This is a genomic window from Amorphus sp. 3PC139-8 (assembly GCF_040750475.1).
GTDB lineage: Bacteria > Pseudomonadota > Alphaproteobacteria > Rhizobiales > Amorphaceae > Amorphus.
Window position 1 is genome coordinate 1 of record NZ_JABJVY010000029.1, and the last position, 55,306, is coordinate 55,306.

The 55,306-nt window shown below is 64.8% G+C and carries 62 protein-coding genes and 1 pseudogene (1 of these 63 cut by a window edge); 54 read left to right on the plus strand and 9 right to left on the minus strand.

Annotated elements, in window-relative coordinates:
* The 36 genes and pseudogenes from HNS03_RS21315 to HNS03_RS21490 all read left to right on the plus strand — a co-directional run.
* Positions 1–77: pseudogene (locus HNS03_RS21315) on the plus strand (elongation factor Tu); the annotation flags it as partial.
* An 86-nt stretch (positions 78–163) separates the two neighbouring features.
* Positions 164–472, plus strand: coding sequence for a 30S ribosomal protein S10 (gene rpsJ / locus HNS03_RS21320; protein WP_367198076.1), 309 nt, complete (start codon positions 164–166; stop codon positions 470–472).
* A 31-nt stretch (positions 473–503) separates the two neighbouring features.
* Entirely contained in the window at positions 504–1,289 is a 786-nt protein-coding gene (gene rplC / locus HNS03_RS21325; RefSeq protein ID WP_367198077.1) for a 50S ribosomal protein L3, read from the plus strand.
* Positions 1,289–1,909, plus strand: a complete 621-nt coding sequence (gene rplD / locus HNS03_RS21330; protein WP_367198078.1) for a 50S ribosomal protein L4 — start codon at positions 1,289–1,291, stop codon at positions 1,907–1,909. The genes rplC and rplD overlap by 1 nt, the downstream gene beginning before the upstream one ends.
* Complete coding sequence (locus tag HNS03_RS21335; RefSeq protein WP_367198079.1) at positions 1,906–2,199, plus strand: 50S ribosomal protein L23; 294 nt, start codon at positions 1,906–1,908, stop codon at positions 2,197–2,199. The genes rplD and HNS03_RS21335 overlap by 4 nt, the downstream gene beginning before the upstream one ends.
* A 20-nt stretch (positions 2,200–2,219) precedes the next feature.
* Entirely contained in the window at positions 2,220–3,053 is an 834-nt protein-coding gene (rplB, locus tag HNS03_RS21340; protein WP_367198080.1) for a 50S ribosomal protein L2, read from the plus strand.
* Positions 3,054–3,065: 12 nt separating this feature from the next.
* Positions 3,066–3,344, plus strand: a complete 279-nt coding sequence (gene rpsS, locus HNS03_RS21345) for a 30S ribosomal protein S19 (protein WP_367198081.1) — start codon at positions 3,066–3,068, stop codon at positions 3,342–3,344.
* A 2-nt stretch (positions 3,345–3,346) separates the two neighbouring features.
* Positions 3,347–3,727 (plus strand): 50S ribosomal protein L22, encoded by a 381-nt coding sequence (rplV, locus tag HNS03_RS21350; RefSeq protein ID WP_367198082.1) that lies wholly within the window; start codon positions 3,347–3,349, stop codon positions 3,725–3,727.
* The gene (gene rpsC / locus HNS03_RS21355; RefSeq protein ID WP_367198083.1) at positions 3,727–4,440 is read left to right on the plus strand and encodes a 30S ribosomal protein S3; all 714 of its coding nucleotides are present in this window, start codon (positions 3,727–3,729) and stop codon (positions 4,438–4,440) included. Before rplV ends, rpsC begins: the two co-directional genes overlap by 1 nt.
* 35 nt (positions 4,441–4,475) lie before the next feature.
* Complete coding sequence (rplP, locus tag HNS03_RS21360) at positions 4,476–4,889, plus strand: 50S ribosomal protein L16 (protein WP_367198084.1); 414 nt, start codon at positions 4,476–4,478, stop codon at positions 4,887–4,889.
* Between the two features lie 29 nt (positions 4,890–4,918).
* On the plus strand, positions 4,919–5,119 hold the full coding sequence (rpmC, locus tag HNS03_RS21365) for a 50S ribosomal protein L29 (protein ID WP_367198085.1): 201 nt from the start codon (positions 4,919–4,921) through the stop codon (positions 5,117–5,119).
* A gap of 17 nt (positions 5,120–5,136) precedes the next feature.
* Positions 5,137–5,397: a 30S ribosomal protein S17 gene (gene rpsQ / locus HNS03_RS21370; RefSeq protein WP_367198086.1), complete on the plus strand. Its 261-nt coding sequence runs from the start codon at positions 5,137–5,139 to the stop codon at positions 5,395–5,397.
* A gap of 69 nt (positions 5,398–5,466) precedes the next feature.
* Positions 5,467–5,835, plus strand: coding sequence for a 50S ribosomal protein L14 (gene rplN, locus HNS03_RS21375; RefSeq protein WP_018699155.1), 369 nt, complete (start codon positions 5,467–5,469; stop codon positions 5,833–5,835).
* Positions 5,835–6,152: a 50S ribosomal protein L24 gene (gene rplX, locus HNS03_RS21380; protein ID WP_367198087.1), complete on the plus strand. Its 318-nt coding sequence runs from the start codon at positions 5,835–5,837 to the stop codon at positions 6,150–6,152. Before rplN ends, rplX begins: the two co-directional genes overlap by 1 nt.
* A complete protein-coding gene (gene rplE / locus HNS03_RS21385) occupies positions 6,145–6,711 on the plus strand; it encodes a 50S ribosomal protein L5 (protein ID WP_367198088.1) in 567 nt (188 codons plus the stop codon). The genes rplX and rplE overlap by 8 nt, the downstream gene beginning before the upstream one ends.
* 24 nt (positions 6,712–6,735) lie before the next feature.
* Positions 6,736–7,041, plus strand: a complete 306-nt coding sequence (gene rpsN, locus HNS03_RS21390) for a 30S ribosomal protein S14 (protein ID WP_367198089.1) — start codon at positions 6,736–6,738, stop codon at positions 7,039–7,041.
* Positions 7,042–7,053: 12 nt separating this feature from the next.
* Positions 7,054–7,452, plus strand: coding sequence for a 30S ribosomal protein S8 (gene rpsH / locus HNS03_RS21395; RefSeq protein WP_367198090.1), 399 nt, complete (start codon positions 7,054–7,056; stop codon positions 7,450–7,452).
* A 52-nt stretch (positions 7,453–7,504) separates the two neighbouring features.
* Positions 7,505–8,038, plus strand: a complete 534-nt coding sequence (gene rplF, locus HNS03_RS21400; protein ID WP_367198091.1) for a 50S ribosomal protein L6 — start codon at positions 7,505–7,507, stop codon at positions 8,036–8,038.
* A gap of 10 nt (positions 8,039–8,048) precedes the next feature.
* Complete coding sequence (gene rplR / locus HNS03_RS21405; protein ID WP_367198092.1) at positions 8,049–8,411, plus strand: 50S ribosomal protein L18; 363 nt, start codon at positions 8,049–8,051, stop codon at positions 8,409–8,411.
* A gap of 47 nt (positions 8,412–8,458) precedes the next feature.
* Positions 8,459–9,016 (plus strand): 30S ribosomal protein S5, encoded by a 558-nt coding sequence (gene rpsE, locus HNS03_RS21410; RefSeq protein WP_367198093.1) that lies wholly within the window; start codon positions 8,459–8,461, stop codon positions 9,014–9,016.
* Between the two features lie 65 nt (positions 9,017–9,081).
* Positions 9,082–9,288, plus strand: coding sequence for a 50S ribosomal protein L30 (gene rpmD / locus HNS03_RS21415; RefSeq protein WP_367198094.1), 207 nt, complete (start codon positions 9,082–9,084; stop codon positions 9,286–9,288).
* 165 nt (positions 9,289–9,453) lie between these two features.
* On the plus strand, positions 9,454–9,930 hold the full coding sequence (gene rplO, locus HNS03_RS21420; protein ID WP_367198095.1) for a 50S ribosomal protein L15: 477 nt from the start codon (positions 9,454–9,456) through the stop codon (positions 9,928–9,930).
* A gap of 52 nt (positions 9,931–9,982) precedes the next feature.
* A complete protein-coding gene (gene secY / locus HNS03_RS21425) occupies positions 9,983–11,314 on the plus strand; it encodes a preprotein translocase subunit SecY (protein WP_367198096.1) in 1,332 nt (443 codons plus the stop codon).
* On the plus strand, positions 11,311–11,892 hold the full coding sequence (locus HNS03_RS21430) for an adenylate kinase (RefSeq protein ID WP_367198097.1): 582 nt from the start codon (positions 11,311–11,313) through the stop codon (positions 11,890–11,892). Before secY ends, HNS03_RS21430 begins: the two co-directional genes overlap by 4 nt.
* A 232-nt stretch (positions 11,893–12,124) precedes the next feature.
* Positions 12,125–12,493, plus strand: coding sequence for a 30S ribosomal protein S13 (rpsM, locus tag HNS03_RS21435; RefSeq protein ID WP_367198098.1), 369 nt, complete (start codon positions 12,125–12,127; stop codon positions 12,491–12,493).
* Between the two features lie 116 nt (positions 12,494–12,609).
* The gene (gene rpsK, locus HNS03_RS21440; RefSeq protein WP_367198099.1) at positions 12,610–12,999 is read left to right on the plus strand and encodes a 30S ribosomal protein S11; all 390 of its coding nucleotides are present in this window, start codon (positions 12,610–12,612) and stop codon (positions 12,997–12,999) included.
* Between the two features lie 116 nt (positions 13,000–13,115).
* Positions 13,116–14,138 carry a DNA-directed RNA polymerase subunit alpha gene (locus tag HNS03_RS21445; RefSeq protein WP_367198100.1) on the plus strand — a complete coding sequence of 341 codons (1,023 nt, stop codon included), beginning with the start codon at positions 13,116–13,118 and terminating at the stop codon, positions 14,136–14,138.
* 62 nt (positions 14,139–14,200) lie between these two features.
* Positions 14,201–14,617, plus strand: coding sequence for a 50S ribosomal protein L17 (gene rplQ / locus HNS03_RS21450; RefSeq protein WP_367198101.1), 417 nt, complete (start codon positions 14,201–14,203; stop codon positions 14,615–14,617).
* Between the two features lie 313 nt (positions 14,618–14,930).
* Positions 14,931–16,256 (plus strand): DegQ family serine endoprotease, encoded by a 1,326-nt coding sequence (locus HNS03_RS21455; protein ID WP_367198102.1) that lies wholly within the window; start codon positions 14,931–14,933, stop codon positions 16,254–16,256.
* A gap of 12 nt (positions 16,257–16,268) precedes the next feature.
* Complete coding sequence (locus tag HNS03_RS21460) at positions 16,269–17,591, plus strand: replication-associated recombination protein A (RefSeq protein WP_367198103.1); 1,323 nt, start codon at positions 16,269–16,271, stop codon at positions 17,589–17,591.
* 225 nt (positions 17,592–17,816) lie between these two features.
* The gene (gene crcB / locus HNS03_RS21465; protein ID WP_367198104.1) at positions 17,817–18,203 is read left to right on the plus strand and encodes a fluoride efflux transporter CrcB; all 387 of its coding nucleotides are present in this window, start codon (positions 17,817–17,819) and stop codon (positions 18,201–18,203) included.
* Positions 18,204–18,225: 22 nt separating this feature from the next.
* The gene (locus tag HNS03_RS21470; protein WP_367198105.1) at positions 18,226–19,242 is read left to right on the plus strand and encodes an RluA family pseudouridine synthase; all 1,017 of its coding nucleotides are present in this window, start codon (positions 18,226–18,228) and stop codon (positions 19,240–19,242) included.
* Between the two features lie 6 nt (positions 19,243–19,248).
* Positions 19,249–20,142, plus strand: a complete 894-nt coding sequence (locus HNS03_RS21475; RefSeq protein ID WP_367198106.1) for a hypothetical protein — start codon at positions 19,249–19,251, stop codon at positions 20,140–20,142.
* 214 nt (positions 20,143–20,356) lie between these two features.
* A complete protein-coding gene (locus HNS03_RS21480; RefSeq protein ID WP_367198107.1) occupies positions 20,357–21,901 on the plus strand; it encodes an MFS transporter in 1,545 nt (514 codons plus the stop codon).
* 131 nt (positions 21,902–22,032) lie between these two features.
* Positions 22,033–23,676 (plus strand): glucose-6-phosphate isomerase, encoded by a 1,644-nt coding sequence (gene pgi, locus HNS03_RS21485; protein WP_367198108.1) that lies wholly within the window; start codon positions 22,033–22,035, stop codon positions 23,674–23,676.
* 112 nt (positions 23,677–23,788) lie between these two features.
* The gene (locus HNS03_RS21490; RefSeq protein WP_367198109.1) at positions 23,789–26,110 is read left to right on the plus strand and encodes a xanthine dehydrogenase family protein molybdopterin-binding subunit; all 2,322 of its coding nucleotides are present in this window, start codon (positions 23,789–23,791) and stop codon (positions 26,108–26,110) included.
* A 463-nt stretch (positions 26,111–26,573) separates the two neighbouring features.
* On the opposite strand, the gene HNS03_RS21495 is transcribed toward HNS03_RS21490, so the two are convergent.
* Entirely contained in the window at positions 26,574–27,116 is a 543-nt protein-coding gene (locus HNS03_RS21495; RefSeq protein ID WP_367198110.1) for an AAA family ATPase, read from the minus strand.
* A gap of 175 nt (positions 27,117–27,291) precedes the next feature.
* Between HNS03_RS21495 and HNS03_RS21500 the strand changes: the two genes are divergently transcribed.
* Positions 27,292–28,401 (plus strand): DMT family transporter, encoded by a 1,110-nt coding sequence (locus HNS03_RS21500; RefSeq protein ID WP_367198111.1) that lies wholly within the window; start codon positions 27,292–27,294, stop codon positions 28,399–28,401.
* Positions 28,402–28,783: 382 nt separating this feature from the next.
* Here HNS03_RS21500 and HNS03_RS21505 read toward each other — a convergent pair whose 3' ends face one another.
* From HNS03_RS21505 to HNS03_RS21515, 3 genes are all read right to left on the minus strand, one after another.
* On the minus strand, positions 28,784–29,893 hold the full coding sequence (locus HNS03_RS21505; RefSeq protein ID WP_367198112.1) for an NAD(P)/FAD-dependent oxidoreductase: 1,110 nt from the start codon (positions 29,891–29,893) through the stop codon (positions 28,784–28,786).
* A gap of 10 nt (positions 29,894–29,903) precedes the next feature.
* Positions 29,904–31,448, minus strand: coding sequence for a carboxyl transferase domain-containing protein (locus HNS03_RS21510; protein ID WP_367198144.1), 1,545 nt, complete (start codon positions 31,446–31,448; stop codon positions 29,904–29,906).
* Positions 31,449–31,640: 192 nt separating this feature from the next.
* Entirely contained in the window at positions 31,641–32,120 is a 480-nt protein-coding gene (locus HNS03_RS21515; protein ID WP_367198113.1) for a MarR family winged helix-turn-helix transcriptional regulator, read from the minus strand.
* A 136-nt stretch (positions 32,121–32,256) separates the two neighbouring features.
* Between HNS03_RS21515 and HNS03_RS21520 the strand changes: the two genes are divergently transcribed.
* On the plus strand, positions 32,257–33,294 hold the full coding sequence (locus HNS03_RS21520; protein WP_367198114.1) for a peptidase M29: 1,038 nt from the start codon (positions 32,257–32,259) through the stop codon (positions 33,292–33,294).
* 240 nt (positions 33,295–33,534) lie between these two features.
* On the opposite strand, the gene HNS03_RS21525 is transcribed toward HNS03_RS21520, so the two are convergent.
* From HNS03_RS21525 to HNS03_RS21540, 4 genes are all read right to left on the minus strand, one after another.
* Complete coding sequence (locus HNS03_RS21525) at positions 33,535–34,053, minus strand: CreA family protein (protein WP_367198115.1); 519 nt, start codon at positions 34,051–34,053, stop codon at positions 33,535–33,537.
* A gap of 70 nt (positions 34,054–34,123) precedes the next feature.
* Positions 34,124–35,029, minus strand: coding sequence for a cation diffusion facilitator family transporter (locus tag HNS03_RS21530; protein WP_367198116.1), 906 nt, complete (start codon positions 35,027–35,029; stop codon positions 34,124–34,126).
* A gap of 11 nt (positions 35,030–35,040) precedes the next feature.
* The gene (locus tag HNS03_RS21535) at positions 35,041–36,078 is read right to left on the minus strand and encodes a glycosyltransferase family 4 protein (protein ID WP_367198117.1); all 1,038 of its coding nucleotides are present in this window, start codon (positions 36,076–36,078) and stop codon (positions 35,041–35,043) included.
* Complete coding sequence (locus tag HNS03_RS21540) at positions 36,075–36,875, minus strand: UDP-2,3-diacylglucosamine diphosphatase (protein ID WP_367198118.1); 801 nt, start codon at positions 36,873–36,875, stop codon at positions 36,075–36,077. The genes HNS03_RS21535 and HNS03_RS21540 overlap by 4 nt, the downstream gene beginning before the upstream one ends.
* Before the next feature lie 404 nt (positions 36,876–37,279).
* Between HNS03_RS21540 and HNS03_RS21545 the strand changes: the two genes are divergently transcribed.
* The 5 genes from HNS03_RS21545 to HNS03_RS21565 all read left to right on the plus strand — a co-directional run bounded on the left by HNS03_RS21545 (position 37,280) and on the right by HNS03_RS21565 (position 42,289).
* Positions 37,280–38,068: a hypothetical protein gene (locus tag HNS03_RS21545; protein WP_367198119.1), complete on the plus strand. Its 789-nt coding sequence runs from the start codon at positions 37,280–37,282 to the stop codon at positions 38,066–38,068.
* 175 nt (positions 38,069–38,243) lie between these two features.
* The gene (locus HNS03_RS21550) at positions 38,244–40,187 is read left to right on the plus strand and encodes a biotin carboxylase N-terminal domain-containing protein (protein ID WP_367198120.1); all 1,944 of its coding nucleotides are present in this window, start codon (positions 38,244–38,246) and stop codon (positions 40,185–40,187) included.
* A gap of 93 nt (positions 40,188–40,280) precedes the next feature.
* A complete protein-coding gene (locus HNS03_RS21555) occupies positions 40,281–40,715 on the plus strand; it encodes a DUF1489 family protein (protein ID WP_367198121.1) in 435 nt (144 codons plus the stop codon).
* 146 nt (positions 40,716–40,861) lie between these two features.
* Positions 40,862–41,581: a VWA domain-containing protein gene (locus tag HNS03_RS21560; protein WP_367198145.1), complete on the plus strand. Its 720-nt coding sequence runs from the start codon at positions 40,862–40,864 to the stop codon at positions 41,579–41,581.
* Positions 41,582–42,289: a DnaJ domain-containing protein gene (locus HNS03_RS21565; protein ID WP_367198122.1), complete on the plus strand. Its 708-nt coding sequence runs from the start codon at positions 41,582–41,584 to the stop codon at positions 42,287–42,289.
* Between the two features lie 113 nt (positions 42,290–42,402).
* On the opposite strand, the gene HNS03_RS21570 is transcribed toward HNS03_RS21565, so the two are convergent.
* Positions 42,403–43,779: a serine hydrolase gene (locus HNS03_RS21570; protein WP_367198123.1), complete on the minus strand. Its 1,377-nt coding sequence runs from the start codon at positions 43,777–43,779 to the stop codon at positions 42,403–42,405.
* A gap of 286 nt (positions 43,780–44,065) precedes the next feature.
* Here HNS03_RS21570 and HNS03_RS21575 point away from each other — a divergent pair, with 286 nt between their 5' ends.
* The 11 genes from HNS03_RS21575 to ybeY form a co-directional block, all read left to right on the plus strand.
* Complete coding sequence (locus HNS03_RS21575; protein WP_367198124.1) at positions 44,066–44,401, plus strand: phasin family protein; 336 nt, start codon at positions 44,066–44,068, stop codon at positions 44,399–44,401.
* A 427-nt stretch (positions 44,402–44,828) separates the two neighbouring features.
* Positions 44,829–45,155, plus strand: coding sequence for an ATP-dependent Clp protease adapter ClpS (gene clpS, locus HNS03_RS21580; protein WP_367198125.1), 327 nt, complete (start codon positions 44,829–44,831; stop codon positions 45,153–45,155).
* A 9-nt stretch (positions 45,156–45,164) separates the two neighbouring features.
* Entirely contained in the window at positions 45,165–47,627 is a 2,463-nt protein-coding gene (gene clpA, locus HNS03_RS21585; protein WP_367198126.1) for an ATP-dependent Clp protease ATP-binding subunit ClpA, read from the plus strand.
* A gap of 226 nt (positions 47,628–47,853) precedes the next feature.
* Complete coding sequence (gene tsaB, locus HNS03_RS21590; protein WP_367198127.1) at positions 47,854–48,531, plus strand: tRNA (adenosine(37)-N6)-threonylcarbamoyltransferase complex dimerization subunit type 1 TsaB; 678 nt, start codon at positions 47,854–47,856, stop codon at positions 48,529–48,531.
* The gene (locus HNS03_RS21595; RefSeq protein ID WP_367198128.1) at positions 48,528–49,019 is read left to right on the plus strand and encodes a GNAT family N-acetyltransferase; all 492 of its coding nucleotides are present in this window, start codon (positions 48,528–48,530) and stop codon (positions 49,017–49,019) included. The genes tsaB and HNS03_RS21595 overlap by 4 nt, the downstream gene beginning before the upstream one ends.
* 244 nt (positions 49,020–49,263) lie before the next feature.
* Positions 49,264–49,647, plus strand: coding sequence for a transcriptional repressor (locus tag HNS03_RS21600; RefSeq protein ID WP_367198146.1), 384 nt, complete (start codon positions 49,264–49,266; stop codon positions 49,645–49,647).
* A 6-nt stretch (positions 49,648–49,653) separates the two neighbouring features.
* On the plus strand, positions 49,654–50,472 hold the full coding sequence (locus HNS03_RS21605) for a lysophospholipid acyltransferase family protein (RefSeq protein WP_367198129.1): 819 nt from the start codon (positions 49,654–49,656) through the stop codon (positions 50,470–50,472).
* 95 nt (positions 50,473–50,567) lie between these two features.
* A complete protein-coding gene (locus HNS03_RS21610) occupies positions 50,568–52,160 on the plus strand; it encodes a putative bifunctional diguanylate cyclase/phosphodiesterase (protein WP_367198130.1) in 1,593 nt (530 codons plus the stop codon).
* A 194-nt stretch (positions 52,161–52,354) separates the two neighbouring features.
* Positions 52,355–53,749, plus strand: a complete 1,395-nt coding sequence (gene miaB / locus HNS03_RS21615; RefSeq protein WP_367198131.1) for a tRNA (N6-isopentenyl adenosine(37)-C2)-methylthiotransferase MiaB — start codon at positions 52,355–52,357, stop codon at positions 53,747–53,749.
* A complete protein-coding gene (locus HNS03_RS21620) occupies positions 53,746–54,843 on the plus strand; it encodes a PhoH family protein (RefSeq protein ID WP_367198132.1) in 1,098 nt (365 codons plus the stop codon). Before miaB ends, HNS03_RS21620 begins: the two co-directional genes overlap by 4 nt.
* Positions 54,840–55,306, plus strand: the 5' portion of a protein-coding gene (gene ybeY / locus HNS03_RS21625; RefSeq protein WP_367198133.1) for an rRNA maturation RNase YbeY. The gene runs 49 nt beyond the window's last position; only the first 467 of its 516 coding nucleotides appear in the window; it begins with the start codon at positions 54,840–54,842; its stop codon lies off the right edge, out of view. Before HNS03_RS21620 ends, ybeY begins: the two co-directional genes overlap by 4 nt.

The following is a 55,306-nucleotide window of genomic DNA, read 5'->3' on the forward strand; positions in this document are numbered from 1 at the left end:
AAGAGCAGCTCCGCTTCGCCATCCGCGAAGGCGGCCGCACCGTCGGTGCAGGCGTCGTCGCGTCGATCATCAAATAACCCTACGACGTTTCTGCCGGGCGCGTCCGGTCGATCTGGACGCGCCCGCTTCATTTCCCGATGCGGGCAAATAGGCGCGAAAGACAATGAACGGCCAGAACATTCGCATCCGTTTGAAGGCGTTCGACCATCGGGTGCTCGACTCCTCGACGAAGGAGATCGTTCACACCGCGAAACGAACGGGCGCCCAGGTGCGCGGCCCGGTGCCGCTTCCGACCCGGATCGAGAAGTACACGGTGAACCGCTCGCCGCACATCGACAAGAAGAGCCGGGAGCAGTTCGAGATCCGCACCCATAAGCGGCTCTTGGACATCATTGATCCCACGCCGCAGACGGTCGATGCGCTCATGAAGCTCGACCTCGCCGCCGGCGTGGACGTCGAGATCAAGCTCTAAGCGACGGGTCAGAGGGACGAGAGGCGCGGCTATGCGCTCTGCAGTGATTGCACAGAAGGTCGGGATGACCCGGATTTACACGGAAGCTGGCGAGCATGTGCCGGTAACCGTGTTGCGGGTCGAGAAGTGCCAGGTTGTGGCGCATCGGACCGAAGAGAAAGACGGCTACACGGCGCTCCAGCTCGGCGCGGGCTTCGCCAAGGCGAAGAACACGCCGAAGGCGATGCGCGGCCACTTCGCGGTAGCGAAGGTGGAGCCGAAGCGGACCTTGGTGGAGTGCCGGGTGTCCCCGGACAACGTGATCGCCGTCGGCGCCGAGCTGACCGCGGACCACTTCGTCGCGGGCCAGTTCGTGGACGTCAGCGGAACGTCGATCGGTAAGGGGTTCGCCGGTGCCATGAAGCGGCACAATTTCGGCGGCCTGCGCGCCACTCATGGCGTGTCGATTTCGCACCGCTCGCACGGTTCGACCGGTCAGAACCAGGATCCGGGTCGCGTCTTCAAGAACAAGAAGATGGCCGGCCACATGGGTGACGTTCGCGTCACTACCCAGAATCTGAAGGTCGTGCGCACCGATCCGGAGCGTGGGCTGATCATGATTCAGGGCGCGGTTCCTGGCGCCAAGGGCGGTTGGATCCTGGTGCGCGATGCGGTGAAGAAGAAACTGCCGGACGAGGTTCCGATGCCGGGCGCCTTCCGCCTGCCGGACGAGCTCGATGCGGCGCCGACCGAGGCGGACGTTCCGCCGGCGGAAGTGATCGACGCGCAGCCCGCTGAGACCGGTGCGGAAGACACCGCGGGTAAGGAGAACGGGTGATGGATTTCGACGTCAAAACGCTCGACGGCGGGACGGACGGAACGATCACCGTGTCCGACGCCATCTTCGGTCTTGAGCCGCGCCAGGATCTGGTGCAGCGCGTGGTTCGCTGGCAGCTTTCCAAGCGTCAGGCCGGCACGCACAAGACCAAGACCCGGGGCGAGATCAATGCCACGGGCAAGAAGATGTACAAGCAGAAGGGCACCGGCCGGGCCCGCCACTCCGATCGGGCTGCGCCGCAGTTCCGTGGCGGCGGCAAGGCGTTCGGCCCGGTCGTGCGCAGCCATGCTCATGATCTTCCCAAGAAGGTCCGGGCGCTGGGCTTGAAGCATGCGCTGTCGACCAAGGCGCGCGATGGCAAGCTGATCGTGCTCGCCGCTGCTGCGACGGACGAAGCGAAGACCAAGGCGCTGTCGGTGAAGCTTGCCGGGCTGGGCCTGTCGAATGCGCTGATCGTCGACGGCACGGAGTTGAATGTCGGCTTCGCAAAGGCGTCGCGCAACATTCCGAATCTGGACCTTCTGTCGGTGGCGGGCATCAACGTTTACGACATCCTACGCCGGGACACGCTCGTCCTGACCAAGGCTGCCGTCGAAAGCCTCGAGGAGCGGTTCAAATGACGGACCTGAAGCATTTCGACGTGATCCTGTCGCCGGTGATCACCGAAAAGTCGACCATGCTTTCCGAGCATAACCAGGTCGTCTTCAAGGTCGCGCGCACGGCGACCAAGCCGGAGATCAAGGCGGCGGTCGAGGCCCTGTTCAAGGTCAAGGTCACCGGTGTGAACACCCAGGTCCGCAAGGGCAAGGAAAAGCGGTTCCGCGGCGTCGTCGGGCGGCAGTCCGACGTCAAACGGGCGATCGTCACGCTGGCCGAAGGCCAGTCGATCGACGTCACGACCGGACTCTAAGGCGGAAAGGCAACAAAGCCATGGCACTAAAGACCTACCGTCCGACTTCCCCCGGCCAGCGCCAGCTCGTGATTGTCGAGCGCTCTGGACTTTGGAAGGGTAAGCCGGTCAAGGGACTCACCGAAGGTCTGACGAAGTCGGGTGGCCGCAACAATGCCGGCCGCAAGACCTCGCGCCATCGCGGTGGCGGCCACAAGCGCACCTACCGAGTGGTGGATTTCAAGCGTCAAAAGCTTGACGTCCCGGCGACGGTCGAGCGCCTCGAGTACGACCCGAACCGTTCGGCCTTCCTGGCGCTGATCCGGTACGACGACGGGGAACTGGCCTATATTTTGGCGCCGCAGCGTCTCGCTGTCGGCGACACGGTGATCGCCGGTGCCCAGGTTGACGTGAAGCCGGGCAACGCGATGCCGATATCGGCGATCCCGGTGGGCACGATCGTGCACAACGTGGAGCTGAAGCCGAAGAAGGGTGGTCAGCTTGCGCGGTCCGCCGGCACCTATGCCCAGATCGTCGGCCGGGACCAGGGCTACACGGTCATCAGGTTGTCTTCCGGCGAACAGCGCCGGGTTCCGGGTCAGGCGATGGCGTCGATCGGCGCCGTGTCGAATCCGGACCATTCGAATATCAAACTGTCGAAGGCGGGCCGCTCGCGTTGGCTCGGTCGGCGGCCGCAGACCCGCGGCGTGGCGATGAACCCGTTCGATCATCCGCACGGCGGCGGTGAAGGCCGCACCTCGGGTGGCCGGCATCCGGTCACCCCGTGGGGCAAGCCGACCAAGGGTAAGCGCACCCGGCAGAACAAGGCGACGGACAAGTACATCGTCCGCAGCCGTCACGCCCGCAAGAAGTAAGAGGACCGAACCGTGGCGCGCTCTGTTTGGAAAGGCCCCTTCGTCGACGGCTACCTTCTAAAGAAGGCAGAGGCGTCGCGTTCGTCGGGTCGTAACGAGGTGATAAAGATCTGGTCGCGGCGGTCGACGATTCTGCCGCAGTTCGTTGGGCTGACGTTCGGCGTCTACAACGGCCAGAAGCACATTCCGGTTCTCGTCAGCGAGGACATGGTGGGCCACAAGTTCGGCGAGTTCGCGCCGAGCCGGACCTACTATGGCCACGGGGCCGACAAGAAGGCGAAGAGGAAGTAACGATGGGCAAGCCCTCCCGGGACCGGGTGCTCGGCGACACCGAAGCGCGTGCGGTCGTGCGACGGCTCAAGGTCAGCCCGCAGAAGCTGAACCTCGTCGCGCAGCTGATCCGCGGCAAGAAGGCCGCGACTGCGCTCGCCGATCTCGAATTCTCGCGGAAGCGGATCGCCAAGGACGTGCGCAAGGCGCTGGAGTCGGCGATCGCGAATGCGGAAAACAATCACGACCTCGACGTCGACGCGCTGGTCGTCGCCGAGGCCTATGTCGGCAAGGCGCTGGTGATGAAGCGGTTTCATGCGCGTGGCCGCGGCCGGGCGGGGCGGATCGAGAAGGTGTTCTCGAACCTGACCATCGTCGTCCGTGAAGTCGAGGAGGCGGCCTGATGGGTCACAAAGTCAATCCGATCGGCCTGCGTCTCGGCATCAACCGGACCTGGGATTCGCGTTGGTTCGCCGACCGCGGCGACTATGGCCGGCTTCTGCATGAGGATCTGGCGATCCGTGCCTTCCTCCTGGAGGAGTTGAAGCAGGCAGCGGTGTCGAAGATCGTCATTGAGCGCCCGCACAAGAAGTGTCGGATTACGATCCATACGGCGCGTCCGGGGGTTGTCATCGGCAAGAAGGGCGCCGATATCGACCGCCTGCGCAAGAAGATCGGCGAGATGACCTCTTCGGAGGTGCACATCAACATCGTCGAAGTGCGCAAGCCGGAAATTGACGCCACGCTGGTCGCGTTGTCGATCGCCCAGCAGCTTGAGCGCCGCGTTGCGTTCCGCCGGGCCATGAAGCGGGCGGTGCAGTCGGCGATGCGGCTCGGGGCCGAGGGCATCCGGATCAACTGCGCGGGTCGCCTCGGCGGCGCGGAAATCGCTCGGACGGAATGGTACCGCGAAGGCCGCGTTCCGCTGCACACCCTGCGCGCGGACATCGACTACGGCACGGCGACGGCGAAGACGGCGTATGGCACCTGTGGCGTGAAGGTGTGGATCTTCAAGGGCGAGATCCTCGAGCACGATCCGATGGCGTCTGAGCGTCGGTTGGCCGAGGCCTCCGAAGGCGGCGGCGGTGGCGGCGGGCGTCGTCGCGCGGACGCCTGATAGCCGGCGGATTTTGAGAGAACGAGAGCAGACAAATGCTGCAACCGAAACGAACCAAATTCCGCAAGCAGCACAAGGGCCGGATCCATGGCACGGCGAAGGGCGGCACGATGCTGAACTTCGGCGCCTACGGCCTGAAGGCCCAGGAGCCCGAGCGCGTGACCGCGCGGCAGATCGAGGCGGCGCGCCGCGCGATCACCCGCCACATGAAGCGCCAGGGCCGCGTGTGGATCCGCATCTTCCCGGACGTGCCGGTGTCGGCGAAGCCGACCGAAGTGCGTATGGGTAAGGGCAAGGGCTCGCCGGAATATTGGGCGGCGCGGGTTCATCCGGGCCGGATTATGTTCGAGATCGACGGGGTTGCCGAGGACATCGCTCGCGAAGCGCTGCGTCTCGGTGCAGCCAAGCTGCCGATCAAGACGCGCTTCGTTCAGCGCATCGCCGAGTAACGGCGAGACAGCGCGAGGAGAATGGGCAGATGAAGGCCGCAGACGTGACGGCGAAGACCGCCGACGAATTGCTGGACGATCTCGCCAAGCTGAAGAAAGAGCAGTTCAACCTGCGCTTCCAGCGGGCGACGGGCCAGCTCGAAAATACCGCGCGGGTGCGGCAGGTGCGCCGTGACATCGCCCGCATTAAGACGGTGCTCGGCGAGCGCCGTCGGACGCAGACGAGCTGACGGGAAAGACGAAGAAGATGCCGAAACGTGCTCTGCGGGGCGTCGTCGTAAGCGACAAGAACGACAAGACCGTCGTTGTGCGGGTGGAGCGGCGCTTCACCCATCCGCTTCTGAAGAAGACTGTGCGTCGCTCCAAGCGCTACCACGCGCATGACGAGGCGAACACATTCAAGGTTGGCGACCGGGTGGTAATCGAAGAGAGCCGTCCGATGTCGAAGACGAAACGATGGACCGTGGTCGGCGCTTTGACGCCTTCGGGCGAGATCGTCGCCGGCTGACCTTCGGGGTCGGTGCGGGCGGCGTCGTCCTAGGGGTGCGGCGAAAAGAAAGATAGAAGGCGGCGAAGCATGATTCAGATGCAGACCAACCTCGACGTGGCGGACAACTCCGGTGCGCGCCGCGTCATGTGCATCAAGGTGCTCGGTGGCTCGAAGCGCAAGTACGCGTCGGTCGGCGACATCATCGTCGTCTCCGTGAAGGAGGCGAGCCCGCGCGGACGCGTGAAGAAGGGCGACGTCATGAAGGCGGTCGTCGTTCGCACCGCCAAGGACATTCGCCGTCCCGACGGCAGCGTCATCCGCTTCGACCGCAATGCGGCGGTCCTGGTGAACAACAACAAGGAGCCGGTGGGCACGCGTATCTTCGGGCCGGTCCCGCGCGAGCTCCGGGCACGCAACCACATGAAGATCATTTCGCTCGCGCCGGAGGTGTTGTGATGGCCGCGCGCATCAAAAAGGGCGATTCCGTCGTGGTGATCGCCGGGCGGGACAAGGGCAAGACCGGTGAGGTCGTGCGCGTTCTGCCGAAGGAAAATCGCGCCGTCGTGAGCGGGGTGAACGTGGTGCAGCGTCACCAGCGTCAGACCCCGTCCCAGGAAGGCGGCATCGTGACCAAAGAGATGCCGATCCATCTCTCCAACCTGGCGATGGCCGATCCCACCGATGGCAAGGCCACGCGGGTCGGGTTCCGGGTCGAGGACGACGGCAGCAAGGTCCGGTTCGCCAAGCGCTCCGGAGACAAGATCGATGGCTGAGGCAATGGAAGCGGAATTCGAGCCGCGTACGAAGGCGATCTACCGGGAGACGGTGCGCAACACGCTGCAGGAGCGGTTCAACTACACGAACCCGATGCAGCTTCCGCGCCTGGACAAGGTGGTCGTGAACATGGGTATCGGCGAAGCCGTCGCTGATTCCAAGAAGGTTCAGTCGGCGGCCGACGACCTGGCGCAGATCACCGGTCAGAAGCCGGTCATCACCCGGGCGCGCAACTCGATCGCGGGCTTCAAGGTCCGCGAGAACATGCCGATCGGCTGCAAGGTTACCCTGCGTCGGGGACGTATGTACGAGTTTATCGACCGTCTGGTGACGATCGCGCTGCCGCGGGTGCGGGATTTTCGGGGCCTGAACCCGAAGAGCTTCGACGGGCGCGGCAACTTTGCAATGGGTCTGAAGGAGCACATCGTGTTCCCGGAGATCGTCTACGACAAGGTCGACCAGATCTGGGGCATGGACATCATCGTCTGCACCACGGCGAAGACGGATGACGAGGCGCGCGAGCTTCTGCGCGCGCTGAACTTTCCGTTCCGGCAGTAACAGGCGGGGCAAGGGACGAAAGACATGGCCAAAAAAGGTAAGATCGAGAACAACAAGAAGCGCCAGCGCCTGGCCAAGCAGTATGCTGAGCGGCGCGAGCGTCTGAAGGCGGTGGCACGGGATCAGTCGCTGCCGATGGAAGATCGTTTCGCAGCGCAGCTGAAGCTTGCGGAGTTGCCGCGCAACGGTGCGGCGACCCGGATCGTCAATCGCTGCGAAGTGACCGGCCGCCCGCGCGCCTACTATCGTAAGCTCAAGATGTCGCGCGTCGCGCTGCGCGAGCTTGGCAGCCAGGGTCAGATCCCCGGCCTTGTGAAGTCGAGCTGGTAAGGAGACCGGGCGATGTCGATGACGGATCCCCTCGGGGACATGATCACGCGCATCCGCAATGCGGGAATGCGCCGGAAGTCGAGCCTTTCCACGCCGGGGTCGCGCCTGCGCATGAACGTGCTCGAGGTGCTTCAGAGCGAAGGCTACATTCGCGGATATACGGTTACCGAGCACGACAACGGTCGTTCGGAGATCGATATCGAGCTGAAATATTTCGACGGCGAGCCGGCGATCAAGAAGATCGAACGGATCTCCAAGCCGGGTCGGCGGGTCTATTCCTCCGTGGCGACGCTGCCGCGGGTGGCGAACGGGCTCGGCGTGTCCATTCTGTCCACGTCGCAGGGCGTCATGAGCGATCATGTCGCGCGCGAGCGCAATCTCGGCGGCGAGATCCTCTGCCAGGTGTTCTGATCGGCCTGTCGGCGATCGAAGACCTGCGGCGCGGGGCGCAAGGAGTTTTGGGATGTCACGGGTAGGTAAAAGGCCGGTTCAGGTGCCGAACGGCGTCACGGCGAAGATCGATGGGCAGACCGTCAGCGTGAAGGGCCCGAAGGGTGAGCTGGAGTTCACCGTGCCCGACGTGGTGTCGGTGAGCCAGGGCGAGGACGGCATCACCGTCACGCCGGTCGACGAAAGCAAGAAGGCGCGGTCGATGTGGGGTCTGTCCCGCTCGATGGTGGCTAACCTGGTGCATGGCGTGACCGAAGGGTTCGAGCGACGCCTGGAGATCACCGGCGTCGGCTATCGCGCGCAGGTTCAGGGCAAAAACCTGCAGCTCGCGCTCGGCTTCTCGCACGAGGTGCTGTATCCGATCCCGGAAGGCATTCAGATTCAGTGTCCGAAACCGACCGAGATTGTTGTCGGGGGCATCGAGAAGCAGCGCGTTGGGCAGGTTGCGGCTGAGATCCGCGAGTTCCGTCCGCCGGAGCCCTACAAGGGCAAGGGCGTGAAGTATGCGGGCGAGCAGATCATCCGCAAGGAAGGCAAGAAGAAGTAAGGACGCCACGATGGCCAAGGGTCTTAGCAGGGACGATCGCCGCCGCATGCGGGTCCGTCGCTCCATCCGGGCGGTCGCCAATGGGCGGCCCCGGCTGAGCGTGTTCCGCTCGTCCAAGAACATCTACGTGCAGGTGATCGACGACAAGGCGGGCCGCACGCTCGCCGCCGCCTCCACGATGGAAAAGGATCTCCGCGCGTCTTTGAAGACGGGCGCTGACACCGCGGCTGCGGTCGAGGTCGGCAAGCTGATCGCCGAGCGGGCAAAGGCGGCCGGCATCAGCAAGGTCGTGTTCGACCGCGGCGGTTACATCTATCACGGTCGGGTCAAGGCCCTGGCCGACGCAGCCCGCGAAGGCGGGCTGGAATTCTAAGAACATCCGCGCGAAAAGTCGGACCAAAGAACGGAAGGATTGAGAACATGGCGCGGGAGCGGGATCGGGACCGGGACGAGCGCGACAGTGAATTTGTCGACAAGCTCGTCCACATCAACCGTGTCGCGAAGGTGGTGAAGGGCGGCCGTCGGTTCGGCTTTGCCGCGCTCGTCGTCGTCGGCGACCAGAAGGGCCGGGTCGGCTACGGCCACGGCAAGGCGCGCGAAGTGCCGGAGGCGATCCGCAAGGCGACCGAGGCTGCCAAGCGGAGCATGATCCGGGTGCCGCTGCGCGAGGGCCGGACGCTGCATCATGACGTGAACGGGCGCTGGGGCGCCGGCCGCGTCGTGATGCGCGCTGCCCCGGCCGGTACAGGCATCATCGCCGGCGGACCGATGCGCGCCGTGTTCGAGACCCTTGGCGTGCAGGACGTCGTGGCCAAATCGCTCGGTTCGTCGAATCCGTACAACATGGTGCGGGCTGCGTTCGACGCGCTGAAGAACGAGGACAGCCCCCGTTCCGTCGCCGCTCGCCGCGGCATGAAGGTGGCAGCCCTGCAGGCACGCCGGCGCGACATCGACGCCGACGCCTCGGCCGAAGCCTGACGATCATTACAGGAATGGGCGTCGAGGCGGCTTAGGCCGCCTCGTCTCGTCGGTTGGAGAGTTGAATGGCAAAGGCAGCAAAGTCGGCCGGTAAGACGGTCACCGTCGAGCAGATCGGCAGCCCGATCCGTCGTCCTGGCGCGCAGCGGGCGACGCTGGTCGGGCTCGGCCTCAACAAGATGCATCGTCGCCGCACGCTGGAAGATACGCCGGCTGTGCGCGGCATGATCGCGAAGGTTAGCCATCTCGTCCGCGTGGTCGAGCAGGGCTGAATCGAGACGCGGGAGGTCGGTTCGCTATCGCAACCGGGGCGCCTCTTCGAGGCATGACCTGGGAAGCCGCGGCGAACCGTCGCGCGTAAGGCGCGGCCCGCTGTGACAACGTGCGTTCGCGCACCCGTCGGACAACGGACGGCGAGGCGCAACAAGGAGACGGCCATGAGGCTGAATGAGCTGAGCGACAATCCCGGAGCGGCGAAGGACCGCAAGCGCGTTGGCCGCGGCATCGGCTCCGGCAAGGGCAAGACGTCCGGGCGCGGCGTGAAGGGTCAGAAGTCGCGCACCGGCGTGGCGATCAAGGGCTTCGAAGGCGGGCAGATGCCGCTGCATCGGCGGCTGCCGAAGCGCGGTTTCGTTAATATCTTCCGGAAGAAGTGGAACGAGGTTTCCGTCGGGCGCGTGCAGACCGCGATCGAAGCGGGCAAGCTCGACGCGGGCGCGCCGATCGACGTGGCCGCGCTGGTTGCCGCCGGTGTCGTGCGCCGTGCGAAGGACGGCGTGCGCCTTCTCGGTAATGGCGAAATCACCTCCGCGGTGACGCTGGTTGTGGACGGTGCCTCCCAGTCGGCCATTCAGGCGGTTGAAAAAGCGGGCGGAAAGGTCGAGGTAAAGGCGAAGGCAGAGGCCTCGGCCTGACGGCTGACGCCGTTCACGCCCCCTCCGCGTCCTCCCGCATCTGGAACGCTCCATGGTCTCGGCTGCCGAACAACTCGCGTCCAATCTTAATTTCTCCGCCTTCGCCAAGGCGGAGGAACTCAAGAAGCGGATCTGGTTTACCCTCGGCGCGCTGATCGTCTACCGGGTTGGGACCTATGTCCCGCTGCCCGGCATCGATCCGGCTGCGCTTGCCCAGGCCTTCAATCAGGCGCAAACGGGCCTGCTTGGCATGTTCAACATGTTCGCGGGCGGCGCCGTGGGCCGAATGGCGATCTTCGCCCTCGGCATCATGCCGTATATCTCGGCCTCCATTATCATTCAGCTTCTGACCACGGTGGTTCCCCGCCTGGAGCAGCTGAAGAAGGAGGGTGAGCAAGGCCGGAAGATGATCAACCAGTACACCCGGTATGCGACCGTGGTGCTGGCGACCTTCCAGGCTTATGGCATCGCCGTGGGGCTTGAAGGCGCCGGCAACATCGTTACCGATCCGGGCTGGTTCTTCAAATTCACGACCGTGGTTACGCTCGTCGGCGGAACCATGTTCCTGATGTGGCTTGGCGAGCAGATCACTGCCCGCGGCGTGGGCAACGGCATCTCGTTGATCATCTTCTCCGGCATCGTGGCGGGGATTCCGCAAGCCTTCACCGGCATGCTGGAGCTTGGCCGCCAGGGGGCGCTGTCGACCACGATCATTCTCGGCGTCATCGTGCTCGCCGTGGTGGTGATTGCCTTCATCGTTTACATGGAGCGCGCCCAGCGTCGGCTTTTGATCCAGTATCCAAAGCGACAAGTGGGCAACCGGGTGTTCCAGGGCGAATCCTCGCACCTGCCGCTGAAGCTCAACACGTCCGGCGTGATCCCGCCGATCTTTGCCTCGTCGCTGCTTCTGGTTCCGGCGACGCTGACGAGTTTCTCGGCCGGTCAGGGGCCGGGCTGGATCCAAACCGTGACGGCCCTCCTGGGCCATGGCCAACCGTTGTTTATGGTCGTCTATGCCGGCCTGATCATCTTCTTCGCGTTCTTCTACACCGCGATCGTGTTCAATCCGGCCGACACCGCGGACAATCTGAAGAAGCATGGCGGCTACATTCCGGGCATTCGGCCCGGCGATCGGACAGCGGAATATATCGACTACGTCTTGACGCGTATCACCGTGATCGGTGCGGTCTATCTGGTGATCGTTTGTCTTTTGCCGGAGTTCCTGATTTCGGCGACCGCGATACCCTTCTATTTTGGCGGGACCTCCCTGCTCATTGTGGTGAGCGTGACGATGGACACCGTCGCCCAGATCCAGGGCCACCTGCTCGCGCACCAATATGAAGGGCTCGTCAAGAAAGCCAAACTGAGGGGGAGACGGCGATGAGGTTGATTCTGCTCGGGCCGCCCGGGGCAGGGAAGGGCACCCAGGCACAGAAGCTGGTCGAGCGCCACGGCATCGTTCAGCTTTCGACAGGCGACATGCTGCGCGCGGCTGTGAAGGCGGAAACGCCGATTGGTCTGGAAGCAAAGGCGATCATGGATCGGGGCGAACTCGTCCCGGATTCGGTCGTGGTCGAAATCGTGTCGGAGCGGCTCGACGAGCCGGATTGCGCCAAGGGTTTCATCCTGGACGGTTTCCCGCGCACTGTGCCGCAGGCGGAGGCGCTGGAAGCGCTTCTTGAGACCAAGTCGCTGCAGCTCGACGCGGTGGTTGAACTGGTGGTGGACGAGGACGCGCTTCTCGACCGGGTCAAGAAGCGAGTCGCGGAAAGCGGCGAGAACGTGCGCTCGGACGACAATGCCGAGGCGCTGAAGAAGCGGCTTGACGTTTACCGTCAACAGACGGCTCCCCTGGCCGAATTCTATCGGCAAAAGGGTTTGCTGAAACAGATCAACGGGATGGCCCCGATCGACGAGGTCGCCACGGAGATCGACGGGGTGCTCGCGGCACCCGGCCGATGACAACGGCAGCGGATTGCGCACGTGGCGCTTGACGGCAGGGTTGCGGATCCGCTAGTAAGCCCGTCCAATCGGATAACCGCGAGGGATCGGCGCCGGGAACCGGAAGGTGACCTGAGCGGCGTTTTTTTGCTTTCGGCCCGTCGTTAGGCGGCCGAGATCCGACCTTGATCCGTCAAGTCGGGATAGAACGAGACCTCTCGAGCCGGACACTCGAGAAGAAGGAGAGACGAGAGTGGCCCGCATTGCAGGCGTCAACATTCCGACGAACAAGCGCGTCCTGATCGCGCTGCAGTACATTCATGGGATCGGCCCGGCCAAGGCGCGCGAGATCATCGGCAAGGTTAACGTGCCGATGGAGCGCCGCGTCAATGAGCTGTCCGATGCCGAGGTTCTGCACCTCCGCGAAGTGGTCGACCGCGACTATCTGGTCGAGGGTGATCTGCGTCGCGAGACGGCGATGAACATCAAGCGGCTGATGGATCTGGGTTGCTATCGCGGCCTGCGCCACCGGCGCGGCCTGCCGGTGCGCGGCCAGCGGACCCACACCAATGCGCGCACGCGCAAGGGTCCGGCGAAGCCGATCGCAGGCAAGAAGAAGTAGGATGATTTGGGTCGGCCGTCCGGCTCGCGTCCGTTAAGGACGGGGCGAGCTCGGGTGGTCGTCCGGTGGAGCCGCCGGCGTTACGGCGGTGTCGAGATCGAACTAGGAAGATAAGAATGGCGAAGGACACGACGCGGGTACGCCGGCGCGAACGCAAGAACATCACGTCTGGCGTCGCGCACGTGAATGCATCGTTCAACAACACGATGATTACCATCACGGACGCTCAGGGAAATACGATTTCCTGGTCGTCGGCCGGCTCGATGGGCTTCAAGGGTTCGCGCAAGTCGACCCCGTACGCCGCTCAGGTCGCTGCCGAGGATGCGGCGCGCAAGGCCACCGAGCATGGAATGCGTACCCTCGAAGTCGAAGTGTCGGGCCCGGGTTCGGGCCGCGAATCGGCGCTGCGTGCCTTGCAGGCGGCGGGCTTTACCATCACATCCATCCGCGATGTGACCCCGATCCCGCACAACGGCTGTCGGCCGCGCAAGCGCCGGCGCGTTTGAGCCTCGCCAGGGGTCGAGGGCGCAATCGCGCCCGACCCTGATACACTCCGTTCGGCGGAGATGGCGGTCCCGGCCACTGGTTACGGGACGCCCCCGAACAGCGAAAAGGTGCGACGGTGATCATTCAGAAGAATTGGCAGGAGCTCATCAAGCCGAACAAGCTTGAGGTCAAGGCGGGCTACGAGCCGACGCGCACTGCGACGCTCGTAGCCGAGCCGCTCGAGCGCGGGTTCGGCCTGACTTTGGGCAACGCGCTGCGGCGCGTGCTGCTGTCGTCGCTGCAAGGTGCGGCGGTCACGTCCGTCCACATCGACGGCGTGCTGCACGAGTTTTCCTCGATCGCGGGCGTCCGTGAGGACGTCACCGATATCGTGCTCAACGTGAAGGAAGTCGCCCTGAAGATGCAGGGCGAGGGTCCGAAACGGATGGTCGTGCGCAAGCAGGGCCCGGGCGTGGTGACGGCTGGCGACATACAGACGGTCGGCGACATCGAGATCCTCAACCCCGAGCACGTGCTGTGCACCCTCGACGAGGGCGCCGACATCCGCATGGAGCTCACGGTCAACACCGGCAAGGGCTACGTTGCGGCGGATCGCAACCGTCCGGAAGATGCGCCGATCGGGCTGATCCCGGTCGACAGCCTCTATTCGCCGGTCAAGAAGGTCTCCTACAAGGTTGAGAACACCCGCGAGGGGCAGGTCCTCGACTACGACAAGCTGACGCTGACGGTTGAAACCGACGGGTCGCTGTCGCCGGAGGACGCGGTCGCCTATGCCGCGCGGATCCTGCAGGACCAGCTTGCGATCTTCGTGAACTTCGAGGAGCCGCAGAAGGCGGAAGTCCGCGAGGACGTGCCGGAGCTCGCCTTCAATCCGGCGCTGCTGAAGAAGGTCGACGAGCTGGAGCTTTCCGTGCGCTCGGCGAACTGCCTGAAGAACGACAACATCGTCTATATCGGCGACCTGATCCAGAAGACGGAAGCCGAGATGCTGCGGACGCCGAACTTCGGCCGCAAGTCGCTCAACGAAATCAAGGAAGTCCTGGCGCAGATGGGTCTGCACCTGGGCATGGAAGTCACCAACTGGCCGCCTGAGAACATCGAAGAGTTGGCCAAGCGGTACGAAGATCACCATTATTGAGGGCTTGAGCGGCGGCGCGGCTCGCGCCGTCTGCCCCAAGAAAATGTGCGAGGAGTGAACCGATGCGCCATGGCAAGAGTGGTCGCAAGCTCAACCGGACGTCCAGCCACCGCAAGGCGATGTTCGCCAACATGGCCGCGTCGTTGATCGAGCACGAGCAGATTGTTACGACCCTGCCGAAGGCGAAGGAACTTCGCCCCGTGGTGGAGCGGCTGGTGACGCTGGCGAAGCGCGGCGATTTGCATGCCCGCCGCCAGGCGATCAGCCAGGTTCGCGACGTCGCGGCCGTGTCGAAGCTGTTCGAGACGCTGGGTCCGCGTATGAAGGATCGTCCGGGCGGCTATCTGCGCATCATGCGCGCGGGTTTCCGCTATGGCGACAATGCGCCGGTGGCGGTGATTGAATTCGTCGATCGCGATCCGGAAGCGCGCGGTGCGGCGGATCGTGCCCGTCGTGAGGCGGAAGAGGCTGCGGCGTAAGCCAGCGTGTTCCCGACGGTGCGTCGCTTGCGCGGCGAGACATCGAACCCCGCATGCTCGGCATGCGGGGTTTCTTCATATCCGCGGCGCTGGCAGTCTGAGAAGAATGCCACGCCGACGCCGCGTTTCGGCCCTAAATCGAGGCGGTCTTACCCTGATCCCCGTCCGGAAAGGTAAACCGGTGCGACACGCTTGCTTTTGTCTCGACCTTTCGTCTCCTGTGAACCGCGGCGCGCGGGGGCTATTGCGGGCGGTTGTGCTCGCGATGGCTATGGTCGCAGCAGCTTTGCCCGCTGCCGCCCAGGAACGACAGGTGCCGACGTCGCAGGAACAGATTCAGCTGTCGTTCGCGCCGATCGTGAAGAATGCCGCCCCGGCGGTCGTCAATATCTACGCTTCGCGGCGGGTGCAGCGGCCGCGCTCCCCGCTCCTGGACGATCCGCTGTTTCGCCACTTTTTCGGCAACCAGCCCGGTAACGGCGCGCCGTCGCGACTGCAGCAGTCGCTCGGGTCGGGCGTGATCGTCGCGGAAGACGGGGTGGTGATTACCAACAATCACGTCGTGCGCGATGCCGACGAGATCCGGATCGCTCTTGCCGACAAGCGCGAGTTCGATGCCGAGGTGTTACTGAAGGACGAGCGCACGGATCTCGCCGTCCTGAAGATCGACGCCGACGGAGAGAGCTTTCCGACCCTGCCGTTCGCCGATTCCGACGAGTTGGAAGTGGGCGATGTGGTGCTTGCGATCGGCGATCCGTTCGGGGTGGGCCAGACCGTGACGTTCGGGATCGTGTCGGCACTTGCTCGCACCCAGGTGGGAATCACCGACTATCGCTTCTTCATCCAGACGGATGCCGCGATCAATCCCGGCAACTCCGGTGGCGCGCTGATCGATTCCAGCGGACGGCTGGTGGGCATCAACTCCGCAATCTATTCGCGCTCGGGCGGCTCGCTGGGAATCGGATTTGCCATTCCGGCGAACATGGCGCGCCTGGTGGTTCGCTCCGCGCTGGAAGACGGCGAGATCCTGCGCCCCTGGTTTGGCGCATCCATGCAGGCGGTCACCAGCGACATTGCCGACGGGTTGGGCCTCGACCGGCCGCGCGGTGCGCTGGTTACCAAGGTAACGGAGGATGGCCCGGCGGATAAGGGTGGGGTCCAGGTCGGCGATCTGATTCTGTCGATCGCCGGGCGCGCGATCGACGATCCCGACGGGTTCGGCTATCGCTTCGTGACCCAGGGTGTCGGGGGCACGACGGATTTGACGGTGCTGCGCAACGGACGTCGGGTGGATCTCGATATCGCGCTGGTGTCGCCGCCCGAAACCACGCCGCGCGACACGCGGGAAATAACCGGCTACTCGCCGCTAACCGGTGCGACGGTGATGAACCTTTCCCCGGCGGTCGCGGAAGAAGTGGGCCTCGATTTCGGCGACGCCGGTGTGGTGGTCGCGGCGATCGAGTCCGGCTCGCCGGCGCAGAGGATCGGTCTGCGTCGGGGCGACGTCATTGTCGACCTCAACGGCACGGATATCGACAGCACACGCACCCTCGATGGCTTGATCGACGAGCGGCCGCGGGTCTGGCGGCTGACCATCGATCGCGACGGGCGGACCCTGCAGATGGCGTTCCGCGGCTGAGTTAGAGCTTCCATGGCGGATGACCTTTTCACTTCGGCCGGCCTCGATCGTACGGCCCCGCGCCCGCTCGCCGATCGGCTGCGGCCGAAGCGGCTTGAGGATGTGGTCGGCCAATCGCATCTGATCGGGCCGGAGGGGACGCTCACCCGCATGTTGCGCTCCGGCGGGATCGGCTCCTTGATCTTCTGGGGCCCGCCAGGCACCGGCAAGACCACGGTGGCGCGCCTTCTGGCCGGGGCGACAGACCTTCATTTCGAGCAGATCTCGGCCATCTTCTCCGGGGTGGCGGATCTGAAGAAGGTGTTCGAGACCGCGCGCGGGCGACGGACGACGGGCAAGGGAACGCTCCTGTTCGTCGACGAGATCCATCGCTTCAACCGGGCCCAGCAAGATGCCTTCCTGCCCGTGATGGAGGACGGCACCATCACGCTGGTGGGGGCGACCACGGAGAACCCATCGTTCGAACTGAACGCCGCGCTTCTGTCGCGCTCCCAGGTGTTGACCTTTCATGCGCTCGATGCCGAAGCGGTCGCAGCGCTGCTGGCGGCGGCCGAGGCAACGGAAGAGCGCGGCTTGCCGCTGGACGAAGGCGCGCGCGCAAGCCTGGTGCGCATGGCGGACGGCGATGGACGCGCCGCGCTCTCGCTTGCCGAAGAGGTGTGGCGATCGGTCGGCGAAGGCGAGACGCTGAATGCCGAGCAGCTTCAACAGGTGCTGCAGCGGCGCGCGCCGATCTACGACAAGTCTCAGGACGGCCACTACAATCTGATCTCCGCGCTGCACAAGTCGGTGCGCGGTTCCGATCCCGACGCCACGCTCTATTATCTCTGCCGGATGCTCGATGCTGGAGAGGATCCGCTTTTCGTCGGTCGGCGTCTCGTGCGCATGGCGGTGGAGGATATCGGGTTGGCCGATCCGCAGGCGCTCGTGGTCGCCAATGCCGCCAAGGATGCCTACGACTTCCTGGGCTCGCCGGAGGGAGAGCTCGCGCTTGCTCAGGCCGCCGTCTATTTGGCGGCAGCGCCCAAATCGAATGCCGTCTACACCGCCTACAAGGCGGCGGCGAAGGTCGCCAAAGAGGGCGGTTCGCTGGTTCCACCCAAGCACATCCTTAACGCGCCCACTCGGCTCATGAAGGAGGAGGGTTACGGCGGTGGCTATCAGTATGATCATGACGCGCCGGATGCCTTCTCCGGCCAGGACTATTTCCCCGAAGCGCTGGGCCGGCAGAGTTTCTATCGGCCGACCGGCTATGGGGCGGAAGCGGAGATCGGCAAACGGCTGGAGCGCCTTGAAATGCTGCGCCGGAAGCGTCAGGGCGGTGGGCAAGGATAGAGCATCCGGCACAATCGGTAGCGCCTGTTGCGCTCTTTCTTTCCCGTTTGCGCTTGCCTTCGCGAAAACCGTCGCCTTCGTTTTTGATCGGAACGTCCGGATTTACAAGTTCATGACCTAAACGAACGGCTGATTGCTTTCCGGGTCTCCTTCGCTATCGTGCGCGCCGAGGATCGGCCGCTTGCGCCGACCTGGTTCCCGTCTTCGGCAAATCAGGGGCAGGGCATGCGCGAAGTTCTTCTTGTGGCCTTCGGCGGGGCCGTCGGGGCGACCCTGCGCCATCTGGTGGGCATCGCTGCCATCCGCCTGATGGGTACCGGCTTTCCGTGGGGCACCCTCACGGTCAACATCGTGGGTTCGTTCGTGATGGGCCTGCTGGTTGCGACGCTCGCCAAGCTCTCGCCGTCGTTCGGCGCGCGGGAAGTGCGGCTGTTCATGGGCGTCGGCCTGCTCGGGGGCTTCACCACCTTCTCGTCCTTCTCGCTGGATGCGGGCAATCTGATCGAGGGTGGGCAGGGGCAGACGGCGGCGATTTATGTGGTGGTCTCGGTGGTCTTCGGGCTGATTGCCCTGTTTGCCGGACTTGGATTGGTGCGATGGGTGGCGCCCTGAACAACGTTAGGATATCGGCGCCGTGGCGATGATCGAAACGCGTACGGTCGATAGCGACGAGGACGGCATGCGCCTGGACCGTTGGTTCAAGGCGCACTATCCGGGCCTTGCCTTCGGTCAGCTTCAGAAGTTGGTGCGCACCGGCCAGGTGCGTGTCGATGGCGCGCGTGCCAAGACCTCCACGCGCCTGGAGACGGGCCAAGCCGTGCGCGTGCCGCCGGCGGCGACCGCCGCTCCCGAAACGCCGCGACCGGCTCCGTCGGGTGGCGTGAACGAGGGGCGCGGTGCGCTTGAGCCGATGTTGCTCCACGAGGACCGCGACGTGCTGGTGTTCAACAAGCCCGCCGGCCTCGCCGTTCAAGGCGGCCCGGGATTGACCCGCCATATCGACGGGCTCCTGGAAGCCTGGCGCGACAAGAAAGGCCAGAAGCCGCGCCTCGTCCACCGGCTCGACCGTGACACGTCCGGCGTGCTGTTGGTGGCGAAGACGCGCAAGGCGGCGGCCTCTCTCGCCACCGCGTTCCGCGCCCGCACCACCCGCAAGTTCTATTGGGCGCTGGTTAAGGGGGTGCCGAAGCCGCGCGAAGGCCGGATCTCCACCTGGCTCGCCAAGGAGGGGCCACGAGAGGCCGAGCGTATGGTGATCGCCCGCCACGGCGATACCGACGCCGTCCATGCCGTCAGCCACTATGCCGTGGTCGAGCAGGCCGGCCAGAAGGTTGCCTGGCTGGTGCTGCGCCCGGTCACCGGCCGCACCCATCAGTTGCGGGCCCACACCGCCCATATCGGCCACCCGATCATCGGCGATCCGAAATATTTCGACATTCAGAACTGGGACCTGCCCGGCGGAGTCCAGAACAAGCTGCACCTTCACGCGCATCGACTGGTGATCCCGCATCCCTCCGGCGGCGTGCTGGACGTCTCCGCGCCGCTGTCGCCCCATATGCAGCAATCGTGGAACCTGTTCGGCTTCGATCCGGAACGCGCCTTCGCCGTCGAGGACGAAGCGGCGGTTCTGGCCGATTCCAAGTCCGGCTGAGCGGATATGGGTCGCACGCGGACTGCTGCGGATCGCCGTCCGCGTCGGATCTACGATTGTTTCCTGTTCTTTCGGGAGCTGGATCTCTTGGAGATCCGTCTCATCGAGCTTGCGCCGATCGTCGACGTGTTCGTGATCGTGGAGGCGCGGCGCGACTTTGCCGGCAACGAGAAGCCGCTGGTTTTCAAGGCCAACCGCAACCGGTTTGCCGCCTTTGCCAACAAGATCCGGCATATCGAGGTGATGGACGAGCCGCCGGAGGCGGAGCGTCGCTGGGTGCGTCAGGCGCATCAGCGAAGCGCGATGCTCAAAGGGTTGGTCGACGCCGATCCGGACGATCTGGTGCTGGTCTCCGACGTGGACGAGATCCCCGCCGCCGATCGGCTTGCGGAGGTTGCGACCGATCCGCGTCGTCGCACGATCCACTTCTTCAACCAACCGCTCCATCGCTTCTATGTAGATGTGCGCGATTCCGGCGGCACGGCCTGGATCGGCAGTCGGGCCGTGCGCGCGCGCCACATGATCGATCCGACCCGGCTGCGCAAGCTGAAGCCGGTGAACTATCCGCAGGCGCCTTCGGTCTACGAAGCGGCCTATTGGGTCTATCGCAGCTTTACCGAATTCGGCACCTATCTGACCCGCGTCCGCCATGAAAATGCCGGTTGGCATTTCTCCTCGCTGGGCAGCGCTGACTATCTCGCCGCCAAGGACGCCGCGATCGTGTTCGATGAGACCAGCGGTCGCAGTCGGATGACCGCCGCCGATTGGGAGAATGAGCGACGCCGGCTCGTGATGAATTTCGGCAAGGCGGAGAGAGTGCCCGCCGGGGCGTCGCTGCCAAGGGCGATGACCGACTTTCCGGACCGCTTCGGACACCTTTTCGCGCCCCCCGAAATCTGACGGACACCATCTAAAAAGTAAGCCGGCACAGTTTCTTTTTGGCGGAATACTGGGCCGGACCTGTCATGGGATGTTCATTTGACCCCTGAGCCTCGCCGGACTTTATCCCTGGTGGCTGTTGGGGGAATGGACCGGGTCGACCGTCCTCAGAAACGACGCCTCTGACAGCCTCTGGGACTCGCGGCATATGCGATGCAACCGACAAGGGGCTGAGATGATCGATCAGGCGATACCGGGCGAACATCCTGCGACGGTGGATGACGTCGGACCGGGTGGAAAGACCGTCCAGCAATATATCGACGAGACGCCGGCCTGGGAGGACGGAACTCCCGTGGCGATGACGCCAATGACCCGGATGCAGTGGCTCATCTGGGGTCTCGCGGCGGCGGGCAAATTCTTCGAAGGCATGGTCGTGTTCATGACCGGCGTGGCGCTGCCCTTGCTTTCCAAGCAGTGGGGCCTCGGCGATTTCGAGCACGGCCTCGTCGCCGCGGCGAGCCTGTTCGGCATCCTGATCGGGGCCACCATGCTCGGCGGTCTCTCCGACCAGTTCGGCCGCAAGCGTATGTTCATCATCGAGATGGTGCTGTTCACCATCTTCCTGGTGCTGACGTGCGTCAGCCCCAATTTCACCTGGTTCGTCATCTGTCTCTTGGGTCTCGGGATCGCGCTCGGGTGCGATTATCCGACGGCGCACGTGGTGATCTCCGAAGCGATCCCGTCGGGGGCGCGCGGGCGGCTGGTGCTGTCGGCTTTCGGCTTCCAGGCGGTGGGCGCGCTGTTCGGCACCTTCGCCGGTTATCTGATCCTGGTGAACCATCCCGAGCTGGACGCTTGGCGGTGGATGTACGCGGCGGCGATCGCGCCGGCGGTCCTGGTGGTGATCGGGCGCTTCTTCATCACCGAAAGCGTGCACTGGCTGTTCGCCAAGGGACGCGTGAAGGAGGCCGAGGCCGAGGCCGCGCGGCTCCTGAGGCGCAATCCGCCCTATCCGAGCAAGATCAAGCTGAAAAAGAAGAAAGTGCCGAAGGCGGGCGTCCCGACACGCAAGCCGGAGACCCACTACGGCGTGCTGTTTAACAAGCAAAACCGGCGGGCGACGATCCTGGCCTCGGTTCCGTGGTTCCTGCAGGACCTTGGCACCTACGGCATCGGCATCTTCACCCCGACGATCCTGGCGGCGGCGGTCGGTCACAAGAAGGACCACGCCACCTCGATCGCGGACATCGTGCACAACGATCTCCTGGCCGCCCACGGTGCGGCCACCATCGACGTGCTCCTGATCATCGGCATCATCGTCGCCGTTCTGCTCGCCGACCGGGCGGGGCGGATCAAGCTGCAGATCATCGGCTTCATCGGTTGTGCGGCCGGCCTGGCCATCGCCGCGATGTCGACCTTCTTCACAGGGCCGAGTTCGATCTTCCTCATCTTCATCGGCTTCATGCTATTCAACTTCATGACCAACATGGGCCCGAATGCGCAGACCTACCTGATCGCGGGTGAGGTGTTCCCGATCGAGGTGCGCGGCAAGGGCGCCGGCTTTGCCGCCTCCTTCGCCAAAATCGGCGCGGTGATGACGGCGTTCTTGTTCCCGATCCTACTGGTGGACGTGGGAACGCAGGCGCTGCTCTTCGGCCTCGTAATCACCTCGTTGATCGGCGCCTGGGTGACCTGGCAGTTCAGGATCGAGACCGCCGGCAAAAATCTCGAGGAGCTCGACGCCGAGATCGACTCCGAGTACGCCCACGCACCGGCGTAGCCAGCCACGATTGACGCGTTCCCTTGGGAACGCAACCGCCCCGTCGGCGCTTGACAAGAGCGCTGGCGGGGCGATCCCTTTGCGGCGATCCGTTTTTTGCGCGAGAAGACGCTAAAAGGGTGCGAGGACCGATGAGCGACACTTCAGATGCGCTGTTCGACCGCTTGAAAACCCGCCGCGAGCAGTGGCGCGGGCGAACGCTCCGGGCGGAGTTCGCCTCAGATCATGGTCGTTTCGGACGCTATCATGTCGTTCTGGACGACCTCTTGTTCGACTACTCCAAGACCCATGTCGATCCCGAAACCCTCGATGTGCTGATTGAGCTGGCGGAAGCGGTCGACTTGCCCGGCTGGCGCGACAAGAAGCTCAACGGCGTCGCGATCAACACCACCGAACGCAGGGCGGTGCTGCACACGGCGCTGCGCGACCGGACCCCGCGCTCGTTTCGCGTCGGCGAGCAGGATGTGGCCACCGAAGTCGCCGACGTGCTCGCGCGCATGGAGACGTTCACCGACGCCGTGCGCGGCGGGACCATCCGCGGCGCCACCGGCGAGGTCTTCACCGACGTGGTGAATATCGGGATCGGCGGATCCGATCTCGGGCCGCGCATGGCGGCTCGGGCGCTCTCGCCCTATCGAGAGGGCGGGCCGCGGGTGCACTATGTGGCCAATGTCGACGGCGCCGATCTCGCCGATACGCTTGAAGGCCTCGATCCCGCCCGAACCCTGTTCCTGGTGGCATCGAAGACGTTCACGACCTTGGAAACCATGACCAACGCGGGCTCGGCACGGAGCTGGCTCGCGGAGGCGCTCGGCGAGGCCGCCGTTGCGGACCATTTCGCGGCCCTATCCACGGCGCTCGATAAGGTGGCCGCCTTCGGCATTCGGACAGACCGGGCCTTCGGGTTCTGGGACTGGGTGGGAGGTCGCTATTCGATCTGGTCGGCGATCGGTCTTTCGCTTGCGCTGGCGATCGGGTTCAAGAATTTCTCCGACTTCCTGGATGGGGCAGCCGAGATCGACGCCCATTTCAGTTCCGCCCCGCTATCGGAGAACATTCCGGTGCTGATGGGGCTGATCGGCGCGTGGTACCGAGACGTCTGGGATTATCGCAGCCTGGCCGTGCTGCCCTACGATCAGCGGCTGGAGCACTTCCCGGCCTTCCTGCAGCAGCTCGATATGGAATCGAACGGCAAGCGCGTGACCCGCGAGGGCGAGCCGGTGGCGTATCCGACCGGGCCGGTGGTGTTCGGCGAGCCGGGAACCAATGGCCAGCACGCCTTCTATCAGCTCCTGCATCAAGGCACCGACATCGTGCCGTGCGAGTTCCTGGTGGCGTGCCAGCCGCATGAACCGTGCGACGACCATCATGCCAAGCTGGTCGCCAATTGCCTGGCCCAGTCGGAGGCGTTGATGCGCGGGCGGACGGAAGACGAGGCGCGTGCCCAGATGATCGCGGCCGGCGTTTCGCCGGTGGAGGCGGAGCGGCTTGCCCCGCATCGCACCTTCCCCGGCGATCGACCGTCGATGACGTTGATGTACCGCAAGCTGGATCCCAGAACGCTCGGTCGTTTGATCGCGCTTTACGAACACAAGGTCTTCGTTCAGGGCATCATCTGGGGTATCAATTCCTTCGACCAGTATGGCGTTGAGCTTGGCAAGGAGCTCGCGAGCGTGCTGCTCGGCCCGGTCGGTCGAGGCGAGCCCATGCATGAAAGCGACTCGTCCACGGCCGGGCTCGTAGACCATTTCCATGCGATGGCGGCTTTGTCCTAGCTCCACGGATGGACCAACCTTCCCCTACTCCCCGGGGCTTGCATGCTTTGTGCATGGCGCAGGCCGGTCCACGCTGTTTGTTCTTCTTTTCTGCGTTTCTTGGAGGCTTCCCATGAACGACATGTCCGCACCGAAATTCGGGATCGGCGCTTCGGCCCGACGGATGGAGGACAAGGCCTTCGTGACGGGCCATGGCCACTATATCGCGGACTATCAGCCGGAAGGGGCGCTGTTTGCCTTCGTGGTCCGCTCGCCGATCGCGGCGGGTACGTTCCGCATCACCGGCGGGCTCGACGAGGTGCGTGCCGCACCCGGCGTTCGGCTGGTGATGACCCATGCCGACATCGCCCATCTCGGCCCGCTGCCTTGCAAGGGCGTTGGCGCCCAGGTCGACGGCTCGGAGACGCGCGTTCCCGCGCGCCCGATCCTGTGCCAGGACAGAGTGCGGTTCGTGGGCGATCCGGTGGCCTTCATCGTTGCCGATAGCCAGGACGCGGCCGAGGATGCGGCCGAGCTATTGGAGATCGAATGGGAGGCGGAGCCGGCGACGACCGATCCGGCTCATACACTGGAAGGCGGCAAGCCGCTGGTCTGGCCGGAGTTCGGTTCCAACCTGGCCTTCACCTATGGCCATGGCGATCAGGCGGCGACGGACGCGGCGTTTGCCAAGGCGGAGAAGGTGGCCGAGCTGGAAATCGTCAACAACCGGCTGGTCACCAATTATATGGAGACCCGCGGCTGCGTCGCCGAATATGACACCGCCAGCGAGCGCTACACCCTGACCGTGGTCAGCCAGGGCGGTCACTCCATGAAGCGAATCCTGGCCGGTGACGTGTTCGGCATCGATCCGGAGCGCATCCATGTCGTCACGCCGGATGTGGGCGGTGGCTTCGGCACAAAGATTTTCCTCTACCCGGAATATCCGCTGTCGATGGTGGCCGCGGAGAAGCTCGGCCAGCCGGTGAAGTGGATCTCCACGCGAGGCGAGGCTTTCCTGTCCGACAGCCAGGGCCGCGACAACGTCACCAAGGCCGCAGTGGCGATCGACGCCGATGGCCGCTTCCTCGGCCTCAAGGTCAATCTGATCGCGAATATGGGGGCCTATCTCCACCAGTTCGGGCCGTTCGTCCCGCGCATCGGCACCACCATGTCGCCGGGCGTCTACGACATTCCCGCCGCGCACGTGACCGTGCAGGGCGTCTATACCAACACCGTGCCGATCGACGCCTATCGCGGCGCCGGCCGGCCGGAGGCCGCTTATGTGATCGAGCGCCTGGTGGAGGAAGCCGCTCGGGTAACGGGGCTTGCCTCCGACGAGATCCGCCGGCGGAATTTCATCGCGCCGGAGACGATGCCCTACACCACGCCGACCGGGCACACCTATGACAGCGGCGAGTTCGCGGGCCATCTCGATCGCGCGTTGGAGGTTGCCGACTGGGCCGGCTTCGAGGGCCGAGTGCAGGAGAGTGCGGCGCGCGGCAAGCTGCGGGGAATCGGTCTCACGACCTATATCGAGGCCTGTGCCTTTCCCGGTGGGGAGACGGCCTCGGTGGAGTTGGGCGATGATGGCCTGGTGACGCTTTTGATCGGTACTCAGTCGAACGGGCAGGGGCATGCCACCGCCTACGGACAGGTGATCGCCGACAAGCTCGGTATCGATTTCGAGCGCATCCGCGTGATCCAGGGCGATACCGATCGGGTGAAGACCGGCGGAGGTACGGGCGGCTCGCGGTCGATCCCGATCGGCCTGCCGTCGGTGAATGTGGCCTCCACCGAGCTTGCGGAGAAGATCAAGGCGATCGCCGCCGACCATCTGGAAGTCGGCACCGCCGATCTGGAGCTGGTCGACGGCAGCGTCCGTATCGTCGGCACCGACCGGGCAATGTCGCTCACGGAGGTGGCGGCGGCTGCCGGCGACAAGTCGCTGCTTACCGCGGAAAGCCGGGTGGAGCAGGAGCGGCCGACCTATCCCAACGGCACCCATATCTGCGAGCTGGAGATCGATCCGGACACCGGCAACGTCGCGGTTCTCGGCTACACCATCGTCGACGATTTCGGCGTGACGGTGAATCCGATCCTGCTGGCGGGCCAGGTCTATGGTGGCGTCGTTCAGGGGATTGGCCAGGCGCTGCTGGAAAACACCGTCTACGACGAGGAAGGCCAGCTCCTGTCGGCAACGCTGCTCGATTATGCGCTGCCGCGGGCAGACAACGTGCCGTTCTTCCACTTCGAGACCCGCAACGTGCCGACCACCTCAAACGCGCTCGGGATCAAGGGCGCAGGCGAGGCCGGTACCATCGGCGCGGCGAGCGCGGTAATGAACGCCATCGATGACGCGCTCACCCGCTCGATCGGGCACGTCCATGTGGACATGCCGGCAACGCCCGCCAAGCTGTGGGCGATCATCGCCGAGACGAGCAAAAAGGCGGCATAGAGCGTTCCCAGGAAAAGTGGGAACCGGTTTTCCGTTCGGGAACGCGTCAAAAAAATAGGCTTTTTCGCTCACGCCAGCTCGCTTTGCTCGCGGCTCCGCGTGGGCGGCCTATCGGCCGGCGCGCGGTTGCGCGCTGGCTTCGCGTTCCCAGGAAAAGTGGGAACCGGTTTTCCGTTCGGGAACGCGTCAAAAAAATAGGCTTTTTCGCTCACGCCAGCTCGCTTTGCTCGCGGCTCCGCGTGGGCGGCCTATCGGCCGGCGCGCGGTTGCGCGCTGGCTTCGCGTTCCCAGGAAAAGTGGGAACCGGTTTTCCGTTCGGGAACGCGTCAAAAAAATAGGCTTTTTCGCTCACGCCAACTCGCTTTGCTCGCGGCTCCGCGTGGGCGGCCTATCGGCCGGCGCGCGGTTGCGCGCTGGCTTCGCGTTCCCAGGAAAAGTGGGAACCGGTTTTCCGTGTCGCCGGTCAGGTGAGCCTCGAAATGACGAAGTCGGCGCGCGTTTCCACCGGCGCGCGCGGCAGTTCGACGAGGTCGTATCCGGCTGCGCCATAGGTTGCGACCATGGCGGCATGGGTGCGTACGGCTTCGTCGAAATCCTGCTTGCGCTCGTTGTCCCGACCGAAAATTTCCGACCAGGGCGGCGCGACGAATACCGTCGATGCGTAGCGATAGTGTGCAACCGCGCGCGCGACATGGTCGGGGACCGGCAAGCCGCACAAGGTCAGATAGCCGGCGACATCCGGCACGCCACGATCGAAGATCACCGGGCCGGCATGGACCAGGGCTTGCTCGTGGGAGCGGATTTCCCAGGACAGCATCAGTTCGGCAAAGGCGGTGCGATCAGCCCAGGGGAGCGCCGGTCCGTCGATGGCCGTCTGGGCGCGGATGATGGCGCGGCCGGCCTCTTCCGTCACCGGATAGCCGCGTGCCGAAAGGGCGTGCATCAGCGTCGTCTTGCCTGATCCGGGGCCGCCGGTGACGATGAAGAACGTCGATCCAGAGTTCATTCAAGATTCCATTTGTGACTGAGGGAGATGCGAGGTTGCGCGGGCGGGTAGCCCTGCGCCGGGGCCATGGCTGCCATCCGATGCGCGCGATTGTCGCAGAGTGGCGGCGGGTTCATATTTGAAACGTCCTGACTACCTGCGTATGTCGCCGGCTCGCGCCGCCTTGGATCCTCCGATGGCGACGGATTCGGCATACGTGCGCGATCCACGAGGCGACGACGTGCGCGTAACGAGCGAATTCGGGGGAGCCGCCGGGGCCGCCCCTGAAGCCAAGGAAGAGAGCCCCGAACCCGACGAACCGGTCGCCGAACCCATCGAAAAGACAGAGGGATCGGTGCGCGAAACGGGGCTTCCCGCGCCCCAGCTCAAGACGTTGACCGGCATCCTGATGAAGGTGCTGTCGGCGATGACCTTTTGCGGCATGCTGGCACTGGTGAAGGTCGTCGGCGAGCGCGTGCCGATCGGCGAGATCCTGTTCGCCCGCAACCTGTTCGGCCTGATCCCGGTCCTGATCATGGTTGCCTTTACCGGTTCGATGCGCGGCATCCTCAAGACCAAGCGGCCGTTCGGCCACATGAAGCGTGCGGTGATCGGCACCCTGTCGATGGGGTTTTGGTTCGCCGCCCTGACGCGTCTGTCGCTCCCCGATGCAACTGCGATTTCCTATGCCGCGCCCTTGGTCATGGTGGCGCTTGCCGCGCTGCTTCTTGGCGAGAAGGTTCGGATCTATCGCTGGTCCGCGGTGGGCGTCGGTTTCCTCGGCGTTCTGGTCATTCTCTATCCGCAGCTTTCGGCCGGCTTCGACCCAACCGGCAGTGCGCAGTCGGCCGGCGTGGTGTTCGCGCTCCTATCGGCGGTGCTGATGGCGCTGGTTTCCATCTTCGTGCGCGAACTCACAGCCACGGAGCAGACCGGCACGATCGTGCTTTACTTCTTTATCACGGCTGCGTTCCTCTCCCTACTTACCGCTCCGTTCGGCTGGGTGATGCCGACGGCGGAGGAAGCAGGCCTGCTGCTGGCGCTCGGCGTCCTGGGTGGGATCGGTCAGATCTTCCTGACCCAGGCTTACCGGTTCGCCGAGGCCTCCACGGTGGCGCCGTTCGAATATACGTCCATGGTTTGGATGGTGATCCTGAGCCTGGTGCTGTTCGGCGAGGCGCCGCAGCCGGCGGTGATTGTCGGATCGGTGGTCGTGGTCGCGGCCGGTCTCTATGTCATCTACCGGGAGCGCAAGCTCGGCCTGGAGCGCGGCGAGCGCGGGACGACATCCCCGATGAGAGGGTAAGAAGGTCCTTTTCGCTCACGCCAGCTCGCTTCGCTCGCGGCTGCGCGCGCGGCCTATCGGCCGGAGCGGCAGTCGCGCTCTGGCTCCGCAATCCCAGGCGAAGTGGGCACCGGTTCGCCGTTCGGGATTGCGGAAGAAACAAGCAATCCCAGGCGAAGTGGGCACCGGTTCGCCGTTCGGGATTGCGGAAGAAACAAGCAATCCCAGGCGAAGTGGGCACCGGTTCGCCGTTCGGGATTGCGGAAGAAACAAGCAATCCCAGGCGAAGTGGGCACCGGTTCGCCGTTCGGGATTGCGGAAGAAACAAGCAACCCCAGGCGAAGTGGGCACCGGTTCGCCGTTCGGGATTGCGGGAAAATGGGCCGGCGCGGGAAGTCTTGACTCAGATATCCCGACCGGCCATCCGGCGCGCGACGTGATCGAACCGGCCCGGCTCGGCGATCGCCTCGGCGGCATCGAGGCCGGTCAGCGCGCCGAATTTGAAGCCGTGGCCGGAATCCGCCGACAGGAGCACAGCCTTTCCCGATCGCTGCAATACGAAGCGGGACTCCGGCGCGACCGTGTAGAAGTTGGTCTGCGCGGATGTGACGGTGAAACGCTCTATGTCGCGGAACTTACCGCGATAGGCGGTGACAATCTCCCGGATCTTTTCCTCGCTCGCTACCCGTCCGGTGGCCGGATCGCCGGGGAGGGACAAGCGGCCGAGACCCAGTTTCAAAGGTAGCCCATCAACCGGGGCGATCCCCCAGAGATCGTCGAAGCCGCCGAAATCCACCCAGGACGGGGCGCCCTGCCAGGCCGTTGCCAGGTCCGCCGGGGGCTCGACATAGACGATGGTCGACGAGGTCGGCACTAGCTTCGGTGCACCGGGAAAGTTAAAGCCCGGCGCCGAAATGCCAGCCGCCACGATCACCACATCAGCGGCGAAGTCATTTCCTTGAGCTGTCGTGATGCGTACCTGGTCCGGATCGATTGCCGTCACCTCGGTCTCGGTCCGGATCTCCGCGCCGTTGGCGGTAAGCCAGTCGCGAAGGCCTTCCAGGATCCGGTTCGCCATCAAGGCGCCGCCAGTCGGAGTGTAGCTCACGAACCGGGCAGCGAGGTTCGGATCCAGATGAGGAAAGCGGGCGACGGCCTCGGCCGCCGTCATCCGCTCATGGGCGATTGAGAGACCGTCGAGGGTACGGCAGGCGGTATCGGCCCAGTCGCCTTCCTCGCTGGACACCGCGATCACACCGGTCTCGATCATATGGTGGGTGCCGAGATCGACCCACAACGCATCCCAGGCGGCGAACGCTTCCCCCATCCGTGCGGCATAGCCTGCCTGGTCGCCATAGTGCCAGCGGATCAGCCGATGATGATCTGAGGAGGCGGCCGTCGGGTTCGGGATCGGCCCCTTTTCCACGACGGTGACAGCAAAGCCGCGCCTAATCAGTCCCCAGGCGGTGGCGAGCCCGGTCACGCCGGCGCCGACGACAAGTGCTTTCGACATGAATGTTCTCTTACATGCGGAAGACGCCGAACCGGGTCTCCGGGATGGGGGCATTCAGGGCGGCGGAGAAGGAAAGCGCCAAGATACGCCGAGTCTCCGACGGGGCAATGACGCCATCGTCCCACAGCCGTGCGGTTGCGTAGTAGGGATGGCCCTCGGCCTCGTAGCGATCGCGGATCGGCGTCTTGAAGGCTTCTTCCTCGTCCTCCGACCAGGTGCCGCCGTCGGCCTCGATGTTGTCGCGGCGCACGGTGGCCAGCACCGAGGCCGCCTGCTCGCCGCCCATCACCGAGATCCGGGCGTTCGGCCACATGAACAGGAAGCGCGGAGAGTAGGCCCGCCCGCACATGCCATAGTTGCCGGCACCGTAGGAGCCGCCGACGATCACGGTGACTTTCGGCACCGCCGCGCAGGCCACCGCAGTCACCAGCTTGGCGCCGGCCCGCGCGATGCCGCCGGCCTCGTAGTCCTTGCCCACCATGAAGCCGGTGATGTTCTGCAGGAACAGGAGCGGGATCTTGCGTTGGCAGCACAGCTCCACGAAATGGGCTCCCTTTTGGGCGGATTCGGAAAACAGGATGCCATTGTTGGCGAGAATGCCCACAGGCATGCCATGAAGACGCGCAAAGCCAGCGATGAGCGTGGTGCCGTAGAGCGCCTTGAACTCGTCAAACTCCGAGCCATCGACAAGCCGGGCGATAATCTCGCGGGCATCATACTGACGGCGCAGATCTGTCGGCACCACGCCGTCCAGTTCGGCAGGGTCGTGCAGGGGGGCTCGCACGGCCGTCAGCGTCACGTCCGGCCGCTTGTCGCCGTTGAGATTGGCCACCAGCCGGCGCGCCATCGCGAGCGCCTGATCGTCATCGAGGGCATAGTGGTCGGCCACGCCGGAGACACGGGCGTGCACGTCCGCGCCGCCGAGATCCTCCGCGCTGACCACCTCGCCGGTGGCTGCCTTCACCAGCGGCGGGCCGCCAAGGAAGATGGTGCCCTGATTGCGCACGATGATGGTCTCGTCGGACATGGCCGGCACATAGGCGCCACCGGCCGTGCACGATCCCATCACCACGGCGATCTGGGGAATGCCGGCCGCCGACAGGTTGGCCTGATTGTAGAAGATGCGGCCGAAGTGTTCCCGGTCGGGAAAAACATCCGTCTGGTTCGGCAGGTTCGCCCCGCCGGAATCGACCAAATAGATGCAGGGGAGTCGGTTCTGGCCCGCGATTTCTTGGGCGCGCAGGTGCTTCTTGACCGTCATCGGGTAGTAGGTGCCGCCTTTGATGGTGGCATCGTTGCAGACGATCACGCACTCGCGCCCCTCCACCCGGCCGATGCCGGTGATGAGGCCGGCGCCGTGGATGGCGTCCTCGTACATGCCGTGGGCGGCGAGCGGCGAGAGTTCCAAAAAGGGCGAGCCGGGATCGATGAGCCGCATCACGCGCTCGCGCGGCAGGAGTTTTCCTCGCGCGATATGGCGGGATCTTGCTCGATCCGGCCCGCCTTTCGCGGCGGTCTCCCGCTTGGCCTTGAGGTCCGAAATCAGCGCCTGCATGGCAGCGTGCTGTTCCTGATAGAGCGGCGAGCCCGGATCGATCGTCGTCTTCAGAACTGCCATACGCGTCTCCCCGGTTTCGGCGTTGCCGTGTCCGATCCGCGTGCCGGCATCGTTGTGTCCCGGCAGCGAGGTGGACTTTTGCGATCCTTGACGGAGTCCGGCGGCGGGAGCAAGGCACCTCGCGCTTTGCTACTCCTCCGGGGAGACCTCGTTGCTTGCGAGCGAGCGGCGGATCAGGTCGCGCAGCATGACCTTGATCGTCTCGATCTCCTCCGGCCGGTAGCCCGCCAGCATTTCCGCTTCGTGCGCCTTGGCGATCTCGACCAGCGGGACAGCGTGGGCGCGTCCGGCGGGTGTGATGTGGACGCGCACGCGGCGACGGTCGTCGGTGTCGCCTCTGCGTTCGATCAGGCCTTGCGCTGCCAGCCGGTCGAGCACTTTCGACAGCCGCGGCTGGTTGAAAAGCGCCATCTCCGCAAGACGGGAAACCGATAGCCCGTCCACGTCCACCAGGCAGGCGAGCACCCGCCATTCCGCAATGCCGCAGCCGGTCTGCTTGATCCGCGCGTGGATCTCGGCGGAGTAGACGTGACTTGCCTGAGCCAGAAGATAGGCCATGTAGCCGGCGACGAAGGCTCCTTCCGGAGGGCCTTGCAAGGGAACGGTCATTCCGTCCGCGTCGCCCCTGCGGGCGCGTGCGCGCTTCGGTGGCATGGTGTTGCGTGTCTCCTCATCCTGATTCATAACTTTTCATGCAATTGTGGGGAAGCGCCCTTTATCAGGCACGGGTGAGGATATCGCCGTCATGCTGGCCGATCGAATTGAAGGAAAGTGGATCGACGCGTTCGGGGAGGCGTTCGAGGCGTCCGCCATCCATGCCGGCGAAAGCGTGGCGATCCTGTCGGAGACCCAGTCGCGCGAGCTCAATGTGCATCTGGCGGAGCTTGCGCTGCAGCGCATCGGCGTTCGTCCGTTCCACATCGTCGTTCCGACGCCGCGCAACCCCTGGGGCGTGATTGCGCGGTCGACCGGTGCCAGCCAGGCGCTCGGCGGGATGAAGCCGGTGATCGACGCGCTTGCGGCTTGCGATGTGGTGGTGGACGTCACGCTGGAGGGCCTGATGCACTCGCCGGAGACGCCGGCGATCTTAAAAGGCGGCGCCCGTATTCTGGTGATTTCCAACGAGCACCCGGAAGCGCTGGAGCGCATGCGGATCGATCCGGAGCTTGAAACCCGAGTGAAGGCGGCGGTCAAGAAGATCCGTGGCGCAACCACCATGACGGTGACGTCGGAGGCCGGCAGCGATCTCGCCGTGACCATGACGGGTGCCTCGACCGTCGGCGTCTGGGGCTGGACCACGCGCCCGGGCACGCTCGCCCACTGGCCGGGTGGCATCGTTGTCAGCTTTCCCGCCAAAGGCACGGTCAACGGCCGGCTGGTGCTCGCGCCGGGCGACATGAACCTGACCTTCAAGCGCTACTACGAGAGCCCGGTCACGCTCGTCATCGAGAATGACTACGTCGTCGCGGTCGAGGGAAAAGGCGTCGACGCCGATCTTATGCGCGACTACTTCGCCGCCTGGGGCGACAAGGAGGCCTATGCCGTGTCCCATGTCGGCTGGGGGCTGAACAAGGGCGCGCGCTACGATGCGCTGCAGATGTACGACCGGCGAGATACCAATGGCACCGAGCTGCGTGCCGTCGCCGGTAACTTCCTGTTCTCCACCGGCGCCAACGAGTTCGCCGGCCGCTACACCGCCGGCCATTTCGACCTGCCGATGATGCACACGACCATCAAGCTCGACGACGTCCCGGTGATCGAGGACGGCCGGCTGGTGGAGTAAACCTGCCTCCGCGAGCAAAGCGAGCCGGCGTGAGCGGAAAGAAGCATTCCTTTCTGCAAATCCCGGACGGAAAACCGGTGCCCACTTTTCCTGGGATTTGCGAAGCCAGCGCGCGACCGCGCGCCGGCCGATAGGCCGCCCTCGCGGAGCCGTGCGCGAAGCACACTGGCGTGAGCGGAAAACTTTACTTCTCAGCAAATCCCGGACGGAAAACCGGTGCCCACTTTTCCTGGGATTTGCTTAATCCTCTAGAAAATCCGCGCAGCGGGGTGCCGGCTGATCGCCCCACGGCATGATCGGCACGGTCGACGTGGAGTTCTTAGGGCTGCCCTCGATCAGCTTGTCGGAATAGACGAGATAGATCAGCACATTGCGCTCTGCGTCGCAGCCGCGCACGATGCGCATCTTCTTGAAGAAGAGCGAGCGGCGCTGGCGAAACACTTCGTCACCCTGCTCGAATTTGCCCGTGAAGACGACGGGACCGACCTGCCGGCAGGCAAGCGAAATGTCGGAGACTTCCTCAGCCACGCCGAACATGCCGGACACGCCGCCCTTTTCCGGCAAGGCGTAGTGACAGGCGACGCCCTCGATCAGCGGGTCGTCGATGCCGTAGACGGCGAGCTTATGGTCCGGCGTCAGCATGTTCCACTTGGTGGACTTGTCGAAGATCCGGTCCGGCTCTTCCGCGGCGGCGGGAGCGGCGATCAGCGCCGCCAGAACGGCGGCAACAAGCATCTTGGCAAGGGTGGACAGGGCCATCGGGCGTGAAATCCTCAAATCCGCGTCGTTGGGCAGATGGGGGCGCCGATCGTGGCCGACAAGCGCTGTGTCAGGCCGGGCCGACAGGAACGCCGTCTTGCTTGATCTTGGTTTCCGGCTCCACGTGGATCGTCACGATCGCACCGGGAACGCCGCGCTTGATTGCGGCTTCGATGCGGTCGCAGATGGCGTGAGAGGTGGCGACGCTCATCTCGCCATCGACCACCAGATGGAAAACCACGAACGTTTTCGGTCCGGCATGGCGGGTGCGCACATCGTGGGCCTGGATCGCGCCCTCGGCATTGTCGGTGATGAGCCGGGTGATCTCTTCCAGGAGTTCCGGCGCCACCGCCTCGTCCATCAGTCCGGCGACGGATTCCCGGATCAACCGCCAGCCGGACCAAAGAATGTTGATGGCCACCGCAATGGCCAAAAGCGGATCGAGCACCAGCCAGCCGGTGAGCGCGACCAGGCCGACACCGGCGAACACACCGGCGGAGGTCACCACATCGCTCATCAGGTGGCGGGCATCGGCCAAAAGTGCCGGCGAGCGTGCCTTTCGCCCCTCCTTGAACAGAAGGAACGCCCAGCCGGCATTGATCAGGCTCGCAAGCGCGGTGATCGCCAGGCCTTCTACCGGGGCGTCGATCGGCTCGGGATCGATCAGGCCACCATAGGCGGCCCGTACGATTGCGAGCGCGGCGACGACGATCAGAACGCCTTCGAGCACGGCGGAGAAATATTCCGCCTTGCTGTGACCGAACGGGTGATTGTCGTCGGCCGGCTTGGCGCTGATGTGAAGCGCGAGCAGGGCGCCGGCGGCCGCGGCAATGTTGACGATGCTCTCCAATGCGTCGGAAAGCAGCGCCACGCTGCCGGTGAGCCAATAGGCGAGATATTTCAGTGCGAAGACGAGGCAGGCCAGCACGATGCTGGCGCGTGCCAGCCGGACCGTGCCTTTGGCGGAGCCGGTCACGGCACCCTCTCCTAGGCCGCGTCGGCGGGCTTGGACTCGCGTGCCCAGATATTGGCCTGGACCACGTTGTCGTAGAATTGCTGGGCGCTGGCGTCCCAGGAGAAGGTCTCGGCGTAGGCGCGGCAGCGGTCCGAGGGAATGTCGAGGGCGGCGATCGCGGCCGCTCTCAGATCGTTGTCGAGCACGCCGCAACCGGAATCGCCGACCACGTCGATCGGGCCCATGATCGGGAACGCTGCCACGGGGACGCCCGCAGCCATCGCCTCCAACAGCACCAGACCCCAGGTATCGGTCAGGCTCGGGAACACGAACACGTCGGCGGAGGTGTAGTGGGCGACCAACTCGTCGCCAAACTTCGGTCCGGTGAAGATCGTGTCGGTGTAGCGCGACTTCATCTCGTTGAGCGCCGGCCCGGCGCCGACCACGACCTTGGTTCCCGGCAGGTCGAGCTTGAGAAAGGCTTCGATGTTCTTTTCGACCGAAACCCGCCCGACATACATGAAGATCGGCTTCGGGAGATCGAGAGCCGGCGGAACGTCCGGCCGGAACATCTCGTGATCGACGGCGCGCAGCCAATGGTAGAGATTGGTGAAGCCGCGCTCCGTCAGCGTCCGCTCCAGCGTCGAATTGGAGATCATGCAGCCGGCTCCGGAGTTGTGGAACCGGCGCACGAACGAATAGGTCCAGTCGAGCGGGATCGGCGCGCGGGCCGCGACATATTCCGGAAAGCGGGTGTGGTAGCTCGTGGTGTAGGGATGGCCGGCGGCCAGACACCAGCGCCGTGCCAGCATGCCGAGCGGTCCCTCGGTCGCGATGTGGACGAATTCCGGATCGAACGCTTCGATTCGGCGGCGGATCGTCGATGGCGAGGTCAGGCTGAGCCGGATCTCGCTATAGGTCGGCAGCGGCACCGAGCGGAAGCCGTCCGGCGTCAGCGTTTCCACTTCCACGCCGAGACGCTTCAGCCGGTCGATTGTGATTTGCAGCGTGGTGACCACGCCGTTCACCTGCGGATGCCAGGCATCCGTGACCAGAAGGAGCTTGCTCATGCGGCGGCCTGCGGTGCCGCCACGATCTTGGCGGCCGGCTTGGCGCCGATTTCGGTCCAGCGGATGAGTTCGAATTCGCCGTCCGCCGTCTCCGCGACTGCCGTACAGCTTTCGACCCAGTCACCGGTGTTGATGTAGTGCACGCCGAAATCCTCGTGCATGGCGGCATGGTGAATGTGGCCGCAGATTACGCCGTCCACGTCGCGGCGCTGCGCCTCTCCGGCAAGCGTGGTCTCGAACTTGCCGATGAAGTTGACGGCGTTCTTGACCTTCAGCTTGGCCCAGGCCGACAGCGACCAATAGGTGAGGCCGAGCCGGCGCCGGACGATGTTCACCCAGGTGTTGATTCCGAGTGCTGTGACATAGGCCCAGTCGCCGAGGAAGGCGAGCCATTTGGCGTGGCGCACCACGACGTCGAACTGGTCGCCATGAATCACCAGGTAGCGTCGGCCGTCGGCGCTCTCGTGCACGAAGCTGTCCATCACTTCGACGCCGCCGAAATGGGTGCCGAGATAGTCGCGTAGGAACTCGTCGTGATTGCCGGGAACGTAGATCACGCGCGCGCCCTTGCGCGCCTTGCGCAGAATCTTCTGCACCACGTCGTTGTGGGGCTGCGGCCAGTACCAGGACCGCTTCAGGCGCCATCCGTCGATGATATCGCCGACCAGATAGATGACATCGGCATCGTGATAGCGCAGGAAATCGAGCAGCAGCGCGGCCTGGCACCCGCGTGTGCCAAGATGCACGTCCGAAATGAACAGGGCGCGATAATGTCGAGGCTCGATCGGGTCTGGCATGGGCGTCCTATCGACCACGTCTAAGGTCCCGTTGACGTAGATACGGTGAGGCAGCGTCCGGCTCGCCAGTTCCAGCTTATCTCATCAACTCGATTCGGATTTCAACTGTGTGACGGGCTGAATATAGACAGGTCGGCTCAGAAGCGACGCGGTTGAACGCGACCCCTTGCCGCACTGCAACAATGGTGTGGAACTTGCTTTGGCCCAGCTCACGCAGACCCGGCAAATCCGGGAATCTCACGGGTGCTGCGCGGTTGACTCTCCCATTGGTTCATCCGTAGTGATAGCCCAAATTGCACGCCCGCTGCGACTTGGACTTGGCCGCATGGGCGCCGATGAGGCAACTCGATTGGAGCTTCGGAGGCCGCGTAGCCTGCCGGGCCTTTTTCCACGAGGGGATGAGAATGCGATCCATTTTGTGCGCGGCGCATGCTGGTGGGCAAGGGAAGACAACGCTTTCGCAGCTTGTCTATCTCGGGCTTCAGCGCTCCGGTGCCAACTACAAGCTCGCCTCCGCCGACTTCGTGGATGAAAGCGGCCGTTCCAAGATTGGCAAGATGTATCCGCAGCGCGTCACCGAATTCGGTGTCGGCGCGGAACTATCGATCGCCAAGAAGGCCAACGACATGAACGCGTCCCTGAAATATTGGGACCGGCTCGGCCGCAGCCTCCTGGAAGGCGGCATGGTCGTGGACCTGGGCGCCAACGTGGTCACCCAGGTGATCGAATGGGCGCGGGCGCGCCGCGTGAGCCAGATCTTCCAGTCGCGCAAGGCGCCGCCGGTGGACGTGATGCTCGTCTGCCGCGCCGAGAAGCACGCGATCGACGACATCTCCGACCTGGTGCGCACTTTCAACGACCAGGACGTGATGCCGATCTCGCGCATGTACATCGTCCTGAACGAGGCCGGCGGCAGCTTCACGTCGCTGAAGATCTCGCAGGAGCTGAACAAGATCGCCGAGAACCGGACGCTGCACTACATCAAGCTGCCGCGCTGCACCTCCGAACTCTGGCACCTGATGGAGCTGAACTTCGTCTCCTTGGAAGAGGCGCTGAACCTCTCCGAGGACGAAGCGGCCGAGAAATTCGGCATCGATATCTGGGAAGCGACGTCGGGTGTCGCCGATCTCCGGATCTGGTTCGACAGGGTCTACACCACGCTCAAGGAAGAGGGCGTGTTCGAAGGGGCCTGAGGCGGCCGATCCCATTTTGTTTCTTTTGAGAGGCCGGTGCTCATCGCGAGCGCCGGCCTTTTGCGTGTTTCGGGCGCTTGCGCTGCCGCGCCGAGCCGCCCAAAGTCGCTGACGGATTTGTGGGGTTGGAAACCGGGCCGTTCGAAGCCTGAAGGAAACGGAAGGAGTGTCGCGCGTGCTGTCGTCCGTCCTGATCGCCAATCGCGGTGAAATCGCCGTTCGCGTCATCTGTACCGCCAAACGGCTCGGGCTACGCACCATTGCGGTCTATTCCGAGGCCGATCGCGATGCCTTTCACGTCAAGCTTGCCGACGAAGCGGTCGCCATCGGCCCGGCGCCGGCGGCAGGGTCCTATCTCGATGGGGAGAAGATCCTGGCGGCGGCGCGTCGGACCGGTGCCGCCTGCATCCATCCAGGCTACGGCTTCCTGTCGGAAAACGCCGCTTTCGCGGAAGCCTGTGCCGCAGCCGGCATCGTTTTCGTCGGACCGCCGCCTTCCGCGATCCGGGCAATGGGGTTGAAGGATGGTGCCAAGGCGTTGATGGAGGCGGCCGGCGTGCCGGTGGTGCCGGGCTATCACGGCGACCGCCAGGAGCCGGACTTCTTGAAACAGAAGGCCTACGAGATCGGCTATCCGGTCCTGATCAAGGCGGTCGCTGGCGGCGGCGGCAAGGGCATGCGCCGGGTCGACAAGGCGATCGGATTCGACGAGGCGCTTGCAGCCGCCAAGCGAGAAGCCCAAGCGGCTTTCGGCGACGATCGCGTCTTGATCGAGAAATATGTGCTCAATCCACGCCATGTCGAAGTTCAGGTGTTCGCCGACAGTCACGGGCGGGCGGTGTCGTTGCACGAGCGCGACTGCTCGATCCAGCGCCGGCATCAGAAGGTATTGGAGGAGGCGCCCGCCCCCGGCATGACGCCGGAGCTGCGTGCGGCCTTTGGAGAGGCGGCCGTCGCCGCGGCGGAGGCCGTCGGCTACACCGGTGCCGGCACCGTGGAGTTTATTGCCGATGCCTCCGAAGGATTGCAGGCGGACCGCTTCTGGTTCATGGAAATGAACACCCGGCTGCAGGTGGAACATCCGGTGACGGAGGCCGTGACCGGCCAGGATCTGGTCGAATGGCAGCTTCGGGTTGCCTCGGGAGAGCCGTTGCCGGCGGGTTCCGACGAGATCGGGATCGATGGCCATGCGGTCGAAGTTCGGCTTTATGCGGAAGATCCCGACCAGGGCTTCCTGCCCTCGGTCGGGCGGCTCGATCTGCTTCGCTTCCCGCAAGGCGACGGGATCCGGGTGGACAGCGGCGTCACCGAAGGCGACAGCGTGACGGCCTTCTACGATCCCATGATCGCCAAAATCATCGCCCATGGCCCCACCCGCGAGGCGGCGTTAGACCGGCTTGCAAAGGCGCTTGCCGAAACCGTCGTGGCCGGCCCCAAAACCAATCTTGCCTTTCTGAGAGCGCTGGTCGATCAGGCGACCGTCCGCGCCGGCCGCCACGACACCGGCTTCGTGGATACCAATGCGGCGGCGCTGGTCGGTGGAGCGGTTGCCGATCCGGCGATCGCTGAGGCTGTCGCGCTCTTGTTTTCTCCGCCCTCCGAGCCGGTTCGCGTCGATGGCTGGCAGGATCCGTGGTCGACGACCGATGGGTTCGCGGTTTCCGGCGGGGTTGGGCGCGGCGCGCGGGTGCTGGTCGACGGTGAACCCTACGACGTGCACGTGAGCTGGGGCCCCGAAGGGGTCGACGTCACGTTCGCGGACGCTCGGTCGACCGGCGCACGTGAGGGCGCGGCCGTGAAGACGGACGGCGGGGTCTATGCTCTCGAAGGGGGGCGGGCAGTGCGGGTTGCGCGCTTCGATCCGCTCGAGGCGACCCTTGCCGATCTCGCCGGTGACGATCGCATCACTGCGCCGATGCATGGCAAATTGGTGGCGGTCTATGTCGTCGAGGGCGATACGGTCGCCAAGGGGGATCGGCTGTTCACCGTCGAGGCAATGAAGATGGAGCACACGGTGGTGGCGCCCGAGGCCGGTGCGGTCGTTTCGCTCTCCGCCGGCGAGGGAGATCAGGTCGCTCAAGGCGCGCCGGTGGTGGTGATCGAGCCGGCGGAGGCGTGAACCGGTCTCCGGTTTTCGCCCCGCGCTCTATCCCCAGATCATGAGCCGCATCGGCTTGTCGGCGGTCGCGTTCGGCGCCATTTTTCAGGTCCAATGACGCTGCATCTCATCAAGTTGTGCGTCGGCGCCGAGAGCGTCGACGACCTGGCCGGTTGGATCGCCCAGCGTGTCGCCGATCGTCGTGCGGCCGGTGCGGAGGAAGTGACGCGCCACGTCACGCGGATGACGCCGAAGCGCGGCGCGGAGATCGTCGGAACCGGCTCGCTCTACTGGGTGATCCGCGGCTTCATCCAGGCGCGCCAGCCGATTTTGCGGCTCGATCCACTGGTGGATGCCGATGGGGTGAACCGCTGTGCGATCATTTTGTCTCCAGAGCTGATCGCGACCCGACTTGCCCCACGGCGGCCGTTTCAGGGCTGGCGCTATCTGGCCGCGGAAGAGGCTCCGGCGGATCTCACGGGGGCAACCGGCGGCGACGACGTGCCGGAGGAGATGCGCCGGGAACTGGCGGAGCTCGGCCTGATCTGACCGGTTCCATTCTCCCCGCGGAAAAACGCGTTTGCGTCCAAAGGGCACCGGTTGCTCCAGATACGGCTGTTTTCGCCCTTTGCCTCCGTGGATCGATGCGCCATTTAAGGGACGTGAGCGAGAAAGAGCGACAGACCCAGCGCCCGATGACGCGACCGTCCCACGCCGAGGAGGCGGACCGGCGTCCCGCGAAGCGCTCGAGCCGCGCGGACATCGATGCTTTTGTCACGCGCGCCCATACGCTTGCGCCGACCTCTGAGACGCGGGGCCGGCTGATGTTCGCCCTTGACGCAACCATGAGCCGACAGCCGACCTGGGATCAGGCCTGCAAGATTCAGGCGGAGATGTTCGAGGAGACCGGCCGCATCGGCGGTCTGGACATTCAGCTTGTCTATTTCCGAGGCATCGATGAATGCCGCGCGTCGCGCTGGATCTCCGATGCCACGCGCCTGCGCGATATCATGACCAGGATCGACTGCCGCGGCGGTCTGACGCAGATCCGCAAGGTCTTGCGGCGGGCGATCGACGAGACCCGGCGCGAGCGGGTCCAGGCGGTGGTCTATGTGGGGGACTCCATGGAGGAGAATATCGACGAACTGTGCGCCCGCGCCGGTGAACTCGGCCTCCTGAAGGTGCCGGTGTTCGTCTTCCAGGAAGGCACCAATTCGGCCGCCTCCACCGCGTTCGCGGAGATCGCGCGCCTGTCGGGCGGTGCGCATTTGACCTTCAGCACCGGTGCGGCCGATGAACTCGGTCGGCTTTTGCGGGCGGTGGCCGTCTATGCCGCGGGCGGCCGCAGGGCGTTGGCCGACATGAGCGCCCGAGGCGAAGAGGGCGCCCGTCTCTTGATCGGGAAGCTCGGATAGATGCTGTGGTTGTTGTTGGGAACCCTCGCGCTCGGCGCCCTGGTGCTGGCGACGCGCGGCTTCGCCAACGCCGATCCGGCGGTTCTGGCGCGGCGGATCCGGATTGCCGGCGCGGTGGTGCTGCTGATCATAGCGGTCGGGCTGATGCTGCGCGGGCTGTGGCCGCTTGCCGGGCCGCTCGGCCTATTTGCGCTTTCGCTTTTGGGCTATGGCTCGATGCCGGGTCTGGGAGGCGGCTCCGCGAGCCGCTCCAAGGGCCAGTCGTCGTCCGTCAGAACCGACTATCTGAGCCTGACCCTGGACCATGACAGCGGCGAGATCGGCGGTCAGGTCCTGAAAGGCCGCTTTTCCGGCTTGCACCTGGACCAGCTTTCCGACGAGGATTTGACGACCCTGTTGTCGGAGGTCGCCGACGATCCCGACAGCGTCGTTCTAGTCGAAGCTTATCTCGACCGCCGGGCGCCCGGTTGGCGTGAACACGTCGACCAGGACGCGGGTCCGCGGCAGAGCGGCGCGACGAGCGCGGGCATCGTTGGCGAAGAGGAGGCCTACGAGGTCCTTGGTCTTGAGCCAGGCGCCAGCGAAGCGGAAATCCGCTCCGCGCACCGCCGGCTCATGAAGGCGCTTCACCCGGACCGGGGCGGCAGCTCTTTCCTTGCGTCGAAGATCAACGCGGCCAAGGATCGGCTTCTCGGCCGGCATAGCTGATACGCTTTCCATCCCCTCCAATTCCCCTCGGTCATTCCGCCGGCGCTTCTCCCGCGCCGGCAACAGTCCATCGGCTTGCGAAGTCCAGGCGCCACCGCGCGGTGCGGCGGGGCTCAGGAAGACGCGTCGATCGCCCAACACGAGACTTTCCGCTTCTTGAGTTGGGAGCAGGCCGCCCAAGCTTCCGACTTGCTGTTGAAGCCGGTGAAGCGTGCGCGGTAGAGCGTGGTGCCGTCGACATCGACGGGCTCGGTGTACAGATCGCGGTTGCCCAGAACGTTGCGATTCTTGCGCTGGGCATCGAGCAGCAGCGTGCGCGCCTTGCTCTCGCTGTCGGTCGCGGCGATCTGGACGTGCCAGCCGGAGACGACGGCGGCCGACTGGGCGGCGACCTGGCTGGTTTCCTCTTCCGGTTCTTCCAGGCTGTCGACGGATCCGGCGGCGGTGGTGTGCGCGGTGCGAACGGATGCGGCGTAGGCGGCGATCAGCTCCGGCGTCAGCCGTTGTTGCGGCTCCGGCTTCGGCGGAGCGATCGGCGAGCCCGGCTGAACCGCGGCCGCCACGGCGCGGGCGGCGTCGCTGTCCTGGACACTGTCAGGCTCGGCCAGCGCGAGCGCGACCGGCATGGCAGGCCGTGGGTCCGGCACGGGCACGTTGCGGGAGATCAGCACCGGCGTGCCGCCGCGGGTCGCCTTCGGCAGGTAGGTGTTGATCAGCTCGGTCATGTGCGCGTCGCGGGTCCGGCCGGTGCGGCCGCCGAACACGGCAGCGACGATGAAGCGGCCGTCGCGCTTGACGGAGGCGAGCAGGTTGAAGCCTGACGCGCGGATGTAGCCGGTCTTGATGCCGTCGACGCCGTTCACCTTGCCCAACAACTTGTTGTGATTGCGGTGGGTATGGCCGCGGTAGGTGAACGAGCGCGTCGAGAAGTAGCTGTAGTAGACCGGGAAATCCTGCTGGATCGCGATCCCGAGCCGGACCTGGTCGCGCGCCGTGGTGGTGTTGTTCGGGCTCTGTGGCAGGCCGTGGGCGTTATAGTAGGTGGTGTTCGACATGCCGAGCCGGCGCGCGGTGCGCGTCATGCGCTTGGCGAACGCGGCCTCGTTGCCGCCGATCTTCTCAGCCACGGCCGTCGCCACGTCGTTTGCCGACTTGGTCACCATCGCCCGGATCGCGTCGCGTACCCGAATCGTTTGGCCAGCCTTGAAGCCGATCTTGGACGGTGCCTCGGCCGCGGCATGGGATGAGACCGGAATCGGCGTATCGAGGGAGAGGCGACCGGCGCGCAGCTCCTCGAAGACGATGTAGAGGGTCATGATCTTGGTGAGAGACGCCGGATAGCGCTGCGCGTCAGCATGTCGCGCAAACAGCGTTTTTCCGGTTGCGCCATCGACCACCAAGGCCGCGTATTTCTCGTTCGCCTGGGCAGACGGAGCTGCCGTTGCGAGGAATGCAAAGCCGACGACGAGCGCCGCCGCGAACCTGACCAATGACCGTGCCCAGCCAGCGTTCGTCGAATTTCGCCCGCTACTCATGGAACACCCTTACTCGAAACGCGTGTTGTCGCCTCGGCCGACCACTCGTTCTGTGCAAGGTGCCGGCGCCACATCGGCGAACGGTAGGGGCAAGCGGTTAGCGGGGCGTAAACGGAATTCACACAGTCGGTCGGATTGCTGCAACGCAGCGATCAACTTGACGATGATTGTGCGGTGCGTGACACTGCGCGCACCGTCCATCCCAACCACCTGTTTCACCCGCGATATCTAAGGGGGCACAATGACCAACGGGTTCGACCAGATCCAGAAAATGAATCAGCAGGGTCTCGACCATGCGATGAAGTCGTTCGGAACGGCGTCGGAGAGCTTCCAGGCGATCGCGACCGAGCTGGCCGACTATTCCAAGAAGAGCTTCGACGAGGGTACGGCTGCGTTCGAGCGGGTGGTCGGTGCGCCGAGCCCGGACAAGGCCTTGGAAGCGCAGATGAGCTATATGAAGTCGGCCTATGAGGGCATGGTCAGCGAGATGACCAAGCTCGGCGAGCTTTATGCCGGCCTCGCCAAGGACATGCAGCAGAGCACCCAGGCCGCGTTCACCGGCGTGGTGGCGAAGTAGGCACGCCGGTCTTTCCCGATTTTCTGGGACGCATTGACAAGCCCGGCGCCAGCGCGCCGGGTTTTTTGTTTCCGGGGACGATTGGCCCCAAAGGGACAGGGTGCATTGCGCCATTGCGCGAGCGCCTTACAATGAGGGAAGCTGCTGCTTACATCAGGTGGCGACAAACGTCGCGCCGATCAAAAGCGCGGCAGCGGTTCGCGGCCGGTCGCAAGGGCTTGGAGATGGTCTTCGCCGGACAGAAGGGACGACCAGGCGCCATGTATGCGCCGACCGCGCGCCGAATGAGAGAGACCAAAGGCCGTTCCCACCATCGCGTGACTGAGGCGCCTTGGGAGCGGTCCACAACCCGACGGGCCGGAGCTTGCTGGACCCTTTTTCACAGTGTCACGACCGATCGAGCGCCATGTGGACTCAACCGATTGTGATGACGACCGCCTCGAACGACGACGACGATCAATCCGGAACCGTGGTCGTGACCCGGACCCGGCCGAAGACGAAACGGCCGAGCCTGTACCGGGTGTTGTTGTTGAACGACGACTACACGCCGATGGAATTCGTGGTCCACGTGCTGGAACGGTTCTTTCAGAAGAGCCGCGAAGAAGCCACCCATATCATGTTGCATGTGCACCATCACGGCGTGGGCGAGTGCGGCGTCTACACCTACGAAGTCGCGGAGACGAAAGTGACTCAGGTCATGGACTTCGCGCGAAAGCACCAGCATCCTTTGCAGTGCGTCATGGAGAAGAAGTGAGGAACCCTCGTGCCATCATTCTCCCGTAGCCTCGAAAAGGCGCTGCATCAGGCGCTCGCTTATGCCAACGAGCGCCACCAGGAATATGCGACGCTCGAGCACCTCCTGTTGGCGCTCGTCGACGATCAGGACGCGGCCGCCGTCATGCGGGCGTGCAACGTCGACCTTGAAAAATTGCGGCGGGACCTGGTCGAGTATGTCGATACCGAGCTCGACAACTTGGTGACCGACACCGGCGAGGATTCCAAGCCGACGGCTGGTTTCCAGCGGGTGATCCAGCGTGCGGTCATCCACGTCCAGTCGTCGGGTCGCGACGAGGTCACCGGTGCCAACGTGCTCGTGGCGATCTTTGCCGAGCGCGAGAGCCATGCCGCGTTTTTCCTGCAGGAACAGGATATGACGCGCTACGATGCGGTGAACTACATTTCGCATGGCATCGCCAAGCGGGCCGGCATGTCCGAGCCACGCTCCGCGCGCGGATCGGAAGAGGACCAGGCGACCGTGGAAGGTGGCGAACGGGCCAAGCGCAAGACCGACGCGCTGGAAGCCTACTGCGTCAATCTCAACGACAAGGCCGGCAAGGGGAAGATCGACCCCCTGATCGGGCGCGCCAGCGAGATCCGGCGCACCATTCAGGTGCTGTGCCGCCGGCAGAAGAACAATCCGCTGCTGGTCGGTGATCCCGGCGTGGGCAAGACGGCGATCGCGGAAGGCCTAGCCAAGCGCATCGTCGACGGCGACGTGCCGGCGGTTCTGGCGGACGCGACCATCTTCGCTCTCGACATGGGCGCGCTGCTCGCCGGTACTCGTTATCGCGGCGACTTCGAGGAGCGGCTGAAGCAGGTCGTGAAGGAGATTGAAGAGTATCCTGGCGCGATCATGTTCATCGACGAGATCCACACCGTGATTGGTGCCGGCGCCACCTCCGGCGGCGCGATGGATGCCTCGAACCTGTTGAAGCCGGCGCTGGCCTCCGGCTCGATCCGCTGCATCGGCTCGACCACCTATAAGGAGTATCGTCAGTTCTTCGAGAAGGACCGCGCCCTCGTCCGGCGCTTCCAGAAGATCGACGTCTCCGAGCCGTCGGTGCCGGACACGATCGAGATCCTGAAGGGGCTGAAGCCTTACTTCGAGGACTATCACTCGATCCGCTTCACCAACGATGCCATCAAGGCGGCGGTGGAGCTGTCGGCGCGCTATATCAACGACCGCAAGCTGCCGGACAAGGCGATCGACGTGATCGACGAGACCGGGGCGTCGCAGATGCTTCTGCCGGAGGCCCGCCGTCGCAAGACGGTCGGGGTGAAGGAGATCGAGGCGACGATTGCCACCATGGCGCGGATCCCGCCGAAGTCGGTCTCCAAGGATGACGCGGAGACGCTGCGCAATCTCGACGAGAACCTGAAGCGGGTCGTTTACGGTCAGGACGAGGCGATCGACAAGCTGGCGTCGGCGATCAAGCTCGCTCGGGCCGGCCTGCGCGAGCCCAACAAGCCGATCGGCAACTATCTGTTCTCCGGTCCGACCGGCGTCGGCAAGACGGAGGTTGCCCGTCAGCTCGCCGCCACCCTCGGCGTGGAACTCCTGCGCTTCGACATGTCGGAGTATATGGAGCGCCACACCGTCTCGCGGCTGATCGGTGCGCCTCCGGGCTATGTCGGCTTCGACCAGGGCGGTCTGTTGACCGACGGGGTCGATCAGCATCCCCACTGCGTGCTGCTTCTCGACGAGATCGAGAAGGCGCATCCGGACCTGTTCAACATCCTTCTGCAGGTGATGGATCACGGCAAGCTGACCGACCACAACGGCAAGCAGATCGACTTCCGCAACGTCATCTTGATCATGACGACCAATGCGGGCGCGGCCGATCTTGCCAAGCCGCCGATCGGCTTCAGCCAAAAGAAGCGGGAAGGCGACGACGCGGAAGCGATCAACCGGCTGTTCACGCCGGAGTTCCGCAACCGTCTCGATGCGATCATCCCGTTCCGCGGTCTGCCGACCGAGGTGATCAACCAGGTCGTGACCAAGTTCGTGCTGGAACTGGAAGCTCAGCTCGCCGACCGCAACGTCACCTTCGAGCTGTCGGATGCGGCGGTCGCGTGGCTCGCCAAGGAAGGCTACGACGAGCAAATGGGCGCGCGGCCGTTGTCCCGCGTGATTCAGGAGCACATCAAGCGGCCGTTGGCCGACGAGGTGCTGTTCGGCAAGCTGATGAAGGGCGGGACCGTGAAGGTCGACGTTGCCGAGAAGGAAGATGGCAAGACCGGCCTGACCTTGGAGGCGATCGCCGACGATACCGTCAAGGCGAAGCCGCCGGCCAAGCCGAAGAAGAACGCCAGCTCCAAGAAGGGCAAGGGATCCGGCGGCTCCGGCTCGGGCGGGTCTGGCTCAGGTGGCTCCGGCTCCGGCGGCCTGCCGGCGAAGCGGAACTCGAAGGGCAGCCTGGTGCCGAAGGTGCCGCTCACCCAATAGGCACGCGGCCGCGTGCGATGATCGAGGCGCCGGCTGTAAAACGCCGGCGCCTTTTTTGTGCGACAGCTCAGGACACGCGGAAAACCGCTTTCGGGAAGGGCGAAGCGGCGCATGGACGCTGTCGCGCCTGTCGCGAACGGGCTTTCCTCTGTCCCGACGGTTGGGTATCAGGGCGACACACGATATGCGTCGGCGCACCGTGCCGGCGGCTTTTCACGGTTGGCGCATGCGCGTTTTGATTCTCGATACCGCACTCGATGCCTGTCAGGCGGTGGTGGGCGACCACGCCGGCCTGGGCGCGATCGAACGGCGCGAGCCGGCGCGCGGCCAGGCAGAGGCAATCGTCGCGCTCGCCGATGCCGTGTTGCGTCGGGCCGGTTGGAGCTACTCCGATCTCGATCGGATCGCCGTGGTCGCCGGTCCGGGCAGCTTTACCGGGCTGCGCGTGGGGGTGGCGGCGGCCAGGGGCATTGCGCTGGTGGCGGAGTGCGAGCTGGTGGGGCTCTCCAGCCTTCTTGGCCTTGCTGCAAGCGTGCCGGACCGGGGGGAGCGAGGTGCGCCGATCGTCGCGGCGATCGACGCTCGCCACGATGCCGTCTACGGTCAGATGTTCTCGGCCGATCTGGAGCCGCTTGCCGATGCGCGCCACGTGGCGATCGCGGACCTGGTGGGGGACATCCCGGCTGGTGCAAGGATCGTCGGATCCGGCGCGGAGCCGATTGCAGCCGACCTCGTCGCCAAAGGAAAACCGGCTGGAGAAATCCTCGCCCTGCCGGCGGCTGCGCCCGAGGCTCTGCTTGCGCTTGCTCTCAATGCGGAAGCGACCGCCACGCCGCCGCGTCCGATCTACCTGAAGGCGCCCGATGCGCGTCCGAGCGGACCCGTGCTCGTGAAGTCGGCATGATCGGTTATCTGTTTACGCCGACACCGAAAATCATCGAGGAGGCGGGCCCGGACGACGTGGCCGCGATCGCGGCGATTCACGCTCGGTCCTTTCCTCAGGAGTGGACCGTCGACGAGCTCGCAGCGCTTCTGTCCAAGCCCGGCGTGGCGGCCTTGGTTGCCCGGCGCGGCAGTCTGTGGACGAGCACGCGACCCGTCGGTTTCGTGATCTATCGTCTCGCCGCCGACGAGGCGGAAATTCTGACGATCGCCGTCAGCCCGTCCCATCGCGGCGCCGGTGTGGGGGCCAATCTGGTCGGTGCGGCGCTTCGGCGTCTCTACAGCGATCGTGCGGCGCGTGTCTTTCTCGAGGTCGATGCGGAGAACGCAGCCGCACTGGCAATCTATCGTCGCTTCGGCTTTCAGATTGTCGGCCAGCGCCCGGCCTATTACGGTCATGCCGACGGCCGGAAGGGGCTGGCGCTTGTCATGCGGTGCGATCTTGGCTAATCGCGCCAGCAGGAAAAGACACGAAGTTGAGAGTTGCGTCGGCCCGACAGGCAGAGCCTCGACCCCAGAGGGGCGCCCGCCAGGTCGTCGTTTGAGTGTAGTTGGCGAGCCTCTCGCGCGATCAGGCGCGGAAGCTCGACAGGATCGTCGCGGGACGCAGGAACCGGGAGACTGGCCGGTGGCCGAAGAGGACAATCGTGGCCCCCAGGGCCTCGAGGAGCAATGCGTCGCCAACGGGATGCGCATGACCGAGCAGCGGCGCGTGATCGCGCGCGTGATCGAGATGGCGACCGACCATCCCGACGTGGAGGAGCTGCATCGGCGCGCCGCCGAAGTCGATGCGCGGATCTCGATCTCCACCGTCTACCGGACCGTGAAGCTGTTCGAGGATGCGGGAATCATCGAGCGGCACGACTTCCGCGACGGGCGCGCCCGCTACGAGACGGTCTCGGAGGAGCACCACGACCATCTGATCGATCTGCGGACGGGCAGGGTGGTGGAGTTCCGGCACGAGGATATCGAGCGGCTGCAGGAGAAGATCGCCCGTGAGCTCGGCTTCCGCCTGGTGGACCACCGGCTGGAGCTTTATGGCGTTCCGCTCGACGAGACGGACAAGAAGGCGCGCTGAGAAACCATGGGCGCAATCCGGGCTGTCCTGATCATCATCTCATTGACGCTCGTCACGCTGGTTCTGATCCCCGCCCAATATGTCGCGATGTGGCTCGGCTCCGAAAAGGTCGCGACCATTCCGCAGCTTTGGCATCGCATCACCACGCGCCTTTTGGGCATCAAGGTGGTTCAGCGGGGCACGCCGACGACGGAACGTCCTCTCCTGATCGCCTCCAATCACGTCTCCTGGCTCGACATCACCGTTCTTGGGTCGGTGATGCCGCTTTCCTTCATTGCGAAAGCCGAAGTGGCGCGCTGGCCGGTGTTCGGCCTGTTTGCCAAGCTGCAGCGGACGGTCTTCGTCGATCGCACCCGTCGCCATGCGACCGGCAAGGTGGCCGGGGCGATCGCCGAGCGTCTGCGCCATGGCGACGTAATGGTGCTGTTTGCCGAAGGAACCTCCTCGAGCGGAACCTTCGTGCTGCCGTTTCGCACCGCGCTTTTAGGGGCAGCCAAGGACGCTGTTGCCGGCGAAGGCGAGCGGATCTGGGTGCAGCCGCTCGCGATCGCCTATACGCGGCTCTACGGTCTGCCGCTCGGCCGCTATCGCCGGCCTCTGGTCGCCTGGTATGGCGACATGGACATGGCGCCACATCTCTGGCGCGTCCTGAAAAAGGGGCCGATCGACGTGGAGCTCACCTGGGGAGAGGCGGTCTCGTTCGGGCCTGGGACCGATCGCAAGGAGATCGCGCGCAAGGCCGAGGAGATCGTGCGTCAGGCCACGATCCGGGCGCTTGCCGGGCGCGCCGACGATGCCCGTCGGCCAGCGCTTCCCGCCGGCTAGGGTCATCGGCGGCTGCCTTCGAAACTCAGGGCCGTGGGCGGGTTGCGGCATCGTCTTGTCCTTGCATTTCCATGAGAATGCAGGGACGGTCGAGCATGGCCTTGAATCGTGAAACCGGGACGGTCGACAAGAATGCTAAGTGGCGGCGACGCCGGCTTTGGATCTATGTCGCGATCGGTCTGGTTGCGATCGCCGCCTTTGCGGGTTTGAGCGCGCTCGACGTCGTCGAATTCCTCTACACCTACAGCCATCGCTCGCCGCTTGGGCCGTTCACCCATTTCGTCAACCTGTTCATCGTCACGACCCTGGCTCTGATTGCGGTTCTGGCCGTCTATTCGCGCGACTTGAAGCACGAAATCGCCCGGCGCCAGGAGGCCGAGGGTGAGGTGGTCCAGCTTGCGAGCTATGACCCGCTGACCGGGCTGCCGAACCGGCGTAACTTTCTGCAGACCTTCGACGAACAACTTAAGGAGACCGGACGCAGCCGACAGGGGGTATCGCTGATCGTGTTGGACCTCGATCGCTTTCGGGCGATCAACGATCTCTACGGCCATAGCGGTGGCGACCACGTCTTGCAGGAGATCGCCCAACGCTTAAAGCGGGTGGTGCGCCCGCCTCACCGGATCGCGCGGCTGGGGGCGGATGAATTCGCGATCCTGCTGGTCGGGGTCGACGACAAGCAACTCGTGCGCACGGTGCGCCGCCTTCTAAAGGAGGTCGGCCGACCGATAACGTTGGCGGCGCGCCCGGTCTCCGTCACCGCCAGCGTCGGGATCGCGCGTGCACCGCGCGACGGCACCCACGGCGAGCAGCTTCTGCAGCGCGCGGACCTCTCGATGGGCAGGGCGAAGTCGAGCGGCCGGAACACCTACGCCTCGTTCGATTCCGCCATCGATTCCGAAGCGCGCTATCGCATGTCGCTGGAGATGGATCTGCCTCAGGCGCTGGAGCGCAACGAGATCGTTCCCTATTTCCAGCCCTTCGTGGACTTGGCCAGCGGTGCGGTGGTCGGCTTCGAGGTGCTGGCGCGCTGGCACCATCCCCGGCACGGGCTGGTCGGCAGCGAGGCCTTCATTCCGGTCGCCGAGGACGCGGGAATGATCGGCAAGGTATTCGCGCACATTCTGGAGGAGGCGAGCCTGGCGGCCATGGAATGGCATCCGCCGGTGATCATCGCCGTCAATGCCTCGCCCTCTCAGTTCGGTGCCCGCGCCATGGTGAGCACCATTCTGGATTCCCTGGAGCGCACCGGCCTTCTGCCGGAGCGGCTGGAGATCGAGATCACCGAAAACGCGATGGTGCAGGATTTCTCGCTGGCGCTGGAGATCGTCGGCTCGCTGAAGGAGCTCGGTATCTCTATTGCGCTCGACGATTTCGGCACCGGTTATTCCAGCCTTCGACATCTGCACGAGATTCCGATCGACAAGATCAAGATCGACCGTTCTTTCGTCAGCCAGCGCCGGAGCGGAACGGTGGCGGCGACGGTGGTCGATCTCGTCATTGTGCTCGGCCATAGTCTGGGTCTGAAAGTTACGGCGGAGGGGATCGAAATCCTGGAGGATGCGCTTTGGCTGAAGGAGCGGGGGTGCGATCTCGGCCAAGGCTACCTATTTTCCGAGCCCGTGCCGGCGTCTGCGGTGCAGGCGCTGCTTGATGCCGGCGAGCGACCGCGCGGAGCGATTATTTAGGGCGCTTCCGGAGCACGAACCGGTTTCGACTTCGCGTGGAAACACGTCAAAACAAGCACTTGGAGCGGATTCTGCGACATCGTTCATTTCGTTGCTGCTCTGAGAAGGCTGGAACCTCATTCCGTCCGCGCGCTTCGCCCTTGCGTTCAGGGTAGATCTGCGGCACGCGGAGGGGAGCAACAGAAGCAGTGGCGATGACCGGGTCCAAGCGCGTATTCATTAAGAGCTACGGATGCCAGATGAACGTCTACGACGCCGAGCGCATGGGTGAGGCGCTGGCGGCGGAAGGCTATCAGGCGACCGACACGATGGAGGACGCCGATCTCATCCTCCTGAACACCTGCCATATCCGTGAGAAGGCGGCGGAAAAGGTCTATTCGGAACTTGGCCGGATTCGCCAGCTCAAGGACGCGCGGGCCGGGGCGGGCAGTTCGCTGTCCGTGGGCGTTGCCGGCTGTGTCGCCCAGGCGGAAGGCGAGGAGATCGTGCGGCGTGCGCCGACGGTCGACTTCGTGGTCGGTCCGCAGGCCTATCACCGGCTGCCGGATCTGGTTCGCCGTGCCGCGGTCCGCCCGGGTGCCGTCGATATCGATTTCCCGACCGAGGACAAGTTCGACGCGCTGCCCTCCCGCACCAAGCCGGGGGTGATTTCGCGCGGCCCGACGGCGTTCCTCACGGTGCAGGAGGGCTGCGACAAGTTCTGTGCCTTCTGCGTGGTCCCCTACACCCGTGGCGCGGAGGTCTCGCGCCCGGTGGAGGCGATCGTGCGGGAGGCTCGAGAGCTTGCGGCGGCGGGGGTGCGTGAGGTCACGCTGCTCGGCCAGAACGTGAACGCCTATCATGGCGAGGGGCCCGACGGACGCACCTGGGATCTGGCCCGGCTGCTCTATCGCTTGGCGGAGATCGAAGGCCTTGCCCGGCTGCGCTACACCACGAGCCATCCGCTCGATATGACCGACAGTCTGATCGACGCGCACCGGGATCTGGATGCGCTGATGCCCTATCTGCATTTGCCGGTGCAGGCCGGGTCCGACCGGATTCTCGCCGCCATGAACCGGCGCCACGAGGCCGACGCCTACGTCCGCCTTATCGAGCGGATCCGTGCGGCGCGGCCGGATATCGCGCTTTCGGGTGACTTCATCGTCGGCTTTCCGGGAGAGAGCGACGCGGATTTCGAGGACACCATGCGGCTCGTCGAGACGGTCGGCTACGCGTCGGCCTACTCCTTCAAATATTCGACTCGTCCGGGAACGCCGGCGGCCGGTCGCGGCGACCAGGTGCCGGAGGCGGTCAAGAGCGAGCGGCTGCAGCGGCTGCAGGCGCTCCTGAACACCCAGGCGGATGCCTTCAATCGCTCCATGGTCGGCCGGCGCTTCGACGTGCTTCTGGAGCGGGCTGGCCGCAAACCCGGCCAGCTCACCGGGCGTTCGCCCTATCTCCAGCCAGTGCATGTGGATGCGGCTGCCGGTGCCATCGGCGATCTCGTCGAGGTGGCGGTGACAGAGGTGGCAGGCCATAGCCTGTTCGCCGAGCCGATCGGGAAAAGGGAACCGGCTGATCGGCGACTGGCTGCCGGAGGCGTCGCTTGACGGCGGGCAAGCGCCCCCAGGGCGACCGTCCGAGTGTGCCGGCCTCCGACACGACGCACATCGTGCTCGCCTTTGACGACAACCGTCTCGTTGGCGAGCTGTTCGGCCAGTTCGATCAGCATCTGGCCTTGATCGAGCAGCGGCTCGGGATCGACGCGGTCGCGCGCGGCAATCAGGTGACCATCAAGGGCTCGCATGATGCCTGCGAAACGGCGCGCACCGCCCTGGAAGCGCTCTATCAGCGACTGAAGAAGGGCCACGACATTCATCCCGCCGATGTGGAAGGGGCGCTGCGCATGGCGGAGGCGTCCGAAGGTCAATTGAGCTTGCCCACGCTGGAGCGCGACGGTCGCCTTGCGTTTGCCCAGGTGTCGACCCGCAAGCGGACCGTGGTCGCCCGCTCGCCGGCACAAGACGCCTATATTCGCGCAATGGACCGGGTCGATCTGGTGTTCGGCCTCGGCCCGGCCGGTACCGGCAAGACCTTTCTGGCGGTTGCCTACGCGGCAACGCTCCTGGAGCGCGGCGATGTGGCCCGGCTGATCCTCTCGCGGCCGGCGGTGGAGGCCGGCGAACGGCTCGGCTTCCTGCCCGGCGACATGCGCGAGAAGATCGACCCCTATCTGCGGCCGCTCTATGACGCGCTCTACGAGATGATGCCGCCGGAAAAGGTGGAACGGGGCCTGCAGTCCGGGATGATCGAAGTGGCGCCGCTCGCCTTCATGCGCGGGCGTACGCTCTCCAACGCTGCGGTGATTCTGGACGAGGCCCAGAATACCACCTCCATGCAGATGAAGATGTTCCTCACCCGTCTTGGAGAAAACTCCAAGATGGTGGTGACCGGCGATCCGAGCCAGGTCGACCTGCCACCGGGCCAGGTATCGGGTCTGAAGGAAGCCGTCTCGGTGCTGACCGACGTGCCGGGTATCTCCATCGTTCGCTTCACCGATGCCGACGTGGTGCGTCACGAGCTGGTGGCGCGCATCGTCCGCGCCTACGACCAGACCAGCCGGAACGAGATCGCCGAGCGCAGCGAGCGCCAGCAGGCCCGCCGTCCCAAGCCGGCGCAAGAGGCGGAGCCGGGCGAGGAATGACCGCAGATGCCGGCCCGGCGCTTCCGCAAGGGCTGACCGTGGAGGTGGTCCGTGCCGCGGAAGGTTGGGCGTCGGAAACGGATCTGAGCGGGCTTGCCGAAGCAGCGGTGGCCGCCGCCTGCGCAGTGATCCGGTTCGAGGCGCCGCAATCCAGCGATCTTGCTGTGCTGTTCGCCGACGACGCCCATGTCCGCGATCTGAATGCACGTTTTCGCGGCAAGGACAAATCAACCAACGTTTTGTCTTTTCCGGGCGATATGGATGGCGGCGGGCCCGAGGCGACCCATCTAGGGGACATCGTGCTGGCGTACGAGACGGTCGCTGCGGAGGCAAAGGACGAGGACAAGCCGTTTGACCATCATCTTGCCCATCTGGTTGTCCATGGCTTCCTGCATGTCATTGGATACGATCACGAGGATGCGGTGATGGCCGAGGAGATGGAAGGGTGCGAACGAGCCGCGCT

Excerpts from the sequence above, each read along its gene's own strand:
- secY (WP_367198096.1), top strand. The coding sequence starts at position 9,983 with ATGGTCTCGGCTGCCGAACAACTCGCGTCCAATCTTAATTTCTCCGCC.
- rplC (WP_367198077.1), top strand. The coding sequence starts at position 504 with ATGCGCTCTGCAGTGATTGCACAGAAGGTCGGGATGACCCGGATTTAC.
- HNS03_RS21480 (WP_367198107.1), top strand. The coding sequence starts at position 20,357 with ATGATCGATCAGGCGATACCGGGCGAACATCCTGCGACGGTGGATGAC.
- rpsH (WP_367198090.1), top strand. The coding sequence starts at position 7,054 with ATGTCGATGACGGATCCCCTCGGGGACATGATCACGCGCATCCGCAAT.
- rpsE (WP_367198093.1), top strand. The coding sequence starts at position 8,459 with ATGGCGCGGGAGCGGGATCGGGACCGGGACGAGCGCGACAGTGAATTT.
- rplR (WP_367198092.1), top strand. The coding sequence starts at position 8,049 with ATGGCCAAGGGTCTTAGCAGGGACGATCGCCGCCGCATGCGGGTCCGT.
- HNS03_RS21505 (WP_367198112.1), bottom strand. The coding sequence starts at position 29,893 with ATGTCGAAAGCACTTGTCGTCGGCGCCGGCGTGACCGGGCTCGCCACC.
- HNS03_RS21475 (WP_367198106.1), top strand. The coding sequence starts at position 19,249 with ATGGGTCGCACGCGGACTGCTGCGGATCGCCGTCCGCGTCGGATCTAC.
- HNS03_RS21600 (WP_367198146.1), top strand. The coding sequence starts at position 49,264 with ATGACCGAGCAGCGGCGCGTGATCGCGCGCGTGATCGAGATGGCGACC.
- rpsN (WP_367198089.1), top strand. The coding sequence starts at position 6,736 with ATGGCCAAAAAAGGTAAGATCGAGAACAACAAGAAGCGCCAGCGCCTG.
- rplN (WP_018699155.1), top strand. The coding sequence starts at position 5,467 with ATGATTCAGATGCAGACCAACCTCGACGTGGCGGACAACTCCGGTGCG.
- rpsJ (WP_367198076.1), top strand. The coding sequence starts at position 164 with ATGAACGGCCAGAACATTCGCATCCGTTTGAAGGCGTTCGACCATCGG.
- rplO (WP_367198095.1), top strand. The coding sequence starts at position 9,454 with ATGAGGCTGAATGAGCTGAGCGACAATCCCGGAGCGGCGAAGGACCGC.
- HNS03_RS21460 (WP_367198103.1), top strand. The coding sequence starts at position 16,269 with ATGGCGGATGACCTTTTCACTTCGGCCGGCCTCGATCGTACGGCCCCG.
- HNS03_RS21575 (WP_367198124.1), top strand. The coding sequence starts at position 44,066 with ATGACCAACGGGTTCGACCAGATCCAGAAAATGAATCAGCAGGGTCTC.
- tsaB (WP_367198127.1), top strand. The coding sequence starts at position 47,854 with ATGCGCGTTTTGATTCTCGATACCGCACTCGATGCCTGTCAGGCGGTG.
- HNS03_RS21495 (WP_367198110.1), bottom strand. The coding sequence starts at position 27,116 with ATGAACTCTGGATCGACGTTCTTCATCGTCACCGGCGGCCCCGGATCA.
- crcB (WP_367198104.1), top strand. The coding sequence starts at position 17,817 with ATGCGCGAAGTTCTTCTTGTGGCCTTCGGCGGGGCCGTCGGGGCGACC.
- rpmD (WP_367198094.1), top strand. The coding sequence starts at position 9,082 with ATGGCAAAGGCAGCAAAGTCGGCCGGTAAGACGGTCACCGTCGAGCAG.
- HNS03_RS21555 (WP_367198121.1), top strand. The coding sequence starts at position 40,281 with ATGACGCTGCATCTCATCAAGTTGTGCGTCGGCGCCGAGAGCGTCGAC.
- HNS03_RS21515 (WP_367198113.1), bottom strand. The coding sequence starts at position 32,120 with ATGACCGTTCCCTTGCAAGGCCCTCCGGAAGGAGCCTTCGTCGCCGGC.
- HNS03_RS21545 (WP_367198119.1), top strand. The coding sequence starts at position 37,280 with ATGCGATCCATTTTGTGCGCGGCGCATGCTGGTGGGCAAGGGAAGACA.
- rplB (WP_367198080.1), top strand. The coding sequence starts at position 2,220 with ATGGCACTAAAGACCTACCGTCCGACTTCCCCCGGCCAGCGCCAGCTC.
- HNS03_RS21520 (WP_367198114.1), top strand. The coding sequence starts at position 32,257 with ATGCTGGCCGATCGAATTGAAGGAAAGTGGATCGACGCGTTCGGGGAG.
- HNS03_RS21595 (WP_367198128.1), top strand. The coding sequence starts at position 48,528 with ATGATCGGTTATCTGTTTACGCCGACACCGAAAATCATCGAGGAGGCG.
- rplE (WP_367198088.1), top strand. The coding sequence starts at position 6,145 with ATGGCTGAGGCAATGGAAGCGGAATTCGAGCCGCGTACGAAGGCGATC.
- rplV (WP_367198082.1), top strand. The coding sequence starts at position 3,347 with ATGGGCAAGCCCTCCCGGGACCGGGTGCTCGGCGACACCGAAGCGCGT.
- rplX (WP_367198087.1), top strand. The coding sequence starts at position 5,835 with ATGGCCGCGCGCATCAAAAAGGGCGATTCCGTCGTGGTGATCGCCGGG.
- HNS03_RS21560 (WP_367198145.1), top strand. The coding sequence starts at position 40,862 with ATGACGCGACCGTCCCACGCCGAGGAGGCGGACCGGCGTCCCGCGAAG.
- rpsQ (WP_367198086.1), top strand. The coding sequence starts at position 5,137 with ATGCCGAAACGTGCTCTGCGGGGCGTCGTCGTAAGCGACAAGAACGAC.
- rpsK (WP_367198099.1), top strand. The coding sequence starts at position 12,610 with ATGGCGAAGGACACGACGCGGGTACGCCGGCGCGAACGCAAGAACATC.
- HNS03_RS21525 (WP_367198115.1), bottom strand. The coding sequence starts at position 34,053 with ATGGCCCTGTCCACCCTTGCCAAGATGCTTGTTGCCGCCGTTCTGGCG.
- HNS03_RS21535 (WP_367198117.1), bottom strand. The coding sequence starts at position 36,078 with ATGAGCAAGCTCCTTCTGGTCACGGATGCCTGGCATCCGCAGGTGAAC.
- rpsC (WP_367198083.1), top strand. The coding sequence starts at position 3,727 with ATGGGTCACAAAGTCAATCCGATCGGCCTGCGTCTCGGCATCAACCGG.
- rplQ (WP_367198101.1), top strand. The coding sequence starts at position 14,201 with ATGCGCCATGGCAAGAGTGGTCGCAAGCTCAACCGGACGTCCAGCCAC.
- HNS03_RS21430 (WP_367198097.1), top strand. The coding sequence starts at position 11,311 with ATGAGGTTGATTCTGCTCGGGCCGCCCGGGGCAGGGAAGGGCACCCAG.
- rpmC (WP_367198085.1), top strand. The coding sequence starts at position 4,919 with ATGAAGGCCGCAGACGTGACGGCGAAGACCGCCGACGAATTGCTGGAC.
- rplP (WP_367198084.1), top strand. The coding sequence starts at position 4,476 with ATGCTGCAACCGAAACGAACCAAATTCCGCAAGCAGCACAAGGGCCGG.
- clpS (WP_367198125.1), top strand. The coding sequence starts at position 44,829 with ATGACGACCGCCTCGAACGACGACGACGATCAATCCGGAACCGTGGTC.
- HNS03_RS21605 (WP_367198129.1), top strand. The coding sequence starts at position 49,654 with ATGGGCGCAATCCGGGCTGTCCTGATCATCATCTCATTGACGCTCGTC.
- HNS03_RS21540 (WP_367198118.1), bottom strand. The coding sequence starts at position 36,875 with ATGCCAGACCCGATCGAGCCTCGACATTATCGCGCCCTGTTCATTTCG.
- HNS03_RS21510 (WP_367198144.1), bottom strand. The coding sequence starts at position 31,448 with ATGCAGGCGCTGATTTCGGACCTCAAGGCCAAGCGGGAGACCGCCGCG.
- pgi (WP_367198108.1), top strand. The coding sequence starts at position 22,033 with ATGAGCGACACTTCAGATGCGCTGTTCGACCGCTTGAAAACCCGCCGC.
- HNS03_RS21490 (WP_367198109.1), top strand. The coding sequence starts at position 23,789 with ATGAACGACATGTCCGCACCGAAATTCGGGATCGGCGCTTCGGCCCGA.
- HNS03_RS21500 (WP_367198111.1), top strand. The coding sequence starts at position 27,292 with ATGGCGACGGATTCGGCATACGTGCGCGATCCACGAGGCGACGACGTG.
- rplF (WP_367198091.1), top strand. The coding sequence starts at position 7,505 with ATGTCACGGGTAGGTAAAAGGCCGGTTCAGGTGCCGAACGGCGTCACG.
- rplD (WP_367198078.1), top strand. The coding sequence starts at position 1,289 with ATGGATTTCGACGTCAAAACGCTCGACGGCGGGACGGACGGAACGATC.
- HNS03_RS21335 (WP_367198079.1), top strand. The coding sequence starts at position 1,906 with ATGACGGACCTGAAGCATTTCGACGTGATCCTGTCGCCGGTGATCACC.
- miaB (WP_367198131.1), top strand. The coding sequence starts at position 52,355 with ATGACCGGGTCCAAGCGCGTATTCATTAAGAGCTACGGATGCCAGATG.
- HNS03_RS21565 (WP_367198122.1), top strand. The coding sequence starts at position 41,582 with ATGCTGTGGTTGTTGTTGGGAACCCTCGCGCTCGGCGCCCTGGTGCTG.
- HNS03_RS21610 (WP_367198130.1), top strand. The coding sequence starts at position 50,568 with ATGGCCTTGAATCGTGAAACCGGGACGGTCGACAAGAATGCTAAGTGG.